The following is a 54604-nucleotide window of genomic DNA, read 5'->3' as shown; positions in this document are numbered from 1 at the left end:
GCGATCCACGGCCCACCGTGCCCCGGTGCCCTCCTGTTCCATCCGCCGGCAAGCAGTGATGAACTTCTCGGCGCGCGAGCGTTCGGTCCACGGTGGCGAGTCCCAGTAACGCAGGACGTGGGCGCTGCTCTGCAGTGCGAAGAGGTCGTTCGCATCCGCGTCTTCGAAGGCACGCAGTCGAAGACGGGCGGTGTGCAATGAGGGGGTGGGCAGCGACGCCCGCATGTTCCCTCCCTGGTCGGTGGCCGACCCATCAGACATCCGATGCGGGTCACTCGCAACGGGTTTTCTCGGCGGGCCGGCAGACGTGTCCGCTCATCCGTGCGACCGCGCGTCCCCCATCAGGCCTGACAGAGGCAGCTGGCCGAGCGCTTGAGGCCGATGTGGCGCCGACGCGGGAGTCGGGAGAACACGGTGGTGCCGGCGACATGGGCGCTGAGGTCACCACCGTGCCGCATATCGGTCCTCCACCTGTCCGGCCCCGGTCACGGGGCCACGCGCTTGCGGGATCTTCGGTGATCCCGCCGGGCTTACACCTGGAGCACCCCACCGCGCGGGAGGGTTGCCGGTCAGCGAGCCAGGGCGTGATGCTGACACTCGATGCCACTCTTGGTCGTACGGAGAGATCTTGCCGTCGGTCCATGGCCGAGCCCGGCTCAGGAACCGTCGCGCTCGCGGGGGATCTTCTGGCCGGCCTCGATCGCCACCGGCAGCCGGTTCTCGGCCGGGGGCAGCGGGCAGGTGGCCAGGTCCGTGTAGGCGCACGGCAGGTTCGCGGCGCGGTTGAAGTCCAGGACGACCGTACCGTCGGCGGCGGGCGGCTCCAGGGCGAGGACCCGGTTGGCGGCGTAGGTGGTGACCCCGGAGGTCGCGTCGGTGAACAGCACCATCAGTCGGCCCGCACCCTGGCCGGGGAACGTGGTCAGCGACAGCGGGCGCCCGTCCAGCTCGAACTCGACCCTGCCCGGGGCGTCGTACACATGCTCAAGGCCCTCGACCGCGGCGCCCACGGTGGTCGGTCGTGGCGTGTCGAAGGGGATGTAGCGGCCTGTCACGGCCCAGCGCGGGTCGGGGGCGTAGGCGGGGGTGCCGGTGAAAGCCGTGCGCAGTGGCGCATCCGGGTGCCGGGGGCGCACGATGTCGTGCCCGCCGCGCTTGGCGACCTCGATGACGGCGTCTTCCCAGACGGCGTCGACGCTGCTGCGTTCGGGAAGCACGCCGAAGCGGTGTCCACCGTTCACCGGCGTTCCGTCGACGACCAGTTCCTCGCCGGCGTCGAGGTCTACGACGACCCCGTCGGGGCCGGTGCGCCACGTACCGGGCGCGTCCGGGAAGCGCTGGGGCCGGTCGTCGAGCCAGTGCAGGCCGGTGATCGCCAGGAAACCGTGCGGGGCGGCAAGCCGCGCCTCCTGGGCGCGGTACCACTCCAGCCAGTTCTCGGTGAAGGCATGGAAGGCGGTCGTGGTGGCCTCGGTGGTCATGGGTTCTCCTTCGTCACGGGGTGCAGGGGGGCCGGTTCGACCGGCGTGTTCAGCGCGCCAGTTCGCCGACGGGGATCGCGGAGGTGCCGACCTGCAGGCCGGGCACTTCGCGCCCGACGATCGCCGCGAGCTGGGGTGAGTCCGCGCCGAAGGTCTGCCCGAACCAGGCCGCCGTGACACCGAACTCGGAGGCTTCCTGGGCAAGTTGTACGGTGGCGTCGACCTGGTTCGGCGCGTCGGACGCGTTGAGCGCTACTCCAACAGTCATGTCAGTCAGAACGGGCGTCGGTCGGACCTGCATTCCGGTCCGTCTGTGACAGCTTCTTGTCAGTCATGTGTCGGCCGACGAGGCGGGGATCACCCTCGGCACGAACGTGGCACGGTACGTCCTGCAGAACACGGGACGCCTCCTCGCTCCGCGCTGACTCTCCGCGCGGTCACCGGCAGCGCGGCGGCGACGCTCACTCGAACGCCGCCGCGTCACGCAGAGCCTGGGCCACGGCCGCCGGGGAGTCCGGTCCCGGGGCGCCCGGGCGGTAGGCGACCGAGCCGAGGGTGCCGGTGTGGCGGAAGACGCCATGCCGTTCGTGCAGCGGCCAGGAGACCGGCGGCCTGCGGGGCGATCACGCCCGACCTCGTGGGCGTGCCCTCACGTTCCTGGCTGCCGGAAGGTGGCGTGAGCGTGTCCCGAAGAGGCGGGGACGTTCTCCGTGTCCGCAATGCAAGACCTGCCCGGGAACTTCTTGACCAGCCTGGTGGACATCTGCTGAACTCCCGAACCATGAACCCGCGTGTGGACCTGACCCGGCGGCGCCACATCGATCTGGCGCACGTCTCCAGCGCGTTTTGTTGTCGCTGACCCGGGAAGTGTCCCCCGGCGGCGGCCGGTGTGCGCCCATGGCGCGTGCCTGGCGGCGGCGGTGCAAAGCCGCTGACACTGCGATGCCTCCCCGCGGGATCGTCGTCTCCACCTCCTGAGGGCTCCCCGTCTCCTCTTCTTCTCGTGTGAGCCGGGAGCCTGTTCCAGCACGCCGACGCGGTCGCTGAGAACGCGGCTGTAGCGGTCCTGCGGCCACGTGTTCTTCTCTCCGGTCCGCCCAGCCCAGCGTTCCGCGCGTGGTCGATCAGTCCTGCGCAGTACCAGCCCATTCACCCAACGTCTCGATTTCCAGCACCCCTTGGCGTGCCTGATCTGTCCGGGAGGGACCCCCTCATGGCTCCGTCCATCCGCAAACTCACCGGCCGCATCGGCGCGGTCGTCGAGGGCGTCGACCTCACCGCGCCGCCCGACCCCTTGACGGTGACGGCGCTGCGTGACGCCCTCAACAAGCACAAGGCGATCGTGTTCGACGACGTGAACCTCGACAATGCCGGTCAGGAACGTGTGGCCGGTTGGTTCGGCGAACTCACCACCGCTCACCCGAACGTGCCGGCCGCCGACGGTACGACGAACGTGCTCGCCGTCGACAGCGAGACGTCCAAGGCCAACGAGTGGCACACGGACGTCTCCTTCGTGGTCAACCCGCCGCAGGCCACCACGCTGCGGGCGGTCGTGACCACGCCGTACGGCGGCGAGACGCTCATCGCGAACGCCGCCGCGGCCTACCGTGACCTGCCCGAACCGCTGCGGGCCCTGGCAGACTCGCTGCGCGTCGTGCACACCAACCGGTACGACTACGCCCGCCCCTCGGCCGCGACGGCGCAGCGGCAGGAGTACGACCGGATTTTCGTCTCGACGCCCTATGAGGCCGAGCACCCGGTCGTGCGGGTGCATCCGCTGACGGGCGAACGAGGGTTGTTCATCGGCGGGTTCGCCAGGCGGCTCGTCGGTCTGTCGAGCAGCGAGTCGGCCGAACTGCTGCGCGTCTTCCAGTCGTACGTGACTCGTCCGGAGAACATCCTGCGCTGGACATGGTCGCCCAACCAGCTGCTGATCTTCGACAACCGGATCACTCAGCACTACGGGGTGGACAACTACGACGACCACCCTCGCCGCCTCAACCGGGTGACGATCGCCGGAGACGTTCCGGTCGGCGTCGACGGACGCCACAGCGAGCAACTCGTCGGCGACGCCTCGCACTACAGCAGCGTGCTGGAGGTGGCGGCATGACCGAGCTCAGCCTCAAGGCGCCCGCCGTCACCGAGAGCCCGGACACCGAGACGACGAGTGCGCGGGAACGCGAGGTGTTCCTGCCGCGTGACGCCGGCCGTCGGACGCCGCTCAGCACTCTCCGCGAGCGTCTGCGCTGGCCGCTGGGCGTCTACACGACTCCGGTCGTGATCCTCATCGCGTGGGAGGTGCTCGCCCGGGCCGGAGTGGTGTCGAAGACCTACGCTCCGGCGCCGACGTCGATCGTGAAGTCCGCCGTCGATCTGTGGCAGCAGGGCGTCCTCGGGCCCGACCTGGCCATCTCGCTGCAGCGGGCCGGCATCGGTCTCGCCATCGGTCTGACGGTGGGCATCGTCACCGGCGTGCTCGGCGGGCTGCTGCGCAGCGGTGAGTACCTGTTCAACGGCCTGGTGCAGGTGCTCAACACCATCCCTCTCCTTGCGGTGCTGCCGCTGATGATCGTGTGGTTCGGCATCGACGAACTCACGAAGGTGCTGCTGATCTCCTTCGGAGCCGGCGTCCCGATGTATCTCAACCTGTTCGCCGCGATCCGGGGCGTCGACCAGCGGCTGATCGAGATGGCGCGCACGACGGGCGCGGGCACCTGGCGTCTGGTGACGCGCGTGCTGGTGCCCGGAGCCCTGCCGGGGTTCCTGGTCGGCCTCCGGTTCTCCCTCGCGTACAGCGTCCTGGGCCTGGTCGCGGCCGAAACGGTCAACGCCGACCAGGGACTCGGCTTCCTCATCACTCAGGGACAGACGTATCTCCAGACCAACCAGGTCTTCGTGGGGCTGGTGATCTACTCGCTCCTCGGTCTGCTCGCCGACCAGTTCGTCCGGGCTCTAGAGCGGGTGCTGCTGCGGTGGCGACCCAGTTATGAGGCGTCATGAGCAGCACCATCGCGACGGAGCTCCGCCGCCAGACCGGCGTCGTCGTCGAGCAGGTGGTCCGTCGGTTCGGTGACCGGGTGGTACTCGACCGCCTCGACCTCACGATCGCCGACGAGGAGCTGGTGATCCTGCTCGGTCCCTCCGGCTGCGGCAAGAGCACCCTTCTGCGGCTGCTCGCCGGCCTTGACCGGCCCGACGGAGGGCGCGTGGAGGTCCCGGCACGGCGTGCGATCGTCTTCCAGGCCGACCGGCTGCTGCCCTGGCAGCGGGTCCTGCGTAACGTCACGCTCGGCCTGCACGGACCCGACGCGGAGGCGCGGGCCCGCGACGTGCTCGCCGAGGTCGGACTCTCGGGCCGTGAGAAGGCATGGCCCAAGGAGCTCTCCGGTGGCGAGGCCCAGCGGGTGTCGCTCGCGCGAGCACTGGTCTCGGAACCGGAACTTGTGCTGCTCGACGAGCCGTTCGCGGCGCTCGACGCCATCACACGGCTGCGCATGCACGATCTCGTACGGGCGCTGCGGACCAAGCACCACGCGGCCATGCTGCTCGTCACCCATGACGTCGACGAGGCGATCGCCCTGGCGGACCGCGTCCTCGTCATGAGCGACGGCCGCATCGGCAGCTCGCACGAGGTGACTCTCTCCGCCGCGGACCGTGAGGCGAGCGTCGCACGCGAGGAACTCCGCGCCCGGCTCCTGGACGACCTCGGCCTCGCCGGCCAGCACTGACTTCCCCGAACACCCTCACCCAGCACAGAAAGCACGACAAACCATGCGAAAGAGAACCACCAGACTCATCGGCGCCGTCGGCTCGCTCGCCCTGGCGGGCACCCTGGTCGCCTGCGGATCGTCGTCGTCGGACACCGACGCGCCGCTGAGCAACGTCGCCGACACGAGCGACGCCAAGCACCCCGAGTGGAGCAAGTACACCTTCACCATCGGCGACAACGGCGGGGACGGCAGCCAGGAGCTGGCGAAGCTGACCGGCGTGTTCGACAAAGCGCCCTACAAGGTGAAGTTCGCCCGCTTCACCTACGGCCCGCCGCTCGTGCAGGCCGCAGCCTCGGGCGACATCGACCTCGGCAGCGTCGGCGACGTACCACCGATCACCGGCGCCGCGAAGGAGTACGGCTTCAAGGTCGTCGCCGTCAACCGCTCCCTCAAGCCCGACCAGGCGGGGGAGAACATCATCGTGCCCAAGGGCTCGACGCTGAAGACGGCCGCCGACCTCAAGGGCAAGAAGATCGCCGTTCCGCAGGGCAGTTCGGCCCACGGCCTGGCCCTGAACGCGCTGAAGAGTGTCGGTCTCACCCCCAAGGACGTGAAGCTGGTCTTCCTCGACCCGGCGGCGGGCGCCACGGCGTTCAACACGGGCAAGGTGGACGCCTGGTCGATCTGGAACCCGCAGTCCGCGATCGCGGTCAAGAACGGCGCGCGGATCCTGGTCAAGGGTCTTCCGCCGATCGACCAGACGAGCAGCTACTACGTCGCCAGTGACACCTCGCTGAAGGACAAGACCAAGCGCGCGGCTCTCACGGACGTCCTGAAGAGGCTCTCGCGCGAGTTCGCCTGGGCCGTCAAGAACCCCGACAAGTACGCGCAGGCGCTCTCGAAGGAGCAGGGCATCCCGCTGGCCGACGCCAAGGCGTCCCTGGCCGCCTACTCGAACCGGGTGACCCCGGTGCAGCAGTCGGACATCGCGCTGGAGCAGAAGCTCGCCGACGCCTTCCTGGACGCGGGCCAGATCACCAAGAAGGTCGACGTCAAGTCGGTCACCGACAACCTCCTCCCGGCCGGCTACGACAGCTCCAAGCTGAAGGTCACCTCATGAGCGCGAGACGGCGGCTCCACCTCAACGCCTTCCTCATGGAGGCGGGCCACCACGAGGCGGCGTGGCGGCTCCCCGACAGCAATCCTCGGGCCGACTTCGACCTGCGGCACTGGATCGAGCTGGCACAGCTCGCCGAGAGCGCCAAGTTCGACTCACTGTTCCTCGCGGACGGCCCCGCCCTCATCGGCACCGGCGAGTTCCGGCCGCCGGGCCAGCTCGAACCGCTGACCCTGCTCACCGCGCTGTCCCAGGCGACCAGCAGGATCGGCCTCATCGCCACCGTGTCCTCGACCTACAACGAGCCGTACAACCTCGCCCGCCGGCTCGCCTCCGTCGATCACGTCAGCGCAGGCCGCGCCGGCTGGAACATCGTCACCTCGGCAGGGGCCGACGAGGCCGCCAACTTCGGCCTCGACAACCGCCCCGGCCACGCCGAACGCTACGCCAGAGCCGACGAGTTCCTGAAGGTCGCCAAGGCACTGTGGGACAGCTGGGAGTCCGAGGCCGTCCTCGCGGACAGAACCACGGGACGCTACGCCGACCCCGCGCGGTTGCACCGGCTCGGCCACCAGGGCCGGTACTTCAAGGTGGCCGGCCCGCTCAACGTCGCGCGCCCGCCGCAGGGGTACCCGCTGCTCGTCCAGGCCGGTTCCTCCGAGGACGGCAAGGACTTCGCGGCCCGCCACGCCGAGGCGATCTTCACCGCCCACACGACGTACGAGCGCGCGGCCGCCTTCTACGCCGACATCAAGGCCCGCACCAGCGCAGCGGGGCGCGACCCGGACGGCGTGATCGTCCTGCCCGGCATCGTCCCGTACATCGGCTCGACCGAGGCAGAAGCCCGCGCGCTGGCCCGGCAGTTCGACGAGCTGCGCGTGCCGGAGTACGGGCTGCGCCAGCTGGCCGCGGTGTTCGAGACCGAGCCGTCGGCCTTCGCACTCGACGAGCCCCTGCCCGACTTCATCCTCGCCAGGCCGAAGCTGGAAGGCTCGCAGAGCCGTTCCGACCTGATCATCGAGCTCGCGGTGCGCGAGCAGCTGACCGTTCGCCAGATCATCTCCCGGCTCGGCGGAGGGCGCGGCCACTTCGAGTTCGTCGGCACGCCAGAGCAGATCGCGGACACCATCATCGCCTGGTTCGAGGGCGGTGCCGCGGACGGCTTCAACATCATGGCGCCCGCCTTGCCCTCGGGCCTCGCGGCCTTCGTCGAGCACGTGCTGCCGATCCTGCGCGGCAAGGGCCTGTTCCGAGAGGAGTACGAGGGCACGACCCTGCGCGAGCACTACGGGCTACCGGTCCCGGAGAACCAGTTCCATGCCTGACCCGCTCTCCGTGCCTGACCCGCTCTCGACTCCCGCCGCCTCCCGGAGCGGCGGGAGTCCGCCCGCGCTGCGGGTCGAGGGCCTTCGCAAGACCTACGAAGACGGCTTCACCGCGGTGGCCGGGCTCGACCTGGAGATTCCGGACGGCGCCTTCTTCGGCCTGCTCGGCCCGAACGGCGCCGGGAAGACCACGCTGATCGGCTCGGTGTGCAACATCGTCCGGCCCACCGCCGGTACCCTCTCCATCTTCGGCCACGACCATCGCAGCCGTCAGGCCCGCAGGCTCCTCGGTCTGGCCGCGCAGGAGATCAACGTCGACCGGTTCCTCTCCATCCGGAGCACCCGGACTGACCGGCCTGGGCCGGCGCGGCGGTGGGAAACGTGTGCCCTGCGCGCCGCCGCCCGGCCGCCGACCCGGCCTTCGGCGGCCCCCTCGACCTCGACGGCATCGAACGCCGCCACCGCACCCGCTGCCAGGGCGTGGAGACCGCCGGAACGGCAGTCCGCATCCTGGACCGGACGGCCCACGCCGCCCGCCCAGTTGTTCCACCTGCTGGACCGGCGTTGACATACGTCCGTGGAGTTGTCTTAATTACCGCCCAGAACGGTCATGAGCGTCAGCGACAAGCCCTGGCTTGCTGACCGGCAACCCTCCCACCGCGGTGGGGTGCCCCAGGTGACGACCCGACCGATGATGTTTCGGTAAGCGCGAGGCCCCTGGGGCCGGAACGGTGACGGTGACGCCATGTACGCAGCCCCCCGGACGGCGACGCGCCGCCCCCAGGGCTGCGCACAGCCGTACGCGAGTCTGCTGACCCTGCTCGTCGCCGATCGTGCCGTCGATCTGCTCCGCGTGAGCAGCGCACTGTGTACCGCACCGGGCGGCCGCGCCCGTTGTCGAGGCTGACACCTCCCCGCAGCCCTCGCACCTCCTGACGAACACCGCTCCCCGCGCGGTGTGCCGTTGCCCTCCCCGTCCCCGGTACCTCGCCGTCATGTGAGCCGCCGCATGCCGCCGTGCTTCCGGGGCGTTCCCACCCAGCCGGAGCCCACCATGAGTGAACCCCCTGGTGCCACCGCCACCCTCGCCGAGGCGCCGACCACCGACGAGCCGTCAAAGGCCCTCACCGCCCAGCGGGTTCTTCCGCTGCGGCGGCCAGGCCGCTGGATCGTCACCGCGGTCGTGCTGGTCCTGGTCGCCCAGTTCGTGCACGGACTGGTCACCAACCCCTTCTACCAGTGGGACCGCTGGAGCTACTGGTTCCTGCGCCCCACCATCCTCGACGGCCTGCTGATCACCCTCGAAGTCACCGCCTACAGCGCGGTGCTGGGCCTTGCCGGCGGCATCGTGCTCGCACTGGGCCGGCTCTCGAAGAGCCCGGTGCTGCGCGCGGTCAGCTGGACCTACGTCTGGGCGCTGCGCTCCATCCCGCTCATCGTGGTGCTGATCTTCCTCTACAACTTCAGCGCCCTGTACAAGACGTTGAGCGTCGGCATCCCCTTCGGCCCGGCCTTCTTCTCCTTCGACGAGTCGAGACTCGCCACCGACATGGTCGTCGCCGTCGTCGGCCTCAGCCTCAACGAGGCTGCCTACGCGGCCGAGGTGGTACGCGGCGGCATCCTCTCGGTCGACCAGGGCCAGCACGAGGCGGCCGCGGCGCTCGGCCTGCCGAAGGGCTACCAGTTCCGCAGGATCGTCTTCCCGCAGGCACTGCGCTCGATCGTCCCGAACTACGTCAACCAGCTCATCGGCCTGATCAAGGGCACCTCGCTGGTCTTCTACGTCTCCCTGCTCGACCTGTTCGGCTCCGCGCAGACCATGGGCTCCACCTACCCCGGCGACATCGTGCCGCTGCTGCTGGTCGTCACCGTCTGGTACCTGATCCTGACCAGCGTCGTCTCCGTCATCCAGTTCTACGTCGAGCGGCACTACGCCCGCGGTGCCACCCGCAGCCTGCCGCCGACGCCGCTGCAGAAGCTCCGCACCGGTCTCACCGACCTGCGGGCCCGTATCCGCCGGGAGGCCGCTGTATGACCGCCAGGACACGCGAAGCCCTGGCGGACGTCGAGGCCGCCACCGTCGAGGTCCACGACGTGCACAAGTGGTACGGCACCCACCGGGTGCTGGAAGGCGTCGACCTGACCGTGCGCCCCGGCGAGGTCACCGTCATCCTGGGCCCCTCCGGCTCCGGCAAGTCCACCCTGCTGCGGATCATCAACCACCTGGAGAAGCCGGAGATCGGCTACGTCAGTATCAACGGCGAGCTGATCGGCGTGAAGCGGCACGGCGCCCCAAGGGAGATGGGGGTCCCCCCGGCCGAAGGCCGGGGGAGGCTGAAGGAACTCAGTGAGCGGGCCATCCTCACCCAGCGCGGCCGGATCGGTTTCGTCTTCCAGAACTTCAACCTCTTCCCGCACCTGACCGTGCTGGACAACGTGGCCGCGGCTCCCGTCGCCACCGGCCGGCTCGGCAAGCCCGAGGCACGGGATCTCGCCCGCGAACTCCTCGGCCGCGTCGGGCTCGCCGACAAGACCGGCGCCTACCCCCGCCAGCTCTCCGGCGGACAGCAGCAGCGTGTCGCCATCGCCCGCGCCCTCGCCCTGCGCCCCGGCGTCATCCTCTTCGACGAGCCCACCTCCGCCCTCGACCCCGAACTGGTGGGTGAGGTCCTCGCCGTCATCAAGGACCTGGCGACCAGCGGTACCACGCTCGTCATCGTCACCCACGAGATCGGCTTCGCCCGCGAGATCGCCGACCGGGTCGTCTTCATCGACGGCGGCAAGATCGTCGAGCAGGGGCCGCCCTCCGAGGTCCTCGACAAACCGCGGCACGAGCGGACCCGGGACTTCCTCAGCAAGGTTCTCTGACCCGCCTCATCCCCAAGCCCCCCACGCCACCCTCATCACCTCCAGCGACAAGGAACGGCCATGCGCACCCACTTCACCCGACGCAGCCTGATACGCGGCATCACCGCGGCGACCGCCGTCGCCTCCCTCGGTACCGGGCTCGCCGCCTGCGGTGGCAACAGCGACGCGGCCACCTCCACCGACGCCGCCAAGGCCGGCGAGGTCGTCATCGGACGGGTCTCCAACGGCGCCGCCACCCAGACCACCCTCAAGGTCTCCGAGGTCAAGGCGATCAGCGCCGAACTGCCCGCCGCCGTCAGGAAGAGCGGCAAGCTGGAGATCGGCATCGGCGCCCTGCCCGCCGGGCTCCCGCCGTTGGCGTACGTCGGCGACGACCAGAAGACCCTCACCGGCTCCGAGCCCGACCTCGGCCGTCTGGTCGCCGCGGTGTTCGGGCTCAAGGCCGAGGTCAAGAACTCCACCTGGGAGAACCTCTTCGTCGGCATCGACAGCGGCAAGGTCGACGTGGCCTTCTCGAACGTCACCGACACCGAGGAGCGCAAGAAGAAGTACGAGTTCGCCTCCTACCGGAAGGACAACCTCGCCTTCATCGTGCCGAAGAAGAGCACCTGGAACTTCGACGGCAACTACGAGAACCTCGCCGGCAAGACGATCGCCGTCGGCTCCGGCACCAACCAGGAGAAGATCCTCCTGGAGTGGAAGGACAAGCTGGCCAAGGAGGGCAAGAAGCTCACCGTCAAGTACTTCCAGGACAGCACCAGCACCTACCTGGCCCTGAACAGCGGCAGGGTCGACGCCTCCTTCGGCCCCAACCCCGGTTTCGCCTACCACAACCGTCAGGTGGCCAACACGCCCAACGCGAGCCGCACCGCGGGCACCTACTCCGGCGCGGGCGCGAGCCTGCAGGGCCTGATCGCGGCAACGGCGAAGAAGGACAGCGGACTCGCCAAGCCGCTCGCCGACGCCATCAACTACCTGATCAAGCACGGTCAGTACGCCGAGTGGCTCAAGGCGTACAACCTCTCCAACGAGGCCGTCGCCAAGTCCGAGGTCAACCCGCCGGGCCTGCCGCTCGACAACTCCTGACCACCACGCGCCGGGGACTCCACCGTCGCCCCGCGGTGGAGTCCCCGCGCGCTGGACACCCCGAGCAGCACCCCGGAGACCGCCACACCATGTCCGTCACCACCCTCGACACCAGCTCCTCGCACATCCTGGACAACCCCGCCTGGTCCGCGCCGTGGCGGCCGGCATCAAGGAGTGCGGCGAGCGGCCCTTCCTGCACGCCAGGGCCGACAACGCGAACGCGATCCGGCTGTACGAGTCGATCGGCTTCACCCCGCGCCGCCGTACGGTCTTCTCACTCGTACGGCAGACCGGAGCCGCCGTCCTGGAAGAAACGGCATAGCTGTGCCGTTGTCCTTGTCGAAGGCGATGACTTGGAGGTGGGCCGGATGACACGTGTCCTGCGTGCCGTGCGCCTCCACGGCCGGCCCCACATCGACCTCCAGCGCGTGGCCGGCGCCCTCTGTTGTTCCTGACCCCGTTTGCCCACCGCCGTGCGCCCCGCTTTCCGCGGGCCGGCGATCTCGTACGGACCTCCAGGAAGGCACACTCGTGTCATCAACTCCCTCTTCCCACCTGCACCTTGCCGTCGCCCTGGACGGCACCGGCTGGCACCCCGCCTCCTGGCGCGAGCCGGTCGCCCGCCCCCGGGACCTGTTCACCGCCGGATACTGGGCCGACCTGGTCGCCGAGGCCGAGCGAGGCCTGCTCGACTTCGTCACCTTCGAGGACGGCCTCGGCCTGCAGTCCTCGGACTACGGCGAGTTGGACGGCCGTACGGACCAGGTGCGCGGCCGACTCGACGCCGTACTGATCGCCTCCCGCATCGCTCCCCTCACCCGGCATGTCGGCCTGGTGCCGACGGTGATCGCCACTCACACGGAGCCGTTCCACATCTCCAAGGCGATCGCCACCCTCGACTACGTCAGCACCGGCCGGGCCGGCCTGCGCGTCCAGATCAGCGCCCGCCCGCACGAGGCCGACCACTTCGGCCGCCGTACCTTCCCGCCGATCAACCTGGCGGAACTCCAGAGCCCGGCCGGACAGGAGCGCCTCACCGAGCTGTTCGACGAGGCCGCCGACTACGTCGAGGTGGTGCGGCGGCTGTGGGACAGCTGGGAGGACGACGCCGAGATCCGGGACGTGGCCACCGGCCGCTTCATCGACCGGGACAAGCTGCACTACATCGACTTCGAGGGCCGCTTCTTCAGCGTCAAGGGCCCCTCCATCACCCCGCGCCCGCCGCAGGGCCAGCCGCTGGTCACCTCCCTCGCCCACCAGACCGTTCCGAACCGCCTTGTCGCCCGCCAGGCCGACGTCGGCTATGTCACCCCGCAGGACGCCGGGCACGCCCGGGCGATCGTCGCCGAGATACGCGCCGAGCAGGAGGCGGCCGGACGCGACGGTGAACTCGTCCATGTCTTCGGTGACTTGGTGGTCTTCCTGGACGACGACCGGGTCACCGCGGAGGACCGTCGCGCACGCCTCGACGTCCTCGCGGGAGAGCCCTACACCAGCGATGCTCGGATCTTCGCCGGAACGCCCAGCCAACTGGCCGATCTGTTGCAGGAGTTGGCAGGAGAGGGTCTGAGCGGCTTCCGGCTGCGGCCCGCCGTCGCCCACCACGACCTGCCGGCCATCACCCGCGGCCTGGTCCCCGAACTCCAGCGCCGGGGTGTCTTCCGCACCGCCTACGAGGCCGACACCCTGCGCGGTCTGCTGGGTCTGCCCCGCCCCGCCAACCGCTACGCCGCCACAGCCACCGCCTGAGCCGGAAGGACCGCACCGACATGAGCAAGCCGCTCAAGCAGATCCACCTGGCCGCGCACTTCCCCGGCGTCAACAACACGACCGTGTGGAGCGACCCGAAGGCCGGCAGCCACATCGAGTTCAGCTCCTTCGCGCACTTCGCGCAGACCGCCGAGCGCGCCAAGTTCGACTTCCTCTTCCTCGCCGAGGGCCTGCGGCTGCGCGAACAGGGCGGCAAGATCTACGACCTGGACGTCGTAGGCCGCCCCGACACCTTCACCGTCCTCGCAGCGCTTGCCGCCGTCACCGAGCGCCTCGGCCTGACCGGCACCATCAACTCCACCTTCAACGAGCCTTATGAGGTGGCCCGCCAGTTCGCCAGCCTCGACCACCTCTCCGGCGGCCGCTCCGCCTGGAACGTCGTCACCTCCTGGGACGCCTTCACCGGCGAGAACTTCCGCCGCGGCGGCTTCCTCCCCCAAGAGGAGCGCTACTCCCGCGCCAAGGAGTTCCTGGCCACGGCGAACGAGCTCTTCGACTCCTGGCACGGCGACGAGATCCTCGCCGACAGGGCCACCGGCGCCTTCCTGCGGGACGCGAAGGCCGGCTCCTTCGTCCACAGCGGGCAGCACTTCGACATCCATGGCCAGTTCAACGTCCCGCGCTCGCCGCAGGGCCGCCCGGTGATCTTCCAGGCCGGTGACTCCGAGGAGGGCCGCGAGTTCGCCGCCTCGTCCGCTGACGCCATCTTCAGCCGGCACGCCACCCTGGAGGGTGGTCAGGCCTTCTACGCGGATGTCAAGAAGCGTCTCGTCAACTACGGCCGCCGCCACGACCAGCTGCTGATCCTGCCCGCCGCCACCTTCGTCCTCGCCGACACGGACGCCGAGGCCGAGGAACTGGCCCGTGAGGTGCGCCGGCAGCAGGTCAGCGGCGCGACCGCCATCAAGCACCTGGAGTTCGTCTGGAACCGCGACCTGTCGGCGTACGACCCGGAGGGCCCGCTGCCCGACGTCGACCCGGACGTCAGTGACGACCACATCTCCAAGGGCCGTGCCCAGGTGCGCATGTACCGCGACCCGCTGGCCACCGCGCGCGAGTGGCGCGAGCTGGCGGCCGCGAACAACTGGTCCATCCGCGACCTTGTCATCAACACCGGCAACCGTCAGACCTTCGTCGGCTCCGCGGCAACCATCGCCAAGACCATCAACGACTACGTCCAGGCCGACGCCAGTGACGGCTTCATCCTCGTCCCGCACATCACCCCGACCGGTCTCGACGACTTCGCCGACAAGGTCGTCCCGCTCCTGCAGGAGCAGGGCGTCTTCCGCACCGAGTACGAGGGCACGACCCTCCGCCACCACCTGGGCCTGGAGCATCCCGACGCCGCCGACGACCGGGTCGCGTCGTGAAGTTCCTCGCGATCACCCTCATCGTCCACCGGCCGGATCCGGTCACCGGTGTGCAGAAGCCGACCCACGACCGCTTCCGCGAGGTCCTCGACAACGCGCTGCTCGCCGAGGAACTGGGCTTCGACGGCTTCGGCGTGGGGGAGCGCCACGAGCGGCCGTTCATCTCCTCCTCACCGACCGTCGTCCTCAGCCATGTGGCCGCCCTGACGAAGCGGATCCGCCTGTTCACGGCCGTCACGACGCTCAGCCTGCTGGACCCGGTCCGGGCCTACGAGGACTACGCCACCCTCGACCACCTGTCCGACGGGCGCCTCGACCTGATCATCGGCAAGGGCAACGGCGCCGCTCAACGCGACCTGTTCCACGTCACGCCCGAGGACCAGTGGGACCGCAACGCCGAGAGCTACGAGGTCTTCCGCACGATCTGGCGCCAGGACAAGGTCACCGCCGACACCCGCTTCCGCCCCCCGCTGACGGACGCCGAGGTGTGGCCGCGGCCGTACCAGCGGCCGGTCCGGGTCTGGCACGGCAGCGCGACCAGCAAGGAGTCGGTCGACCTGGCCGCCCGCTACGGCGACCCGCTCTTCTCGGCGAACGTCACCCACCCAGTCGAGCCGTACGCCGAGCTGATCCGCCACTACCGCGAACGCTGGGAGCACTACGGCCACGATCCGGCGCAGATCGCCGTCGGCGCGGGCACGGCGGGCATCCACGTCGCGCCCACCTCCCAGCAGGCCCTCGCCGCATACCGGCCGGTCTTCGAGTCCAACCTGGCCTTCTTCAAGAAGGCGGGCCTGCCGGTCGTCTTCGAGACGCTGGAGGACTTCGTCGAGCGCAGCTCCGCGCTGATCGGCAGCCCGCAGCAGGTCATCGACAAGGTGCACCGCTACCACGAACAGTTCGGGCACACCGTACTCCACCTGCACGCCGACGCGAGCGGGCTGACGGAGCCCCAGCACCGTGCCTCCCTGGAGCTGTTCCAGTCCGAGGTCGCCCCCGTGCTGCGCCGCGAGATCCCGGACCCGCCGTTCGTATGGGGACCCGTGCTTCCGGCACCACCGCTCACCCAGGAGTCCGTCCATGTCTGATGGTGCCCTCGGAGTTCTCGACCTGGTCCCGATCCCCTCCGGCTCGACGGCAGCCGATGCCCTGCGCAACTCCATCGACCTCGCGCAGCAGGCCGAGCGCTTCGGATATGCCCGCTACTGGTTCGCCGAGCACCACCTCAATCCGGGCGTGGCCGGCACGTCACCCGCGGTCGTCCTGGCCTTGACAGCATCCGCCACCTCCACCATCCGGCTCGGTTCCGGGGCCGTGCAGCTCGGGCACCGCACGGCGCTGTCCACCGTGGAGGAGTTCGGCCTGCTCGACGCGCTGCACCCTGGCCGCTTCGATCTGGGTCTGGGCCGCTCGGGCGGCCGCCCGCCGGGACAGCCGGCCGCACCGTTGCCGACGGCCACCCCGGTCGTCGACGGCCGCACCCCGAACGGCCTGTTGATACCGCCCCGCTTCTCCTTCGAGCATCTGCTCGGCTCACCCCGGATCGCGCTGCAGCGCAGGCTGCTTCTGCTGCCGGGCGCCGAGTCACAGGACTACGCCGAGCAGATCGACGACGTCCTCGCCCTGCTCGCCGGCACCTACCGCTCCCCGGAGGGCGTCGAGGCGCATGTCGTGCCGGGGGAGGGCGCCGACCTGGAGGTGTGGATCCTGGGCAGCAGCGGTGGTCAGAGCGCCGCTGTCGCGGGCCGCAACGGACTGCGGTTCGCGGCGAACTACCACGTCAGCCCGGCCACGGTCCTGGAGGCGGTGGAGGGTTACCGGTCCTTCTTCCAGCCTTCCGAGTTCCTCGACAAGCCGTACGTCAGCGTCTCGGCGGACGTCGTCGTCGCCGAGAACGACGCCACCGCCCGCACACTCGCCACCGGTTACGGCCCGTGGGTCCGCAGCATCCGCACCGCCGAGGGCGCCATCGAGTTCCCGACGCCCGAGGAAGCGCGTGCCCACCCATGGACCGACGAGGACCGGGCCCTCGTCCAGGACCGCCTCGACACCCAGTTCGTCGGCTCACCGGGCCGGGTGGCCGACCAGTTGGAACAACTCCAGGAGGCCACGGGCGCGGACGAGTTGCTCATCACGACGATCACCCACGACCACACGGACCGGGTCCGTTCGTACGAACTGCTCGCGGAGGAATGGCGGCGACGGGGTCACTCCTTCCAGCCGAGCTGATGCTCGGGAGCACCCCACCGACCGGCTGCACGCGACGCTTCGGCGCGGCCCGCCAGGGCATGTCCGACGGCGTAGCCCACGGGACCGACCGGGTGCCGGGCCACGCCGGAGCGGGCGATGGCCTGCTCGACGGTGTCGATCCGTAGATGGACCGCGCCGATCCGGGCTGCCAGGAACGGGCGAGGGTGGTCTTGCCGGTGCCGGGCAGGCCGCCCATGACGATGAGTACAGGATCATCCCTCCGGCGGCGGTCGCGAAGAAGCGTCGTATGCCTGGGCGTTGCGCACGAAGAGCTCGTGCAGGTCGCGGACCGCCCGCGGAACGGAGCCGGAATGGCGGCGCTGCAGTACCAGCAGTACATCGGTGGCATCCCCCGCGAGCGGCCGCACAGTGATCGCGCCCCGTCGCTCCAGCGGGTCGCCGACGACGCTGAAGTCCGGCAGCACCGTGGCCCCCAGCCCCTCGGCCACCATCAGCTTGCCCATCTCCGCGCCGTCGGTGGAGTACGAGAACGACGGAGTCCGGCCGTGGAGCAGCCGGTGCACGAAACGGTGCATCACATAGCCGGACCGCATCACGACCAGCGGCTCGGCCAGGAGACTGTCCACGTCCACCGCGTCGAGGGCCGCCAGCGGACTGTCCGGACGCACGCACACCACCGGCCGGCCGCAGAGCAACTCCGTCGTCTCGAACCCGGGCGGCATGTCGTCGCCCCGGAGGTAGTTCACCAGCCCCAGGTCGAAGGCGCCCTCCAACAGCCCGCGGTGGATGTCGGCCTGCTGCGCTCCGACCAACTCCACCTGGGTGACCGGGTGCGAGGCCCGGAACTCGCGCACGGTCGGGATGACCAGCGGCACGGTAGCCGTGTTCACCGTGCCGAGTCGGACCATGCGGCTGATGCGGTGCTGGTCGCCGGCCGCGCCGCGCAGCCGGTCGACCGCGTCCAGCACGGTCATGATGTGCGGCAGCAGCTCGCGTCCCTCGTCGCTGATCTTCGCCCCGGACCGCTTGCGTTCCAGCAGGTCCACGCCGAGCTCGCGCTCCAGATTGCGTACGGTCTCGCTGAGCGCCGGCTGGGACAGGTGCAGCTCCTCGGCGGCCCGCCGCAGCGAACCGAGCCGTGTCACCGCAGCGATGTATTCGAGCTGTTCGATACGCACGAACAGGAGACTGCGCCCTCCTGAGGACCGGGTTCAAGGGAATCCCTGTCACAGCCTCGTGAATACCGACTCTCAGGATGTGGAATCACATCCGGGCATTCTTGACCGGCCGGACTCCCACCTGGTTCGATCGGTGGCATGAAGCGACAGGACCTCACGCGACGACGCCACGTCGACCTTGCGCGTGTTTCTAGCGCCTTCTGTCGCTGTCGGGTCTGAGCGCACCCGAGGGAAACCCTCCCACCCGCTCCCTCTGCGACTTCCTTCCGGGAATTCCGGTCCCGGCTCCTTCCGGTCGTGACGACGGCTTTCCCGGAAACGCCGCTCCAGCGTGTCTGAATTCCGCGGAGCTCATTCGTCCTGCCCCCGCAGCATTCCCTGCCAGGAGTTCCCATGCCCGCATCCTCCGCATACCCCGGATCCGGTCCCGTCCGCTTCGCCTACTGGGTGCCGAACGTCAGTGGCGGCCTGGTCACCAGCAAGATCGAGCAGCGCACCGACTGGGGCTACGACTACAACCGCGAACTCGCCGTCCTCGCCGAGAACAACGGCTTCGACTACGCGCTCAGCCAGGTCCGCTACATGGCCAGCTACGGCGCCGAATACCAGCACGAGTCGACCAGCTTCAGCCTCGCCCTGCTGCTCGCCACCCAGCGGCTGAAGGTCATCGCCGCCGTGCATCCCGGCCTGTGGCACCCGGGCGTCCTCGCCAAGCTCGGCGCCACCGCCGACCATCTGTCGAACGGCCGCTTCGCCGTCAACGTCGTATCGGGCTGGTTCAAGGGCGAGTTCACCGCGCTGGGCGAGCCCTGGCTGGAGCACGACGAACGCTACCGGCGCTCCGAGGAGTTCATCCGCGCCCTGCGGAAGATCTGGACCGAGGACCACGCCGAGCTCGCCGGTGACTTCTACCGGTTGCGCGACTTCTCCCTCAAGCCCAAGCCGCTGAACACCCCCGAGCGCCCGCACCCGGAGATCTTCCAGGGCGGCAACTCCACCGCCGCGCGCGCCATGGCCGGCCGCGTCTCCGACTGGTACTTCTCCAACGGCAAGGACTTCGACGGCGTCACCGAGCAGATCGCCGACGTCCGCTCCTCCGCCGCCCAATCGGGCCGTACCGCACCGAAGTTCGGCCTCAACGGCTTCCTCATCGCCCGTGACACCGAGGCCGAAGCCCGTGAGACGCTCCGTGAGATCGTCGCCAAGGCCGACACCCAGGCCGTGCACGGCTTCCGCGACGCCGTCCAGCAGGCCGGTCCGTCCACCGGCGACGGCAAGGGCATGTGGCAGGACTCCACGTTCGAGGACCTCGTCCAGTACAACGACGGCTTCCGCACGGGTCTGATCGGCACCCCTGAGCAGATCGCCGAGCGGATCGTCGCCTACAAGCGGCTCGGCGTCGACCTCTTCCTCCTCGGCTTCCTGCACTACCTGGAGGAGGTCGAGTACTTCGGCAAGCGGGTGCTGCCCCTGGTGCGCGAACTGGAGGCACAGGAAACCGCGTCCGAGCCCGCCGCCGCCCACGCCTGACCGCGGCCCGCACACGACACGACGAACCGAAAGGTCCTCCCATGGCCACTGTCCTGTCCGTCTCCGGAAGCCCCTCCGCCACCTCCCGCACCGCTCGGCTGCTGCGCCACCTGGACGAGCGGCTCATCGCGCAGGGGCACGAGGTGATCGCGCTGGACGTTCGTACCCTGCCCGCCGAGGCGCTGCTCGGGGCCGACTTCGCTCACCCGGCGATCGTCCGGGCCACCGCCCTGTTCGAGCAGGCGGACGGGGTGGTGATCGGTACCCCCGTCTACAAGGCCGCCTACTCCGGACTGCTGAAGTCCCTGCTCGACCTGCTCCCGCAGTACGCCCTGGCGGGCAAGACGGTCCTCCCGCTGGCCACCGGCGGCACCACCGCCCACGTCCTGGCCATCGACTACGCCCTGCGCCCGGTGCTGGCCTCCATGGGCCCTGCGCACATCACGCCGGGCTGGTTCACCCTCGACAAGGACATCACGGTGGGCGAGGACGGCACGCTGACCGTCGCGCCGGGAACCGCCGAGGCTCTGGCGCAGGTCACGGACCAGTTCTCGGCCGCGCTGGGCGGGCGGACGACACTGCTGGCGGCCGCCGGATGACCGCCGCGCACGTCATCGCGGACGACGCCGAGGCCCTTGCCGTGGCCGCGGAGCTCGCCGCGGACTTCCGTAAGGGCGCCGCAGAGCGGGACGCGCGGCGCAGGCTCCCGCACGCGGAGCTGGAGCGGCTGTCCGCCTCTGGGCTGCTCGCCGTGACCGTGCCCGCCCGGTTCGGCGGCGCGGACGTCCGTGCGGACACGCTCGCCGAGATCTTCCGGCTACTTGCCGCCGCCGACGCCAGCCTGGCCCAGATCCCGCAGAGCCACTTCGTGTACGTGGGCGTGCTGCGCCGGCAGGGGACCGACGAGCAGCAGGAGTTCTTCTTCGGCGAGGTACTGGCCGGCAAGCGGTTCGGCAACGCCCAGTCCGAGGCGGGCACCCAGCACGTCCAGGACATCCGCACCCGCCTCGCCCGGCGACCGGACGGGGCGTACGTCCTCGACGGCGTCAAGCACTACTCCACCGGCGCGCTGTTCACCCACTGGATCCCCGTCCTCGCCCGCACCGAGGACGACACCCTGCACGTGGCGTACGTCCCGCGCGACGCGCCCGGCCTCACGGTCGTGGACGACTGGGACGGCATGGGACAGCGCACCACCGCCAGCGGAACCGTCCGCCTGGAGTCGGTGCCTGTGCCCGCCGACCGTGTCGTGCCGCACCACCTCACCTTTCAGGGCCCTCAACTCCACGGCGCGGTCGCTCAGTTGCTGCATGCGGCCATCGACGCCGGGATCGCCTCCGGGGCGCTGGCGGAGGCGGTGGAGTTCGTCCGTACGAAGAGCCGCCCCTGGTTCGAGAGCGCCGCCGAAGGGCACGCGACCGCCGCGGAGGATCCGCTTCTGATCCAGCGGTTCGGCGAACTGGCGATCAGAGAACGGGCTGCCGAAGCGTTGCTTCGCGAGGCCGCCCGCGCGGTCGACGACGCCCACGCCGACCTGACCGACGACTCGGCCGCCGAGGCATCGATCGCGGTGGCCGCCGCGAAAGTGACGGCGGCCGAGGCCGCCGTGGAGGTCGCCAGCGCCCTTTTCGAGGTCTCCGGCACCCGCTCGGCGCTCGACTCCCTGGGCCTGCACCGCCACTGGCGCGACGCGCGCACCCACACCCTGCACGACCCGGCCCGCTGGAAGGTCCAGCACATCGGCCGTTACGTGCTCAACGGCACCAAGCCGCCCCGGCACGGCCTCCTCTGACGAACGCTGACGAACACCGATCGGAGCCCCCGCGTGTCCCTCACCTTCCACTGGTTCCTGCCCACCAACGGCGACAGCCGCCACGTCGTCGGCGGCGGCCACGGCACCCCCGCCACGGAGTCCGGGCGCGACCGGCCGCCGACGGTCGCCTACCTGAGCCAGATCGCCCGCGCCGCCGAGGACCTCGGCTTCGTCGGCGCGCTCACGCCGACCGGCGCGTGGTGCGAGGACGCGTGGCTGACCACCGCCATGGTCAGCCAGAACACCGAGCGCCTGAAGTTCCTCGTCGCCTTCCGCCCCGGCTTCGTCTCGCCGACGCTCGCGGCGCAGATGGCCTCCACCTTCCAGCGGCAGACCGGCGGACGGCTCCTGCTCAACGTGGTCACCGGCGGTGAGAGCCACGAGCAGCGGGCCTACGGGGACTTCCTGGACAAGGACGCACGGTATCGCCGTACCGGCGAATTCCTGGAAATCGTCCGGGGGCTGTGGGAGGGCAAGACCGTCGACCTGTCCGGCGAGCACCTCCGGGTCGAGGACGCCAGGCTGGCGCGGGTGCCCGACCCGGTGCCCGAGGTGTACTTCGGGGGTTCCTCGGCGATCGCCGGGGAGGTGGCCGCGCGGCATGTCGACGTCTACCTCACGTGGGGGGAGCCGCCGGCGCAGGTCGCCGAGAAGATCGCCTGGATCAGGAAGCTGGCCGCGCAGGAGGGTCGCAGCGTCCGCTTCGGAATCCGGTTGCACGTCATCACCCGCGACACCTCCGAGCAGGCCTGGGCCGAGGCGGAGCGGCTGCTGGCGGGCTTCGACGCGGAGACCGTGCGGCAGGTTCAGGCCGGGCTTGCCCGCAGTGAGTCGGAAGGACAGCAGCGGATGCTGGCCCTGCACGGGGGTGGGAGCCGGGACGGGCTGGAGATCCATCCCAATCTGTGGGCGGGCATCGGTCTGGTGCGGGGTGGGGCGGGGACCGCCCTGGTCGGCAGTCACACCGAGGTTGCCGAGCGGATCAAGGAGTACGCCGCGGTGGGGATCGAGGAGTTCATCTTCTCCGGGTATCCGCATCTGGAGGAGGCCTACTGGTTCGGCGAGGGCGTGCTGCCGAAGCTTCAGGCACAGGGTCTGTGGCGGCACCCGTATGGGCAGCAGGCGGCCCCCGCCGCCCAGGTTCCCTTCGCCGGTACCGGGAGCGCGCGCTGACCCCTCCCTTGCCGGCGCCGCCGTCGAGGCGGTCCGCCGCTGTTCGTCGCGTGCGAGACCGACCGCTCTGCCTGGCCGCACGGGCGGGGCCTGGCGGGCCTTCTCACGTGGTGAGACGTTGTGGTGCGGGTGGAACGCGCCCACTTGACGGGGCTCGGCCGTGGCCCGACACTCCAGTACGGGAAATCATAGTGAATGGGTAGGGAAAGATGGGCTGCTCTGTGCTGGACCTCGGCCGTCGAGCCGTCCGCATCGCCGTCCGGCCGCTGCCCCTGCTGACGTCCCGCCGCCACGTCGACCTTCTGCGCGTGTGCAGCGCGGCGAGTTCTCCGCACGGTGAAGGCTCCACTCCCACCCGCGCCTGATCCTCACGTCAGCACCGCATCCCGGCCGTGCCGAAGCCGCCGCGAGCCGTCGTCCCCGTATGCCCGCATGCCTGCGACCGAGCACCCCAGGGAGACGCATGTCCGCCACATCCCCGACAGCCGTGCCCTCCTTCCGGAGCAGGATCGGCTGTGACGCGCACAGCGGCTACTACGCCGCGCCGCAGCGCTACCGACTCCACCTCTCGCTGTCCTGTCCGCACTGCCTGCAGATCGCCGTCACGCACAGCCTGCTCGGCCTTCACGACACCCTCCCGGTGACGCTGCTGCCCGCCCTGCCCGACACCTCGGACGGCGGACACCTGGCACTGCGCCCGCTGTACGAAGCCAGTTCGCACCAGCACCCCGGACCCGCCGTGGCACCGGTCCTCAGCGACAACTGGACCGGAACGATCGTCAGCACCCACACCCCCGACATCCTGCGGGATCTGACGGGGCGGTTCGGCGGACATGGTCCTGATCTCCACCCCCGCGGTGCGGAGGAGGCCCTCGAGACCGTTGGCCGACTCTGTGAGCAGGGCATCACCTCGGCCGCCCAGCGCGCCGGGCAGTCCGATGGCGACCCTGGGGCACGCGACACCGCGCTGGCCACCCTGCTGCGCACGCTGGATGTGCTGGAGTGGAGGCTCGACTCTCGGGAGCACGTGCTGGGCGGTGAACTCACCCTCGGTGACGTCCAGTTGTGGGTGGCGCTCGTGCAGCTGGACACGGTGCACCGCCACCACCTGGACGCCGCCGCGGTGCACCGCATCACCGAGCACCCCCAGGTGTGGGCGTACGCCCGGCGGCTGGCGGCACACCCCGCCTTCGGCTCCCACCTCGACCTGGACGGCATCGCCCGCCGGCACCACGCCCACTGCCGGGGCACGGAGGCCGCCGGGGCGGCGGTACAGATCGTGGACTGGACGGCGTGCGCATCGTGCGAGAAGCCAGAGGCCGTGCGACAGCCCGGCTGACCGGATGCGGACGGGTGCCTGGCATGCGGTTGCTTCGCAGACGAATGGCAGCACCGCGTGGTCCAGGAGGCCCTGACCAACGTGCACCGGCACGCTCCGGGCGAGCGCGTGGTCGTACGACCGGACGCCGACCCGGACTGGCTCCATGTCACGGTGACCAACGGCGGGGCGCAGCGCCGTTCCGGCAGTCCGGCGGGAGGGCGGGGCGGGCTGGGGCTCATCGGGCTGCGGGAGCGCATCGAGGCACTCGGCGGGACGTTCTCGGCCGGTGCCGGGATCTCCGGTCAGTGGGAGGTCCGGGCGAGCCTCCCCAGGTCCCGCACGGGCTCCTTCGTGGGTCCGCCACGGTGAGCGTCTGCCGGCGCCTGATGCTCAACGCCTCGTCAGGGCCGCGACGTGACCACGCCGTGTTCCCACGCCCAGGCGGCGACCCCCACCCGGTTGCGCGCCTGGATCCGGGCCAGGTAGGTCGTCACCGACGACAGCGACAGGAAGAGCTCGTCGCTGATCTCCTGGTTGGTGCGGCCCACGGCCACCAGCCGCATGATCTCCGTCTCGCGGATGCTCAGCCCGGCTGCCTCGGAGCGTCCTTCCCCGGTGACGCCGCCCTGCAGCTGCCGCAGCAGTCTGACGGTGACACCGGGCGAGACGAGCGCGTCCCCGCGTGACGCCGCCCGTACGGCCTCCACCAGCAGCGCGGGGGAGGCGTCCTTGGGCGCGGTGTTTTGCAGGAACTCGACGTCGCCTGGGACGAGAGACGCGCTGCGGATCGGTCCATGACGTGGGTGCGCCTTTGCTGGCGCGGCGTCAGAAAAGTCAGCAACGGGTCGGTGTGAGTCCTCGAACACCCGGCGACAGCTGACCGCGCATGCGAAACGATGTAGCCTCCGGAGACCGCCCTTGACCTGCAGTAGCAGGCAGGGAGCAGGCGAATCGGGAGTTTCTTCGTGTTTCGTACAATGTTCAAGTCCAAGATCTAGCGTTTGGGTTTTTCCGCAGGTCAGAGCGCTGATCGTCGCGTCAGGGTCAGCAAAAGGTCAGCATGAGGCCGGTCAGCAGACGGTCGCGGAGTACGCGAAGCAGTGGCGGCCGGGGCAGCGCAGGATGACGGAGTACTTCACGGGCCGGCACGTGGACAGCTCCATCTACGTGCACAGGCCGCCCAGGGCGAGGTCGGTGAACCAGCTGCCGCGTACGTTACGTGCGGTGAGGACCTGGCGGCGCGGGAAGTCGGGGCGGTCCTTGCCGGTCAGGATCAATGGGGGTGAAGCGGCATGATCTGGCCGTAAGACACTAACCTCGGGCCATGGTGACGCGCACCCGGCTGTATCACGACGGCACTCTCGTCCTGGAGGACTTTCCCGCCAGTGACGTTTCCGCGCATCTCGCCGATCCTGCGTCGGTCCTGTGGCTGGACCTGTACCGGCCCGGGCCTGCCGAGTTCACCATGCTCGGCCAGGTGTTCGGCATCCATGAACTGGCTCTGGAGGATGCCGCACAGCGCGGGCAGCGGCCGAAACTCGACCGCTATCGCACCCACGAGTTCCTCAGCGCCTATTCCGTGACCGTCAGCCCGGACGGTGCGGAACTGTCATACAGCGAGATCGCCGTATTCCTCACCAGTCAGGCCATGATCACCGTCCGCAAGGACGACGGTCTCGACATCGAGGACGTCGTCGCCCGCTGGGACGAGAGCCCGGACCTGGCAGGCCATGGCGTCGGATTCCTGCTGCACGGTCTGCTCGACCATCTCGTGGACGGCCACTTCGCCGCGGTCCAGCAGCTGGACGACGGCATCGAGGAGCTGGAGGGTCTGCTCTTCGCGGCCGGGCGCCGTGAGATCGAAGCCGTGCAGCGCCGGGTTTTCGCACTGCGCAAAACCCTCGTCCGGTTGCGCCGCGTCGTGCTCCCGATGCGTGAGGTGGTCAACGGGCTCATGCGCCCCGGCCTGCACCTGATCACCGACCCTCTCGTCCCGTACTACCAGGACGTCTACGACCACGTGCTGCGTGCCACCGAATGGACGGAATCACTGCGGGACCTGGTGGCCTCGGTCATGGAGACGAACCTCTCGGTCCAGGCCAACAGCATGAACCTGATCATGAAGAAGGTGACGAGCTGGGCCGCGATCATCGCCGTCCCCACCGCGATCACCGGCTACTACGGCCAGAATCTCCCCTATCCCGGTTTCGGCCGCGAGTCGGGATTCATCACCTCCGTCGCCGTCATCGTGCTCCTGTCCGCGCTGCTGTATCTGACCTTCAAGCGCAAGGACTGGCTCTGACCGGCATCGGGCACCGGCGACCAGGTCCCGAAGGCAGGAAACCACCTGGTCATCCCCGGCTTTTCGGGCCGGTGAGCGGAGTAGTGTGAAGACACCGGGAGTTCTTCGCGCACCGGCTCCGCTGCGGGTGCCGTTTCCGGTGATCGACAGCGCCGGGCCGCACCCACGAGCCCGGGGACAGGTCCGCGCCATGGCCGTGACCATTGACCGAACGACATCGAGCAGACGGGCGCCGCCGCCTGCGGCCCGGCTGTCCCTGACGCCCGCGCCGGGCGGGCTGGACGGCACATGGTGGCCCCGCTCCCGTGCGCTCACCCGTGAGCTGCCGTCCTTGACGGCCGCATTGGGCGATCTCTGGGGTCGTATCACGGGTGTCACCGTGAACCCGGCCTACTGGCCCGTCCTGCCGCACTGGGTGTCCGACGCCGGGCGCACCGTGCAGGTGGACTGGTCCACCGAGGAGCAGGATCCGCACAGACTCACTCTCTTCTCCGCTGACGGCCGCCGGGACGTGCTGGTGCTTCCGCCGGAAACCGGTGCGGATGCCGCCGCGCAGCTGATGGCCGACGACGGCATCGATGTCCCGGCCCGGGAGCAAGCAGCAGAAAGGATCGATGCCCGAAACAGGGAAGAAGCGTGGGAGGCCGACGGCGGAGCAGGTCGGCCGTCGTCCCCCGCCCCGGCCCATCGGCTCGACAGGGCCTTCGCCCGGCGGTCGGCGGAGGTGAGAGAACCATGACCGTCATCGCCGTGGCCGTACTGCTCCTTCTGGTCGCCGTCGGAGTCGTTCTGATCCACCAGCTCAATGGTCAGCACGACGAACGGATCGCTGCCTTCCACTACAGCGATGTTCTGCCGGGAATCGGGCGTCGGCCCCGGAGGCACCGTCGGCCGGCGGTGGACGCGGGCGTTCCGACGCGCCCCACCGCGACGGCGGCCGCGGATGACATCGACTTCGGCCCGACCGGGGGCAGCAGAGGAAGGCGCGTCATGGCGATATTGCGAGACCGGAAGACGTACCGCGAGAGGATCATGCAGGCTCTGTACCAAGCCGCCGAGGGCAATCGTCTCCTCGGCGTCGATGGGGCGAAGCTCCGCACCGACCTCGGTATCCCTGAGCAGGACATGGCCGCTGCCTGTACGTACCTGGCGGACGAAGGCTGGGTCGTCGTGGACTGGGGGAGGGGCAACACACCCGCGATGATCACGCTGACGCACCAGGGGATCCGGCAGATGGAAACGGAAGAGGAAGGGCGTGGCTGAGCCGCCGCGTGGGCTTCTCGGACCGAAGCGAACCTTGACAAGGCTTGTTCATGTCGGATTAATCCCTTTGGCGTAACATCGAGAGCGGGTCGGCGCACGCTCACGTGCAATGACCCGGAAGGGCGGCTCCGGCGGGTATACGCCGGAGCCGTTGCCTGTTTCCGTAACCGCGCCGTGCGGCGAGGCGCTCGCGCGAGCGTCGTGCGGAGTACGGTGAGGTTGCAGGGTCGTATCGCGGTCGCATGCTCCGCGGTCGCACTGATCTTTGCGGACGGGCGGACATCATGGCCGACTCAGACACCTCCGACCTCCCCAGGCTCCTGCCGGACGCCGTCCACCGGTCGGTGAAACCCGGCACGGCCCTGCTGCGGCTGGAGACGACACGCGCACGCGAGGGAATCCTGGACGGCGCATGGTGGCCGCGGTCCCGGGACATAGCTGCCGAGCTCCCCTCGCTGATCTCCGCGTTGACCGAGCATCTCGGACCTGTCACCCGTGTCGGTCTGGACGGCAGCGCCTGGGACGGACTGCCGACCCGGGTGATGGTCGACGGCCGAGTCGTCCACATCGACTCCTTCCCGGTCGGTGACGACACCGTCCTCATCACCCGGGGCGACCGGGACCACTTCTCCCTGATGCTGGTCCCTCCGGACACGTCGACCGACGCGGCACGCGCCGCGATGGCGAGGGCCGTACGGGCCGACAACGTCACCGAGGCCAGGCAGATCCTCATCGAAACGGGCAGCGACACGCCACCTACGCCGGCCTGACATATCCGCCGCAGACCGACTCCCCATCGGCCTGGACGCTAGATGCGGGCGAACTTCTCCGTCTGCTGGGCGAATGCCTGGGCCATGGCGGCGCTGACCGTGGGCTTGGTGTCGCGGATCGTGTCCAGATAGTCGTCGGTGGTGGGGGTGGTCCGGGTTCCGGTGTCGAAGGTGCGCTCGAACTGAGCCTGGGAGACGGTTCGCGCCGCGTGGGCGATGTCGGCGGGGGTGAACCCCTCGCTGGCGGACGCGAGTGCCGCGCTGTCGGCCCGCGCGCCCGCTCGGGCCAGGTAGCTCTCCCACAGCGCGGTCCTGGCGGTGTGGTCGGGAGGGCCGATCGGCAGCACGTAGTCGAAGCGGCCGTGCCGCAGGAACGCGGAGTCGAGCGTGGTCACGTTGTTCGTGGCACAGACGAGCAGCCGCCCGTCCTGGCTACGGAACCGGACGATCGCCTTGAGCAGTTCGTTGACGACGCCCACAGCGGTCGCGTCCGCGCCGCCGCGTTGGCCGGCGATCTCCTCGACCTCGTCGATGAAGACGAGGACGTGGTCGAGCCGCGCGATCTCGTCGAAGCGCCGGTTCAGCCCGGTCGCCAGGCCGTACTCGGCGGCCAGACGGGCGGGGAACAGTTCGAGGAAGGGCCATCCCAGGCGGCTGGCGATCGCGTGCGCGAACGTGCTCTTGCCGGTCCCGGGCGGGCCGAACAGCATCACCGCCCGTGGCAGTTCCACTCCGTGCTGCGCGGCCAGTTCGGGATGGGCCAGCGGCAGGACCAGGCGCCGCTCGATGAGCCGCTTCTCCCGTTGCATGCCCGCGACTTTCTGCCACAGTCCCCCCGGTGGCAGCTCCGCTCCGAGCGAGGACAGCGTGCCGGCCGACTGCGGGGTGACCGGTCCGCGTTTCTCGAAGAAGACCAGGCCGGGGCGAGCACCGAAGTCGCAGTTGCGCAGGGCGGTGGCACCGGTCTCGCCCTCGGGCAGGGCGGCGTGCACGGCGCGGACGCCGGCGGCGAAGAGCCGTTGCTCAAGGGCGGTGATCAGGGCACTGCCCAGCCCGCGCTGCCGCCAGCCGGGCGCCAAGCAGATGCGCAGGATCCATGCCCGTTCGCCCTCCACCCTGCTCACCGCGGCGCCGATCAGCATGTCATCGGCCGTGGCCACCACAGCCGGGTGACGGGTCTGGAGGGCCGTCACGGCGTCCGAGAGCGGGAAGAGCGGCGGCTCCTCGGTGGTGCCGCTCTCCATGTCGACACGGATCAGCGCTTCGAGATCGTCCTGGGAGTAGTCCCTGACGCGCCAACCCGTCATGATCAGCTCCGTGTGTTCGGCCGTACTCCCATCATCGGCTGACGCCCCGAGGACGCGCACGACAGGCGTCGTCCACGAGTCCCCCCTGGTGGCCCGGATCGCTCGTCCGCACCACCACCGCGGCACGCGGTGGTGGTGCGGGCAGTCGGGTCATGCTGCGGTGCCGGGCGCGGTGCCGGCCGGGCTGACGGACTTGTCGGTGCGGCCGGTGCCGGCCAGTGGTGCTGCCGCGGCGGGTGCGGCGGCCGCGGTTTCCCGGGCGAGGAAGGAGCCGAGCTCGCCGATCGTGCTCATCAGGGGGGCTGGGAAGACGACGGTGGTGTTCTGGTCGACACCGATCTCCACCAGGCTCTGGAGATTGCGCAGTTGAAGCGCCAGGGGGTGGGCCATCATGGTGTCCGAGGCGTCGCCGAGCGCGGCCGCGGCCAGGGACTCGCCCTCCGCATTGATGATCTTCGCTCGCTTCTCCCGCTCCGCCTCGGCCTGGCGGGCCATGGCGCGCTTCATGGTGTCGGGCAGCTGGATGTCCTTGAGCTCGACCAGCGTGACCTGCACACCCCAGTCGACGGTGGTGACGTCGAGGATCTGGCGGATGTCCAGGTTGATGCGATCCGTCTCCGACAGCGTCTCGTCGAGCGTGTGCCGGCCGACGACCTTCCGCAGGGTGGTCTGGGCGATCTGGTTGATCGCCGCGTTGACGTTCTCCACGGCGACGACCGACTTGACGGCGTCGACGACGCGGAAGTAGGCGACCGCCGACACGTCGACGCTCACGTTGTCCCGGGTGATGATGCCCTGGGACTGGATCGGCATGGTGACGACGCGCAACGACACCCGGCGCAGGACGTCGACGAACGGGATGATGAACCGCAGTCCCGGGGAGCGTGTTCCGACGAGTCGGCCGAAACGGAACAGCACTCCCTCCTCGTACTGCTTGACGACCTTCACGGACAGGGCGAGGGCCAGGACGGCCAGGAGGCCGATCACGACGATGAGAACGATCAGGGCTTGCATGTGCTGCTCCTCGGGGGAGGACCACGTGGGGCGGGGACCCGCCGGTCGAGACCCGTGCATGTGCCTGCGCCTGTTCGTGAGGCAGGGCCGAAACCCGTCGGTACGGGCCGCGCCGACGGTCGGTGCGTGGGGCCGGGGACATCGCCTCGTCACCCGTGGTGAGTGATGCGGTCGCGGCGGCGCAATGGGAAGCGGCCGCTGTCCCCGTCGCGGTGGTCACGTCGTTCGCCGACGGTCGGCGAGGTGGACCGCGGTGGTCCCGCAGGGGGTCGTGCCGTGTCGGTGCCGCGACGCGGACCGCCGGGCAGGACGCGACTGTACCGGTGCACGGCGATCCTTTCCGCGTGCTCGATGTCGAGCCGGTGGATCACGAATGCCGCCGCTGCGATGAGGACCAGGAAGACGCCGGTCGTCAGGAAGGTGTTCATGGCGGTTGTCTCACATGCCGATGATCAGGCGACTGACGCGATGGGTCCGTGCCGGAACGGCCGCAGAGGAGGGGCCGCTCTCGTACGTCCCTGCCTCGTCCGGTTCGAGTGGCCGGTCGGCAGCGGAGGCGGCACTCCGGGTCTCGTCCGCGGCGATGAGAGCGCTTGCGGTCATCGGTGGACCGTCGTAGTCGCACGCGGCCGCCATCAGGCGGGCCGCCGACTCCGCCCCGGTCTCGGGTGGGATGACCAGCAGATCCCAGCGGCCGGTGCCGTAGGAGAGCAGCAGCTTGTGCGGGTCGATCTCCGGGGTGAACCAGCCGACCTTGACGACATGACCGCCCGCGGGGATGCCGTGCGGGATGACCGGCCAGTACTTCGGGTTGACGGCGATGCGGGTGATGCGGCCCCACAGGGGGTCCAGCACGTCGGTCAGTGCGGGCAGCTCGCTCGGCAGGTCCCGGGAGCGGGGCCACCAGGCACCGTCCAGGAGGCCGCGCGACGTTCCGTCGGTCTTCAGCGCGAGACGCGCGGCCGGAGCGGCGACGGGCTCGTGGTGCGGCAGGGGTTGGTGCAAGGTCGCCGACATGATGCGGACCCGTCTCCGGGCCGCCTTCGCGGCGACCCGGGGTTCATCTCTCGCCGAGAACGACCCGGCGTGGAAGCCGGTGTGCGAAATGCCCTCGGTGTGGTCCACGGTACTCCGCACACGCCGGGGCGGTTGCGGAGACGACGCCGCATTCCGTGAAGCGGCTGTCGATAACGGCGGGAGAGGGCCGAGGACGCCGGCGCACTTCGTATGCCGGCTCCCGGACCGGTCCCACCCACGACGGCTCGCGTGCCCTGGCCCAGCACTCCTGGGCTGTGTTGCGTGGGAGGTGTTCCTCGTGTTCCGTTCGCACCGTCGCTCAGTCCGCCGGGCTTCTGCGAGGAGTATCCTGGTGATTACCGAGAGCATCTCGTACACCGGCTTCCACGCCGGGTCGTTCTCGGCGATTCATGACAACCGGGCCGGCCGTGACCGGCCCGGGGTTGGGTCCTCGCCATGACCGCGACCATTCCGTTCACACTCGCAGTCGGAGGCCGGGCCCCTTCCTCGTCACCGCTCCGACTCACGCTGGCGCCTGCCGGCGCCCCTCCGGCTCTGATCGACGGTGCCTGGTGGCCCCGTTCGCGCAACCTGACGGAGCAGCTCCCGGCGCTCGTCGAATGTCTCGACCCGCTGTGGGGGCGGATCACCCGGGTGGCGGTGAGCCGCACGTTCTGGCCGGTCGTTCCGGGAGAAGTGCCCGCGCACGGCCACATGGTGCGCGTCGGCTGGTCCAACGCCGGGCAAGACCCGCACAAGCTGTTGCTGCTGTCCTACACGTTCGGCTGCTGGAGCCTGCTGGTGATCCCACCGGAGACAGGGCCGGCCACCGCGGCCCGGCTCATGGCCATGGCCACCGACCCGTCGCGGAGCCTCACCGCGACCGGCCTGATGCATGAGGCCGAACGTTTCCGGGCGGCGGCAGAGGCAGCGGCCGACTCGGACTCGCTGCGGGAGGCGGTCTGGGACTCCGAAGGCGGACACGACGCCCGCCACCCGGCCTCACGTACTCCTGCTGAAGCGGTCATCTACCACGTGCCGATCCCGGCAGCAGGAGTGCGGGAGACATGGACACCTTCGTGACGGTGAGCGTGCTCATCGCGATGATCGTCTTTGGTGTGATCGTGATTCAGCTGTTCACCGCGAGCCACGATGATCGCATGGAGATCCTGGCCTCAGGCCGTACCCGGCGGTGGCGGTTCTCGCCATGGCGCCGCACAGGGAGCCGCACAGAGAAGTGAACCCGCCCCAAGGAGGATCGCGCAGCCGGCTCCACCGGTAGGACGTGCGCGGGTTCACCGGTAGGACGTGCGCGGGCAGCGGCGGGGGTGGAACGGTCAGCGTGCAGTGGGCCATGTCCATGGTGGTGCGGGCTGTGGGCTCACTCCGGGATGGCGAGGTGGTCGGCGCCGCCCCCGCGCCATTCGATCAGGAAGAGGGTCGCGTCATCGCTGGTGCGGCCGCCCCGTTGCTGCTTTTGAGCGTGGGAGAGTGCGCGCACCGCGCGTACTCTCTTCTCTGCGAGGTCGATGCGGTTGGCCCAGTGGATGAGTTGCTCCTCGCCGAACTGCTCTTCGCCTCGGACAGACCGATGTCGGCACGTCTGGCGTGCCGGTTGGCCCCGACGGCGACGGCCGCCATCGTGGCGGTGTCCAAGGTGAGGCCCGTCACTCCCCCCTGGTCGCTGCCGTCCAGCAGCGGTAGGGGCTTTCAACCCCGTTGCCGTCGTGAGAGCGGTCAGCCAGAGCCGCGCCACTCGATCAGCAGGAGCGTCGCGTCGTCCGTCGTGATCCCGCCCCGCGCCCGTTGCAGCGTGTGGGAGAGGGAGCGGGCCACCGTCCGGATCTCCTGCGCCGTGGGTTCGAGGCGGTTCACCCAGGCAATGAGCTGTTCCTCACCGAATTCCTCACCGCCGACATCGCGCTCCTCGATCAGTCCGTCGGTGAAGCACATGATCCGGTCGCCGGGGGCGAGCGCCACTTCACTGATCCGGGGCTCGTGACCGCCGAAGCCGACGGGCAGCGTCGTCGGGCCGTGCAGTCGCCGTACGACACGGTGTCCACGGATCAGCAAAGGAGCGGGATGTCCGGCGTTGACCCACTGAAGCCGGCCCGTGGCCGTGTCGAGCCGCATCATCTGAGCGGTCGCGAAGTGGTCGGGGCCGAACTGCTCGGCGACGGCCCGGTCCATGAACGCGTAGATCTCCGACAGGCCGACGCTGATCCGCCGGGCATGCCGGTAGGCCCCGATGACCACCGTGGCCATCGCGGCGGCGTCCAGTCCGTGGCCCATCGCGTCGACCATGGCCACATGCAGGACATCGCCGTTGAGGGCGTAGTCGAAGCTGTCGCCGGCCACGTCATAGGCGGGTTCCAGCATCCCGGCCAACCCGACCCGGGGTGTGGACATCGCCAGCGGTGGCAGCAGCGACCATTGGATCTCCGCCGCCACACTCATCGGTTCTCTGCGCCGCAGCAGGAAGAACAGATCGGTGTAACCGTGCTTGGTCACCAGCATGTCGGCCACGAGCGAGGCGAGTCTGCCCAGCAGCCGTCGGTCGTCGTCGTGGAGGCGGTCCAGGGTGACGGCCATGACGCCCACCTGGTCGCCACCGTCCAGCAGGGGCAGGTAGACCCGCACACCGTCGGCCTGCGGCACCTCTACGGGTCGCGCCTCCTGGAAGGCACGACCCGCATCGGAGCCGTCGATCTGCTGCGGTTCCCCGGCCGCCAGCCCGTCACCCGGCAGAGGGACGAGCCACACCTGACCGTAGTCCTGCAGGAAGACCGAGGTCTCGCGGCCATCGAGCCTGCCGATCTGCCGCGCGACGAGCGGACCGAGCTGGTGCGGCGGCAACTCGTGCCCTTGGTCCAGCAGGGCTCCCAGAAACTCCTCCCCGAAGCGCTCCGACCGGTCGGAGCCTTCCCCGGGGCCCTGCCGCTCACCGCCCGTCATCGCCGTGGCCCGGGGGGACGTTCTGGCGGATCTTCACGGCGGTGCTGTGCATGCGAACTCCCGACGCAGCCTGACAGGCCGACGCGGCGCAGCCTGACAGGCCGACGCGGCGTGGAAACTTCCACCCAGGCCGGGGCTGATCCACCGTCCCGGCCGAGTCGGCCGTGCGCTCGTTCGGCGAGGACCGGCACAACGGCCACCGGGCGCGCCCCGCCCGTGCCCGGCACGGCGGAGACCGCAGCCGGATCGACCTCTCCGCCGCCGTCATCCGCCGCCGCGGACGTCTTGGCGGGGTCCGCGCCGGCTGCGGCCTGTCCGTTGCCCGGGTCACCGCCCTTCAGTGCCCGACCCCGATCACCAGTAGTGGCGTCGACCGGCGACGGCGTGTCCCATCGCGCCGAGGATCCACAGGATGGCTCCGACGACCGCCAGGATGATCCCGATGGTCCACAGGATGGAAATGCCGGTGAGGAAGCCGACGACGAGCAGAATGATGCCCAGGACGATCATGATCTCTCCTTCGGTGTGCAGTGCTGTTGCCCTGCGAACCGCAATCCGCAAGAGCGTGGGGGCGGGAACGGCCGGTCTTCCCCTCACTCCACGCGGTGTGGTCGGTGACGGGTGACCTGTACGCGGACCTCGGTGGGCGGGTCAGGCAGGCCGGTGGACCGGCGAGCGGTGCTGAGCGGGCCTTCGCAGAGGGCACCGAGAGCGGCGCCGGGCGCGCCCTCGGGGGTGAGGGTGAGCCTGACGTGGGTGCGGTGGTGGGCTGGTCGGCCGGTGATGTGTACGGCCGCGTGTTCGACCCCCGGCAGGGCGCCGGCCTCGTTCGCGATCGCGTCGCTGAGCGCACGGTCGCGCAGTTCGACGCCCTCCTGCGGTGGTGTGCCGCCGACGGGCAGGGAGCCGGGGCGGCGTCGGCTCAGCTGGGCGAGCAGCCACCACAGGGCGAACAGGGCGGTGAGGACGAGGGCGGCGATGACCGCGGGCCACCACCACCAGCCCTGGCTGCTCCAGCGGGCCCGGTCGGCGGCGCCGAGCAGGACGTCGGCCGGGGTGGTCAGGGGCCAGCCGGCGGGCGGGACCAGATCGTGCCGTCGGTAGAGGTCGAGCCCGGCGAAGAGGACCAGCAGTCCGCCGCCGAGCAGAACCAGTCCGGTGAGGGCCAGCAGACTGCGGTTGAGTGCGGATCGCGGCGTCATGGTACGGGCTCCCGATGGGGTGCGGTTGTCGGTCAGTCGGTGCGTCGCCGTACCCGTACGACGATGCGGAGAGGACGAGCGAGGGCCAGCTGGTCGCGTTCCTCGCCGAGGACGGCGGTGAGGTCGTCCTTCACCCGCTGGGGGTCGCGGAAGCGGACGTCCGCGCGGGCTCGGATGCGGTGGCGGCCGACGAGGACGCGCGCCGAGCCGACTCCGGGGACCCGCATCGCGGCGTCGCGCAGCAGACCGGAGGCGCCGTCGCGGTCCAGGAAGGCCCGCACACGGGGGCAGTCGGCGGGGGAGCGCAGGGGGAGCCAGCGGCGTTGACCGGGGGTGAGGGCAAGGACGATCAGCCAGACGCCGACGGCGGCGGCCACGGCGGCTCCCGTCAGCATCCCCACATCCTCCACCGGGCGGGTGGCCAGTTCGTCGGCCAGATGCCGTCGCCAGGCCGCCGCCGGACGTCCCGCCCGGACGGCGATGACGTCGACCAGCGCCGCGACCGCGGCCACGAGGATCACGACGGCGACCAGTGCCGCCGTGATGCGACGCGCGGACCACCTGCGGTGGGTTCGGTGCCCTCTGCCGCGCTCACCGGGTGGGAGGTCCGAGGTGGACACGTCGCGTTCGGGCGGGTCGGGCTCCTTCGTCAGCGGCACGGCGCCACGGTGCGGGGACGGCGCGCCGCTGCGGTCGGGAGGACCGGGATCGGGTGTCATCGCGATCGCCCTTCCTCCATGGCGTGCCGTGCGACCCAGGCCGCGTGGCCGCTCACCGGACCCGCCCCCGGCTCGCGTCGGCGGCGGTCACCAGCCGCCGGACGGTGAGGAGGACCTCTCCCACCCGCAGGCCGGTCAGCTGGGCGACCCGTTCGGCGACGTCCTGCTGGATCCGCTCGCAGACACGGGGGATGTCGGTGGGGTAGGGCAGGTCCATCGTCAGATGCAGGCGCACCGACCCGGTACGGACGGCGGCGGAGGCGTGGGGTGCCGTCGGTCCGCCGTGGTCGGGCGGTACGGCGGCGCGCCGGGACTGGGCCGTGCGTGCGGCCTGGGCGGCGATACGGGCGACCACCCTGTCCGGGATGACGGTGGCCCCCCGCTCGGCCGGGGGCGGCAGCCCGGCGGTGGGCGCCGGCGGGCTCGACCCCGCCCCCGGGGGAGCGGGCCGGGTCCTCACCGCTGCCTCCGTGTCCGGAGGTCGAGGTCGCCCTGTGCCACGAGGCCGACGATCAGCCCCGCCGCACCCAGGACCAGCACCAGCAGAAAGGCCCAGAAGCCGCCGAAGTAACCGGCGAAGCCGAGGGCCATACCGGCCGCGAGGCCCGTCATTGCTGCGTTCATCTCGCTCTCACCCGTCTCGCGTAGGGGCGCCGCCGTGCGCGCGATCATCCGCGCGCGCCAGGGGCGCGGCGGCGGATCACCTCACGCGGCCCTCGTCCGGTGCGGCTTCTTCCTCCTCGTCGGGCAGGTGGACGTCGTCGACGGCGATGTTCACCTCGACGACCTCCAGGCCCGTCATCCGCTCCACGGCGCTGATCACGCTGGTACGCACGTCGCCCGCGACGTCGACGATGGAGACGCCGTACTCGACGACGACGTCCAGGTCCACGGCGGCCTGACGTTCGCCGACCTCGACCTTCACTCCCCGCGTGACGGCCCCGCCTCCGCCTCCGGGAACGCGTTCACGCATGGCGCCGAAGGCGCGCGCCATTCCCGCTCCCAGGCCGTAGATGCCCGGTACCTCGCGGGTCGCCATGCCCGCGATCTTGGCCACCACACCGTCCGCGATGGTGGTCTTCCCCCGTGTCTCGGCCGGAGCCCCGGCCCCGGTGCGGCCCTTGAGCGCGCTCACGCCCGCCTCGGGCCGGCTGCCCCCGCCGACGCTGGTGATGTTGTCCGTCATGGCGGTCGCCTCGATCGGTCCCTCGGACACCGGTGCGGTGCCCTTCGAAAGGTTGGACATATCGGGCACTGCGTTCCTCACGCGCGTCGCATGTGATGTGCATCACATGCGACCCGTCGGGTACGCGGACGGTCCGAGCCGTGTGCGGGAGTGCCGTGATCGAAAGCGCTGTTACCCCATCGCCGGGCCGTGACCTGATGGGACGCGACCTGCCGGACGCCCTGCTGGCCGTACGGGCAGCCGAGGGCGACGAGGACTCCTTCGCCGTTCTCGTCCAGCGGCACGGCCGCCCCCTCCTTGCCCTGGCCCGATGCATGCTCGGCAACCCCCACGATGCCGAGGACGCTGTTCAGGACGCCTTCGTCAGCGCCTGGCGCCGGTTGCCGGAATACCACCACAGCGCGGAGTTCCGTACCTGGATGTACCGGATCACCGTCAACCGCTGCCTGACCATGCGCCATCGCCGGCAGCCGCCCCTCCCGCTGGACGCCGTCGCCGAGCCCGCGGCGGGAGACGTCTGGAGTCAACCCGTCCGATCCGCCGAGCAGGACGCGGCCACCGCCGCCCTGTCCCGCGCACTCGGCGATCTCGACGCCGGGCAGCGACTCTGCTGGATCCTGCGGGAGGTGCAGGGCATGTCCTACAAGGAGATCTCCCACGTGACGGGGAGCAGCGAACAGACGGTGCGCGGCAGGCTGTTCAGGGCACGCCGATCCCTGCAGGAGGCGATGGGTCCATGGCGCTAGACGACCCGCACGCCCGGCCTTCCGGGCCTCTCGGGGCCGACGGGACCGGTCCCAGGCCGGGTGCCACCGACGTCCCCCCGTTCGCAGGTGACGAGGTCCTGCCCTGCGGCCGACTGCTCAGCCGGGTCTGGGAACAGGCCCGCGACACGACGCCTGCCGCGGACCCGCACACCTTCTCCTGTCCTCACTGCCGTGAGGCCGCCGAGGGACTGGCCGCGGTGGACGCGGCCGCCCGAGCCCTGTGCACCGAGGACACGCCCGGCCTCCACGCACTCGCCGACCGCGTCATGAACATCGTCAAGGCAGAGGTCCGGTTCGGGCGGCTGCTGCCCCTGGCCGACCCGCACCTGGACCTAAGGATCGCCGAGAGCGCCGCGGCGAAGGTACTGAGGCAGGCCGCGGACACGGTCCCCGGGGCCAGGGCCGCGACCTGCCGGCTCGTGCCCGCGGGTTCCGGCACCGACGTGCGGGTGACCATGACCCTGGCCGCCGCCCTCGACCGCCCGCTGCCCGACCGGGTCCATCAGGTACGCCGATCGGTCCTCCGCTCGGCCGGACAGGACCTGGGGCTCACGGTGACAGCCGTCGACATCACCGTGGTCGACCTACTGGAGCCGGGGCCAACCCTCTGCCCCCGCCTCCCGACGGGCGGTGGCACGTGATGACCGCCACCGGCACCACCGCGCTCCTCGGCGTCGCGGCGGAGGCAGCCCTCGCGGTGCCTGGCGTAGCCGGCCTGCAACCCCGCCTCGCCCGGCGCCTCGCGGCAGCCGTCGCGCCCACTCGGGCGGAGACCACGCCGCCCGAGGCCGGCATTCGCGCCGACCGGGCGCCGGACGGTTCGGGATGGCACATCGAGGTGCGCTGCGTCCTGGCAGAGGGCCGGCGGGCGCTGGACATCGCCCGAAACGTCCACGACCGGGTGACAGCCGCCCTCATCACCCACCTCGCCACCCACGGTGTCGCGGAGCCGGTCACCGTCGCGGTCACGGTGACCGGTATCGCCGCCTGGCACGACGCGGCATGAGCGGCGCGGGCGCAGGCCCCGCGCACCGTCGCTCCTTCGTGCTCTCGTTCAACCCATCGCTCCGCATCGGTCCGCCGGGCCCCGACGAGGAGTAGCCTGGTCATTACCGAGAGCATTCCGCACACCGGCTTCCACGCTGACGTCGTTCTCGGCGATTCACTACAACCGGGTAGGCCACGACCGGCCCGGGGTTGGGTCCGCGCCATGACCGCGACCATTCTGTTGACGCCCGCTGTCGAAGACCGGACTCCTTCTTCGTCACCCCTCCGGCTCGTCCTGGCACCCCCCGGAACCGCTCCGGCCCTGATCGACGGTGCCTGGTGGCCCCGCTCCCGCGACCTGACGGCGGAGCTTCCGGCGCTCATCGAGGTCCTCGATCCGCTGTGGGGGCGGATCACCCGAGTAACGGTGAATCCCACGTTCTGGCCCGTCATCCCGCGAAAGGTGCCCGTCCAAGGGCACGTGGTGCATGTCGGCTGGTTCGAAGCCGAGCAAGATCCGCACAAATTGTTGCTGCTCTCCTATACCGTCGGCCGCTGGGACCTGCTGGTGATCCCACCGGAGACAGAGCCGGCCACCGCGGCCCGGCTCATGGCTACGGCCGCCGATCCGTCGCGGAGCCTCACGGCGACCTGCCTGATTCACGAGGCCGAACGTTTCCGGGCGGCGGCAGAGGCAGCGGCCGCCTCGGACTTGATCCCGGAGGCGGTCTGGGACTCCGAGGGCGGGCATGACGCCCGCCGCCCGGCCTCACATGCCTCTGCCCGAGCGGTCATCGACGACGTGCCCACCCCGGCAGAAGGAATGTGAGGCATGGAGACCGTCACGACGGTGGGCCTGCGCCTGGCGGTGATCGCCCTGGGCGGCCTTCGTGAGGCGGTGCTCCCCCACGCGCCACGGTGATCGCATGGCGACCATGCCCTACGGCCGTCCCCCGGGAGGGGCGGTCTTGCGGTGGCGCCGCAACGAGACGTGAACCCTTTGCACAACGGTGCTGTCCAGATCCCGATGCGCGTGGTTGTTGGCACAGATGTCCGCGGTGGCGGACTTCGTCCGATCGCCGGCGCATCCCCCGAGGCAACCAGTTGGCCCTGCGCCTGTAACACAGGCTGACTGAATCGGCCTTCCGCCTCTCTGCGCAAGAGTCACGACCGTGTACCGAGCGCAGGAAGAGCCGCGTGCCCGGCCCCTCGCGCTGCCAGGCCGGTCTCCTGAACCGAGGTGCCATGCCCATTCCACAGCTGACCCTCTGCCGGCACGACAGGCACAGCCGGGCGTTGATCACCCTGGCGGGTGAGATCGATCTGACAACGGTGCACGTCGTGCGCGAGTCACTGGAGCAATGCCTGAGCGACGGCATCCGGACCATCGACGTCGACCTGATCACGGTCGCCTTCTGCGATGTGACCGGCCTCAACGCCTTCCTCCACGCGTCGCGGGCCACCGCCGTGGCCGGCGGATCCCTGCGCTTGCACCACCCGCCACCGGCGCTGGCTCGAATCATCGCCCTCACCGGTAACGGCACCCTGCTCCACGGCTACCCCGGCGACCTCCCACCACGGCCTTATGCAGCGCCGTTGATGCCCGCAGCGCCACATCGGGGGCTCACCCGCGCACCGAGCACGATTCCTACGACCGGGAGCCGACTGCCGGCTCACCCCAGCAGAGCGAGGTGGTCGACGGCGCCCCGCGCCATTCGATCAGGAAGAGGGTCGCGTCGTCGGGTGACCCAGTGGATGAGTTGCTCCTCGCCGAACTGCTCTTCGCCTGCTTCGTGTTCCTCGATGAGGCCGTCGGTGAAGCACAGCACCCGGTCGCCGCGTAGGAGCATCTGCTCGCTGATCCGGGGCTCTTCACCGCCGAAGCCGACCGGCAGGGTGGCCGGGCCCGTCAGTTGCCGCACGATTTGGTGGTTGCGGATCAGCAGCGGTGCGGTGGCATGCCTGGGCCCCGTGCCGTACACGGACGCAGTGCACTGCCCGGGGAGTGGTTTCCCGGGGCGGCAGCGGCCGTAGGGCCACCGGGCGGGTAGGTGGTCGGCATGAACGAGGATGACGCGGACGCGGCGCTGCGAGCCGCGCTCGACCAGCTGGCGTTCGCCACCCGGAGCGCGGCGGCGCTGTCGAGCACGCTGGACGCGGTCGAGGGGCTCAGGCGGGTGTGCCGGGTGCTGGTGCCGGGTCTGGCCGACTGGGCCGCGGCCGACCTGATGGACGAGGACGGCGCCGTCGAGCGGGTCTGCGTCTCGCACCGTGACCCCAACGCCGCCCTGACCGGCCTGACGGGACCGTTGCCGCCGGTGCCGGAGACGGCGACAGGCCCGCTGTCCCGGGTGCTTCGCGGCGCCGGCCCGCTGCTGTTGTCGGCCGGGCGCCGGCCGACCGGGCAGGAGGCGTCCGATCCGTTGCATGCCGCATCCATGCAGCCGTTCGCCCGACTCGGGGGAGACTCCGTGATCGTGGCACCCTTGCGGGCACGCCGGAGAGTGCTGGGTGCGCTGACCCTGGCCAGGGGCGAGGGGCACCCGCCATGGGGCGAGACGGAACTGGCGCTGGTCGAGGACCTGACCCACCGCATCGCGCTGGCTCTCGACAACGCCAGGCTCTACGCCGAGACCCAGGCGGTCGCCGAGCGCCTCCAGCGCTCCCTGCTGCCGGACCTGCCCGTCGTACCGGGTCTGCGCATCACCGCCCGCTACTCCCCGGCGGGCACCACGGCGCAGATCGGCGGTGACTGGTACGACAGCTTCGTCCTGCCGGAAAGCGGTGACACCACTCTGATCATCGGCGACGTCACCGGCCACGATCTGCGTGCCGCCGTGACCATGAGCCAGATGCGGAACATGCTGCGTGGCATCGCCTGCGACCGCCGGGAGCCCCCCGGCATGATCCTGCGGCGCTTGGACCTCGCGGTCGACGCCCTCTACAGACACCGGACCGCCACCTGCGTGTACGCGCTGCTCAAGGGCCAGGAAGGAGGGCCGTACCAGCTGGAATGGGCGAGTGCCGGACATCCACCGCCCCTCCTCGTCACCGCAGACGGCGAGACCGCCTACCTGCACGAAGCACACGGCCTGCTGCTGGGCGTCGACCCGCACGCCGAACGGCCCAGTGCCTGCCTGCCCCTGCCCGAGGGCAGCACCCTGCTGTTGTACACGGACGGTTTGATCGAACGGCGCGGCGAATCCATGGATCACGGTATGACCCGGCTCCGGCAGCACGCTGCCGCCTTGGTCGACCAGGACCTCGACGAGCTGAGCGACGAGCTGATGAACGGACTCGTGGCAGGGGCCCACGACGACATCGCCCTGCTCGCCCTGCGACTGCCACGGTCGGACGACGGCATCTCGGCCTGAGGCCACGCGAATGCTCCCGTACGCGATGATCCTGCGACTGTGACGCCTAGGTGTGCGCGCGCTGGAAAGGAGACACGCAGTTTGGCGGCGGCGAGTCCCAGATCGCGCAGGGTGGCCGCGACGGAGGCGACCCGGGCGCGCAGCCGTCGCGCCTGGCCCACTCCCACACGCACAAGCCGGCGAAACGGGACGACCCAGCACCTCATTTCTGCCGCCATCCGAGCCTGAACAGCAAAAACGCCGCTGACCGACCCAGATGGAACGGATGCGACAGGCCAGTCAGGCCCAGGCGGGCCAGTCGTCCCTCTCGCCAGAGGCAGCCGAAGGACCCGCGTCCCCGCCCTCGGCCGCGTCGGCGTTCCCGCAGATCGCGCCATGGACGTCGCGGATGAGGTGCTGTTGTGCCTCTGTAAGGCCGCAAGGCGTGGTTTTTCCGGAGCCGGACTCAAAACGGTCGCCGCTGATGGTCAGGTCCCCGAAAACGCACCGGTTGGGGCCTCCCAGCGCGTACACAACAAGGGTGGCGATACGGTTGAGCAGTTGGGTGCCGCCGGGACCTCGGACATCGTTGACGCCGCCGTGGAGGCCGTGATCACCCGATGCGGCCCGCTGGATGGCGAAGGCAGTGCCGGTGCCGGCGCCCTGGTCCGGGATGCCGTCGCGGAACTGCATGCCGCCGTCGATTCGGATCAACGCGTAGATGCTGTTCATGAGAGCGCCTGGATTCGTGCGTCCGGTAGGCGTGATCCGCGAACGGCAGGGACCGCAGCGGTACGTCGGCGTGAGGCAAGGGAACCGGCCTGTCTGCTCGCCGTGTGGCTGTTTCCATCCTCCATCGATCCCGTGATGCGGGCCAGTCTGCGGGGGCCGCGTCTCACCGTGGGAACTTGCCACGCGAGGCACAGGAACAGGCGCAAAGACGGGGTCGGCCCCCGCTCGGCCGGGGGCCGGGATGGGCACCGCGAACCGTTTCCAGCGGACGAGCAGAAATGATGAGTCGTGGGACCGCGTCGTCGGCCCGATGGGCCTCGGCGCCTTGCCGGCTGGGCGTGTGCGGGGCTGCGACAGCACCCCGCCGCGTGCTTTCGGGTAGCGGGTCCCCCAGGCGACCCGTGGACCGGACGTAGGGTCCTGCGACCCCCTGTGGAACCCCTGCCGGCGCAGGCGCAAGACAGCCTGCCGCCGTCGGCGCGCTCCCCGGCGAACCGGTTTTCCAGCCGAAGAGGGATGGTTCGCCGGACATCTTGCGAGAGCTCATTCTCGGAAGGAAGGGCGAGGCGCGGGAGCAACGACCCGAGCGTCTGGCACCGGCCGGGGGAGCGCCCTGGTCACCGCTACTGCTTCGTGCGGCCGGCTGAAGCCTGCTGAGTGTCCGCGCCGGAGCTGACGTGCCGCAGGGTCTGCTGGGGGCCGTGCCAGTCCAGGCACATCACGGTGGCATCGTCTGCGAGCCGGCCCCCGGCGGCGTCCCGGACCGCGGACGTCAGCGTCAGCGCCGCCTCCCGCGGGTGCAGATCCCGGGTGCGCTTCAGGAGGGCGAGCAGGTCGACCTTCTCCCCATGACGTTCGAGCATGCCATCGGTCACCATGAGCAGACGGTCACCGGGGCGCAGTTCGAGGTCCTGGACACGGTAGGGGTGGGGCACGGAGACGGGCAGCCCGAAGGGGTGGTCCGCCTCGCAGGTGATCGTTTCCGCAGTCCCGTCGCGCATGCGCAGTGGCCAGGGGTGGCCGGCGTTAACGAGCTGGGCGCGGCCGGTGTGGAGGTTGATGCGCAGCAGTTGCCCGGTGGCGTGACCGTGGCCGTGATCGGTCAGGGCCTGGTCGGCCCGGTGGGCCTGCTCGGCCAGACCGGCTCCTGCGCGACGGGCGCCGCGCAGGGCGCCCACCAGTACGGTGGCGGCAAGGGCGGAGTCGATGTCGTGGCCCATGGGGTCGGTCACCGACACGTGCAGGGTGTCGCGGTCCAGCGCGTAGTCGAAGGTGTCGCCGCTGAGGTCTTCCGAGGGCTCCAAGCTCCCGCACAAGGTGAACTGCGCAGCCTCGCACGACAGTGACGGGGGCAGCAGCTGGTACTGGATTTCAGCTGCCAACGTGGGGGGCCTGGAGCGTTTCCCCCAGGTGTAGAGGTCGGTGAAGCGTCCGTTGGCGATCACGACGTAGGCCAGGATGTGTGCGGCTTCACCGACCTCGTCGAGGACGTCGTCGCCGGGGTCGGCGGGCAGGAGCAGTTCCAGCAGTCCGATGGCGTCCCCCCGGTTGGTGACCGGCACGATCACCCGCTGTCCCTGCCCGGTCCTCTCCTGGTACAGCCGCTGGGTACGGATCACCTGCTCGTAGACGCTGCCGAACATGGGAATCCGCTCCGCCTCCCGCCCACCCTCCGCACTGGCGGCCGTGGCCAGCCGCGCCACCGCCTTGCCCGTCAGGTCCACGATGAGGAATGACACCTTCGTGGCGCCGAAACGCCGCCGGAGGTCCTCAGCGACCACCGCGACGGCGTCCACCGGCGCCGCCCTCTCCGCTGCGGTCAGCAGCCGGGGAAGTCCACTCTGCCTACCGCTCACGACCACGACCCCTTCCACCCGCCCCTTCTACAGCTTGGGAACCCTCACAGCAGGCGTCAATCCGTGCGTGATCACGGCCGGTGGCCAAGCTGTGCGTACGTGGTCTGGCTGTGCGTACAGATGAATCGGCCGCGGCGCCCGCCTGGGGGCGCCGCCATCTGGTCGCGCGACCCGACGAGGCGCTGACATATCCGCCCCCGACCCGAGACGGCCGACGTCGCCCCCGCCAAGGAGCGGTTCACCGCCTGGACCGAGGCACCGGGCACTGAGGGCTGATCATTCGTGGGAACCAGCAGCGGTACCTGCCCGTCGCCCGGGCGCTCATCGAGATCCGGGCACCCTCGGCGCGATCACCGGCGCCCTGCGCCGCCCCCCAGAACCTCCTGCTGGGCCGGCACGACCGGGAGGGGCCTTTCGGGCCGTGGCGCGCAGCACGCCGTCCCCTCCCGACCACGGCCAGTACATCGCCGGACCAGCTCAGCCCGGTCGCATCGGGACACCACTGAGAGGGCACACGGTTCACGACGCCATTCACCACGCCATCGGGATCACGAACCCCGCTGGGCGTCGTCCCCGTCGAGTCCGAGCCGGTCGCCGAGACCGACGTGGGAACCGCCTGGACCGAGGGGTCTGGAGGCATCCCGCGCGGTTCGTGCGACTCCGCGAGGACAGGGAGCTCGGAGACGTCGCCGCGTTCGCACAGGGAGCTGCGCCGATGGCCGGGTGGCCTCAGCCGATGAGCCGGAGCAATCCTCGGCGGCCTTGGCCGCACGGCAGGCCCGGCACAACAGCTGGGCCTTGCGTCCGTAACGGCGCGTCAGCCCCTGGCAGCGCGCGCAGTGGCCGACATGGTCGGGGCGCATCCGAGCAGCGTATCGACGGTGAACCGGGTCATCTCGACCTTGTCTCGCTGAAGGCGCAGGAAAAGGGTGGTGGTCTCGGTCAGGAACCGGTTCCGAAGCGGTCGAACTGCAAGGCCAGGCGCTGGCCGGCGGAGTCTGAGCGCCTCTGGCCGATCGCCTGCGCGCCGGCTCTCTCCGGTTGCCATCGGGCTGTGCTCAGCGCTTTCTGGAAGAGCGGGTGGAACGGCCCGTTCATCCAGGAGGAGCGCACCATGGCGCAACCGGCAAGTAGGCCGACGATCAGCGCTGAGCAGTTCGGCCGAGTGTGTGACGAGATCAGGAGCACGGCCGCGCCCGAGACGAGCGCCCGGTCCATCCGGGACTGCGCTCTGCGCATCGTGCAGACCCTGGGCCTGGCGCTGTCCACGGACGACCTGAGCAGACTCCTCGCCGAACTCATGGCCCCCGGGGCGGCGCCACCCCGAGGAAGCCCTCACTACACCCGAGAGGCCATCCTGGACATGCCTGACGAACAGCGAGGAGAAGACGAAGGCCCGGTCAGGTAGAGCGGCCGGAACGACTGGCTGCGTCCTCGGCTCGCCGGAGCACAGGGACGGTTCCGTCACGGGGTCGAACCCTCGGTACGAGGCATCACGGACACTCGACGGCAGTTGAGGGTGAGTGAACACGGTGCACACGGGCTGCCCGATTTCCGACGCCGCGCCGAAACGGGCTGGGAACGACGTGGCCGTGGCGGCGGTCGCCCGACACCCTGCCCGTCCAGGTCCTCCAGGCACTCCTGGTTGTCGTCCGTTTCCCCGGGTCTCCTCCTTGAGGGCTGCCCCAAGCCGGCGCATGTGAGTGCTGGCCGCAGGGTTTACCAAGGGACGGTCCGGCCGAAGCGGTCCAGGTACGCCAGGCCGGGCGTGCCGAGTCGGGAGAGCAGGACGTCCACCAGCAAGGGGACGCTCTCCTCGATGGTGAACGGCGCATCCGGACCGCCCAGGGCGGTGCGTATCCACCCCGGCGCCATGAGTACGAGGGCGCGCTGCGTCTCACCTTGCCGGGCCGCGAAGCTCCGCAGGAACATGTTCAGGGCTGCTTTGCTCCCTCGGTAGACCTCGCGGCCCCCGCTCGAGTTGTTCGTGATGCTGCCCTGCCCGGAGGACATCGCCCCGATGAGCCCCGCCGCGGACACCAGGTCTTCGAGGGCTTCGATGACGCGCATGGGGCTGAGCGCGTTGGTGACCATCACGTCGATGAAGTCGGCTGTCGCGACCGCGCCGATGGGCGTCTGCTCGTTGTTGGTGGTGCCGGCGTTGACGAAGAGCACGTCGAGTCGGCGGTGCGCCAGACGTTCGTGCAGCGGGGGCAGTTGGCCGGGGTCGTTGATGTCGAGGCGTTCGATGGTCACCCGGCCGTCGGTGCGGTCCGCGAGATCGTGCAGCGGCGTTCGGGCAGTGGTGTCGCGAACGGTGCCGATGACGTTCCAGCCCCTGTCCAGGAACTCCGCCGTCATCGCGTGGCCGAGGCCGCGCGAGGCCCCGACGATGAGAGCGGTCGGTGGGTGTTGTTCGGTGCCAGTCGATGACATCCAGCGTCATCTCCGTTCTTCGAGCGTCGTATTCCGTTCGGGCAGAGCGTCGTATTCCGTTCGGGCATCGGCGAGGCCCCGGGATGGGCACAGGTGCCCGCTGCTGCGGGGCCCCTCAGCGTGCGCTTCAAGTGTTTCGTCCGCGCTGCATCGCAGGCGAGCCACGAGCGCTCGTTTGTATGATCGGCGACGTGGCAAGGGTGTTCATGACGGAATCCGCTTCGGTACAGCCTGACGATGTACGAATCATTCGGGCCCTGCAGATCGCTCCGCGGGCTTCGTTCGCCTCGATCGCCACCGCCCTCGGACTGACCGAGGGCGCCGTCAACCGTCGGTATCGCCGCCTGCACGCCGAGGGCGTCATCCGGGTGGCCGGCGTGGTCAACCCGGGCGCCCTGGGGCAGAGCAGGTGGCTGGTGCGCCTGCGCTGCCGGCCCGGCAGCGTCGCGGCGATCGCCGACGCGCTCGCCAAGCGTGACGACATCAACTGGGTAGCGCTGAGCGCGGCGGGCTGCGAGATCACCTGCGCGACGCAGTCCCGGACGCGGGAACAACGCGAGGACCTCCTGGGGCAGCGGCTTCCGCGCACCGCAGCGGTGATCGACATCAACGCCTTCGCCATGCTCCGCCAGTTCCTCGGGGGCCGCGCCCACTACTGGTCCGCCCTGCAGGGCACACTGTCCCCGCAGGAGGAGGCAGCGCTGGGGAGCGGCGGGCTCCCCTTCACCGAGTCTCCGGTCGTCACCCGCGAGCCACTGCGCCTGACCCCCGAGGACGAGGAGATGCTCGATGCCCTCGCTGCGGACGGCCGCGCCAGTCTCGTCGATCTCGCCGCAGCCGCCGACCTCACTCCGGGACGTGCCTCGCGACGCCTTGATGCTCTGCTCCAGCACCGCGTCGTCCACATCGACGTCGAGATCGCCCCAGCGGCCCTGGGGTATCACGCTCGCGCGAACCTCTGGCTCCGCGTTCACCCGTCGGCGGTGAAGAGCGTGGGCCGCGCACTCGCGCAGGAACCCGAGATCGCCTTCGCCGCAGCCATCTCCGGGCCCTGGAACATCCACGCCGTCGCACACTGCCGGGACCTCGACGAACTGTTCGAGTTCACTTCGGATCGCATCGGGTCCCTGACCGGACTGCAGAGCATGGAGGTCTCACCCGTGCTGAGGCACGTCAAGCAGGCCGGCACGCGGCTCTGCGACGATCGCCTCGTCGGGCCATCCAGCGCTCGTGCGCGACGCTGAGAGGCCGGATCGCGACCAGCCGCTCGGCGACCCGCACGACGCCGTCGCCGACGCGAAACTCGACGGTTCCGCCGCCCGCCGGCAACTCCCTCAGGCCGGTCTGCCGTTGGACGCGATGCCGGCGGACACGATCGAACAGCAGCGCATTACCTGCAGATTGGCCGGCCTCTCGGGCCGGGAAGTGGTTCGACAGGGACGCCCTTTGGTCCGGAGCCGGCCCGGTACGCTCACTTGGAGCTCGGACTTTAGTGCGAGGTGCTGCCTTGATCCCGGAGGGTGGCTCCCGTGTCGGGTCGCCTGAGCAACGATGCCCCCAGGCAACCGACTCCGGGATCTAGAAGAAGCCAAGCTTCTGAGGGCTGTAAGAACAGAGAATGGTCTTGGTCTGCTGGTGGTACAGGGGTCACGCGTCACCGACCTGCGTGAAAAGTGCCACGTATGTCTGTCGTCGTCGCAGCCCTCGGCCTGTGGACTGCTCCCAGCGGATGTGTTGGCCGGCCTCGTGCTACGGCGAGGTGGGCGGGTGCGGGGAGGGGAGCACGAGCAGGGTGATCTCGCTGGGGGCGTCGCCGGGGCCGACGAGGATGTCGCCGCGGGCCCGGATCCGCTTGACCTTCCAGGAGTCGGCGGGGGTCCGCAGGCCCAGCGTGTCTCCGTCGCGCACCACCCACACCGGGGTGGCGACCGGAGTGCCGTTCTTGCGGTAGCTGGTGAGAAGCATGGGCGGCGGACTACGACGTCAAGAAGGCCGAGACCGGGATCATCTACGTCGACGAGATCGACAAGGTGGCGAGGAAGAGCGAGAACCCTGCGCATCCGTCCCAACGGAAACGTCACGCTCACCGGGATCGAACAGTCCGGAAGCCTCATCATCGAATGCGGCGCAAGGGAAGAGCCGGAGCCTTGTCGACTTTCCGCCCGGGGGTACAGCCCTCGCCCGTCACGGACTCTGGGTAGCCGAGCGGGAGGCGCAAGACCGTGGCCTTGCCGGGTGTTCGCCAGTTCGGTGCCCTGGCGCCTCCGGGACCGGGCCGAGGTCGTCGGTGCTCAGTCACCGCTTGTGCCCTTTGGTCTTGTCGCCGGTGATGACGGGCATGAATGATGCGGTACCGGCATGTGTCTGATGTTCCGTCAGGCAAGTCAGCATCTGATCAGCATCAGTGCCCGAACAATCCGAGACGGGTGTGAGTACAGACGCTTGGTCGGCGGCGGCACGACAGCCTGGCTCGCACGGAAGCGCAGGCAGGGAGCCTCTTCGCCAGAGCGAAGCGATGTTCCTCACAATCTTCGAGTCCGACGCGTGCCAGTTGTAAAGTGAAGGACGCCCTTGACCTGCACAAAGCAGGCAGGGAGCCGTCTTTCAGGAGTCCAAAGTGCTGCGTACTCTGTTCAAGTCCAAGATCCACCGCGCCACCGTCACCCAGGCCGACCTGCACTACGTGGGATCGGTGACCATCGACGCCGACCTCCTCGACGCCGCCGACCTGCTGCCCGGCGAGCTGGTGCACATCGTCGACATCACCAACGGCGCCCGGCTGGAGACGTACGTCATCGAGGGTGAGCGCGGATCCGGGGTCGTCGGGATCAACGGGGCCGCCGCCCACCTCGTGCACCCCGGGGACCTGGTGATCATCATCAGCTACGCTCAGGTCACCGACGCCGAGGCGCGGGAGCTGAAGCCGCGGGTCGTGCACGTCGACGGCGGCAACCGGATCGTGTCCCTCGGCGCCGACCCCTCCGAGCCGGTGCCCGGCTCGGACCAGCAGCGCAGCCCGCAGGCCGTCGGGGCCTGACCGAGGCCCGCGCCGGACCGGACCAGGAGCGTGGCGTGCCCATGAGCGAGACCGAGATCCGCGACGACCGGGCGGCGGGCCGCCTGGAGGCCGTAGGCGAGGGCGAAGTCGTGGGCCGCGTCGAGTACTTCGTGCTGGAGTCACCGGCGCGCGCCCTGGTCCCGGTCCACACGATCGTCGAGCCCGCCCACGAGGGCAAGGGCATCGCCGGTTCCCTCGCCCGCGAGCTGTACGCCCTCGCCGAGCGCGAGGGCGTCCCCGTGGTGCCGCTGTGCCCCTACGTCGCCCGGTGGGCCGAGCGGCACCCGGAGGCCGCCCCGCCCGCCGATCCGGAGCTGACGGGAGCCGCCGAGGACTGGCTGCGGGCGCACCCCGGCCGGTTCTGAGCGGGTGCTCGCCCTGTCGGGTGAGTGACCGGGGGCCCGTCGGGTAGGCGGGGGAGTAGTCCAGAGGCGACGTCCAGCGACTGCCCGGAGGACACCATGACGCATCCGCACCCCGACCCGGTCCCCCCGGGTCCGACACCGGGACCGGGGCCCACCCCGCCGGACCCGTACCCGAGCCCCGTCCCACCGCCCGAGCCGGGTCCCGAGCCCACGCCGCCCGCACCGGGCCCGGACCCGACCCCGCCGCCGGCCCCACCGGCCCCGGGCCCGCCGGAACCCTCACCGTCCCCGATCCCGCCCGGCCCGGAGCCGGTGCCGAACCCCGAACCCGGTCCGCCCCTGACGTGAGAGGCCGGGCGCGGCGCGCCGGCCCTTCAGGGGCGCGGGGCCGTACCGGTGTGCGGCCCGCCGCGCGGGCGCGGCCGGCCACGGCGCACCCGCCCGGCGGCGGTCCCCACCGCCCCTGGGGCACGCGGGCCCCGGAGCGTACGACCTACGCGGAGACCTCGGACCGGTCCCCGCCCCACAGCGTGTGGAACGCACCCTCCCGGTCCACCCGCCGATAGGTGTGCGCCCCGAAGAAGTCCCGCTGCCCCTGCGTGAGCGCCGCAGGCAACCGCTCCGCCCGCAGCGCGTCGTAGTACGCCAGCGCCGCCGCGAACCCCGGTGTCGGCACCCCCTGCCGCGTCGCGGCGATCAGCACCTCCCGCCAGTCGTCCTGCGCGTCCGCGATCTCGCGCGCGAACGTCTCGTCCGACAGCAGGCTCGGCAGATCGGCACGGGCGTCGTAGGCGGCGCGGATCCGGTCCAGGAAGGCGGCCCGGATGATGCAGCCGCCCCGCCAGATCGAGGACACCGCACCGAGATCGATGTCCCAGCCGTACTCCTCGCTGCCCGCGGCGATCTCGTGGAAGCCCTGCGTGTACGACACGATCTTGGACGCGTACAGCGCCTGCTCCACCCGGTCGGCGAACGCCGCCGCCTCCGACCCGCTCAGCGCCGCCGGCTTCGGCCCCGCGAGGTCCCCCGAGGCGGCCCGCAGCGCCGCGTGACCGGACAGCGAGCGCGCGAAGACCGCCTCGGCGATGCCGGACACCGGAACGCCCAGGTCCAGCGCGATCTGCACCGTCCAGCGGCCGGTGCCCTTCTGCTCGGCCTGGTCGACGACGACGTCCACGAACGGCTTGCCGGTCGCCGCGTCCACGTGGGACAGCACCTCGGCGGTGATCTCGATCAGGTACGAGTCCAGCCGACCGGTGTTCCAGGTGCGGAAGATGTCCGCGATCTGCGCCGGCGTGTACCCCGCGACGTCACGCAGCAGCTGGTACGCCTCGCCGATCAGCTGCATGTCGGCGTACTCGATGCCGTTGTGGACCATCTTCACGAAGTGCCCGGCACCGTCCGGACCCACGTGCGTCACGCACGGCGCGCCGTCCGCCGCCTTGGCCGAGATCTTCTCCAGCATCGGGCCCAGCGACTCGTACGACTCCTTCGAACCGCCCGGCATGATGCTCGGCCCGTGCAGCGCGCCCTCCTCGCCGCCGGAGATGCCGGTGCCGACGAAGTGGATGCGCCGCTCGCGCAGCTCCCGCTCCCGGCGCCGGGTGTCCGCGAAGTGCGCGTTGCCGCCGTCGATGATCATGTCCCCGGGTTCGAGGAGCGGCGCGAACTCCTGGATCACCGCGTCCGTCGGCTCACCCGCCTTCACCATGATCACCAGGCGGCGCGGGCGCTCCAGGGCCGCCACGAACTCCTTCGCGGTCTCGGCCAGGATGAAGTCGCCCTCGTGCCCGAACTCCTCCACGAGCTCCTGCGCCCGCGACACCGTACGGTTGTGCACGGCGACCGTGTAGCCGTTGCGGGCGAAGTTCCGGGCCAGGTTGCGGCCCATGACCGCGAGGCCCGTGACACCGATCTGCGCTGAAGTGCTCATACCGCCTGCTCCCTAGCTGCCTCGTGACTACGGCACCGTCAGTACGGGTCCTCGCCCATCCTGACGTGCCGCTCCGGCGAGCGCACATCCGGCCCGCCCCGCTTGTGTACGGGGCGAGGGCACCTTCGGCCTCAGTCTCCGGCGATCCGGGCCGCACTCGCCGCCGGTCCGGGCCGCGGTCGCCCGGTGATCGGGGCCAAGGGAGGGCCGTTCCCGGCCACTTGGGTGGCGGGGGAGGCCGGTTTTCCGTCTTGTCATGGCCTGTTCGCGGCGCTTACTTTTGCCCCTCCTGACGCATGCCGAGGGGAATTCGGACATGGCCGTACGCGGCCGGCATCGCCGGTACCAGCCGAACAGGATCAACCGCGCCTCACTCACCGTCACCGCGGGCGGCGCCGGCCTCGCGATCCCGCTCGTCGCCGCCGCAACGGCCGACGCGGCCGACGCATCCACCTGGAACAAGGTCGCCGCCTGCGAGTCCAGCGGCAACTGGAGCATCAACACGGGCAACGGCTACTACGGCGGGCTGCAGTTCACCCAGTCCACCTGGGAGGCGTACGGCGGCGCCCGGTACGCCCCCCGCGCCGACCTCGCGAGCCGGGGCCAGCAGATCGCCGTGGCCGAGCGGGTCCTTGACGGGCAGGGACCGGGCGCCTGGCCGGTGTGCTCGGTGCGGGCCGGACTCGGCCGGGGCGACGCCGACCCCGGAGCGCACACGGACAGCGCCGCGACCCGGCCCGCGAAAGCAGCCAGGAAGAGCTCCCTGCGGGACGTACAGCCCCAGACCACCCCGCAGTCGCGGGCCGGCCGGGCCGAGATGTACACGGTGGTGCACGGCGACACGCTCTCCGGCATCGCCGGCGAGCATCATGTCCGCGGCGGCTGGCGCGGGCTCTACACCGGCAACCGCGCGACCATCGGGTCCGATCCCGACCTGATACTGCCCGGCCAGCGGCTCAGCCTGCACGGTACGGCCGCCACCTCCACCGAGTCCCCGAAGAAGGACACCAATTCCCCCAAGCGGAAAGTGCCTTCGGAGCACCGGAACGCCCCGCACCACACCAGGTCCGGCAGCCGCACGCTCGTCCCCCCGGTCGACGCCCCCATCGGCACCGGCTACCGCGTGGCGGGCTCGCACTGGTCGAAGGGCTACCACACCGGCGTCGACTTCCTCGTGCCCACCGGCACCTCCGTGCAGGCCGCGGAGGCCGGGCAGGTGGTGGCCGCGGGATGGGGCGGCTCGTACGGCTACCAGGTCGTGATCCGGCACGCGGACGGCCACTACACCCAGTACGGGCACCTGTCGGCGATCTCCGTGCGGGCCGGGCAGAACGTCGCCGCGGGCCGGCGCATCGGCCGCTCCGGAGCCACCGGGAACGTCACCGGCCCGCACCTGCACTTCGAGGTGCGCACCGGCCCCGGCTTCGGC

The 54604-nt window shown here is 70.4% G+C and carries 57 protein-coding genes, 7 pseudogenes and 2 riboswitches (2 of these 66 only partly in view); of the genes and pseudogenes, 40 read left to right on the top strand and 24 right to left on the bottom strand.

The genetic code is table 11. The features are described from left to right. The 3 genes and pseudogenes from IO33_RS0128915 to IO33_RS0128900 all read right to left on the bottom strand — a co-directional run. A protein-coding gene (locus IO33_RS0128915; protein WP_031170295.1) for a GNAT family N-acetyltransferase crosses the window boundary here: on the bottom strand, window positions 1-225 show its beginning. The gene continues 354 nt to the left of window position 1, outside the view; 225 of the gene's 579 nt are visible here — the first part of the coding sequence; its start codon is at window positions 223-225; the stop codon falls past the left edge of the window. A gap of 267 nt (window positions 226-492) precedes the next feature. Next, window positions 493-605, bottom strand: a riboswitch (SAM riboswitch). A gap of 51 nt (window positions 606-656) precedes the next feature. Next, a complete protein-coding gene (locus IO33_RS0128905) occupies window positions 657-1481 on the bottom strand; it encodes a DUF1684 domain-containing protein (protein ID WP_031170293.1) in 825 nt (274 codons plus the stop codon). Between the two features lie 67 nt (window positions 1482-1548). Further along, a pseudogene (locus tag IO33_RS0128900) lies at window positions 1549-1749 on the bottom strand (LLM class F420-dependent oxidoreductase); the annotation flags it as partial. A gap of 945 nt (window positions 1750-2694) precedes the next feature. Between IO33_RS0128900 and IO33_RS0128890 the strand changes: the two are divergent. The 16 genes and pseudogenes from IO33_RS0128890 to IO33_RS0128825 all read left to right on the top strand — a co-directional run bounded on the left by IO33_RS0128890 (window position 2695) and on the right by IO33_RS0128825 (window position 16956). After that, window positions 2695-3591 (top strand): TauD/TfdA dioxygenase family protein, encoded by an 897-nt coding sequence (locus IO33_RS0128890; protein ID WP_031170287.1) that lies wholly within the window; start codon window positions 2695-2697, stop codon window positions 3589-3591. Then, window positions 3588-4481, top strand: coding sequence for an ABC transporter permease (locus IO33_RS0128885; RefSeq protein WP_031170285.1), 894 nt, complete (start codon window positions 3588-3590; stop codon window positions 4479-4481). The genes IO33_RS0128890 and IO33_RS0128885 overlap by 4 nt, the downstream gene beginning before the upstream one ends. Continuing rightward, window positions 4478-5209 (top strand): ABC transporter ATP-binding protein, encoded by a 732-nt coding sequence (locus tag IO33_RS0128880; protein WP_031170283.1) that lies wholly within the window; start codon window positions 4478-4480, stop codon window positions 5207-5209. The genes IO33_RS0128885 and IO33_RS0128880 overlap by 4 nt, the downstream gene beginning before the upstream one ends. Before the next feature lie 43 nt (window positions 5210-5252). Next, window positions 5253-6311, top strand: coding sequence for an ABC transporter substrate-binding protein (locus IO33_RS0128875; RefSeq protein WP_031170281.1), 1059 nt, complete (start codon window positions 5253-5255; stop codon window positions 6309-6311). Next, window positions 6308-7633, top strand: coding sequence for an LLM class flavin-dependent oxidoreductase (locus IO33_RS0128870; RefSeq protein WP_031170279.1), 1326 nt, complete (start codon window positions 6308-6310; stop codon window positions 7631-7633). The genes IO33_RS0128875 and IO33_RS0128870 overlap by 4 nt, the downstream gene beginning before the upstream one ends. Beyond that, a complete protein-coding gene (locus IO33_RS54165) occupies window positions 7626-8201 on the top strand; it encodes an ATP-binding cassette domain-containing protein (protein WP_031170277.1) in 576 nt (191 codons plus the stop codon). The genes IO33_RS0128870 and IO33_RS54165 overlap by 8 nt, the downstream gene beginning before the upstream one ends. 38 nt (window positions 8202-8239) lie before the next feature. Further along, window positions 8240-8348, top strand: a riboswitch (SAM riboswitch). A 30-nt stretch (window positions 8349-8378) separates the two neighbouring features. Next, entirely contained in the window at window positions 8379-8540 is a 162-nt protein-coding gene (locus tag IO33_RS50580) for a hypothetical protein (RefSeq protein ID WP_157857919.1), read from the top strand. Between the two features lie 147 nt (window positions 8541-8687). Beyond that, window positions 8688-9668, top strand: a complete 981-nt coding sequence (locus tag IO33_RS0128860; protein ID WP_031170275.1) for an amino acid ABC transporter permease — start codon at window positions 8688-8690, stop codon at window positions 9666-9668. Continuing rightward, on the top strand, window positions 9665-10501 hold the full coding sequence (locus IO33_RS0128855) for an amino acid ABC transporter ATP-binding protein (protein ID WP_031170273.1): 837 nt from the start codon (window positions 9665-9667) through the stop codon (window positions 10499-10501). Before IO33_RS0128860 ends, IO33_RS0128855 begins: the two co-directional genes overlap by 4 nt. Before the next feature lie 60 nt (window positions 10502-10561). Beyond that, a complete protein-coding gene (locus IO33_RS0128850; RefSeq protein WP_031170267.1) occupies window positions 10562-11587 on the top strand; it encodes a transporter substrate-binding domain-containing protein in 1026 nt (341 codons plus the stop codon). A gap of 43 nt (window positions 11588-11630) precedes the next feature. Next, window positions 11631-11909 (top strand): annotated as a pseudogene (locus IO33_RS47870) (GNAT family N-acetyltransferase); the annotation flags it as partial. 46 nt (window positions 11910-11955) lie between these two features. Beyond that, the gene (locus IO33_RS54160) at window positions 11956-12042 is read left to right on the top strand and encodes a putative leader peptide (RefSeq protein WP_425347982.1); all 87 of its coding nucleotides are present in this window, start codon (window positions 11956-11958) and stop codon (window positions 12040-12042) included. A 76-nt stretch (window positions 12043-12118) separates the two neighbouring features. Continuing rightward, entirely contained in the window at window positions 12119-13336 is a 1218-nt protein-coding gene (locus IO33_RS0128840) for an LLM class flavin-dependent oxidoreductase (protein ID WP_031170266.1), read from the top strand. A 20-nt stretch (window positions 13337-13356) separates the two neighbouring features. Continuing rightward, window positions 13357-14727 carry an NtaA/DmoA family FMN-dependent monooxygenase gene (locus IO33_RS0128835; RefSeq protein ID WP_031170264.1) on the top strand — a complete coding sequence of 457 codons (1371 nt, stop codon included), beginning with the start codon at window positions 13357-13359 and terminating at the stop codon, window positions 14725-14727. Then, window positions 14724-15815, top strand: coding sequence for an LLM class flavin-dependent oxidoreductase (locus IO33_RS0128830; protein ID WP_031170262.1), 1092 nt, complete (start codon window positions 14724-14726; stop codon window positions 15813-15815). Before IO33_RS0128835 ends, IO33_RS0128830 begins: the two co-directional genes overlap by 4 nt. Beyond that, on the top strand, window positions 15808-16956 hold the full coding sequence (locus tag IO33_RS0128825; protein ID WP_031170260.1) for an LLM class flavin-dependent oxidoreductase: 1149 nt from the start codon (window positions 15808-15810) through the stop codon (window positions 16954-16956). The genes IO33_RS0128830 and IO33_RS0128825 overlap by 8 nt, the downstream gene beginning before the upstream one ends. A 50-nt stretch (window positions 16957-17006) precedes the next feature. Here the strand turns inward: IO33_RS0128825 and IO33_RS52775 are convergent. Together IO33_RS52775 and IO33_RS0128815 are read right to left on the bottom strand one after the other, a co-directional pair. Then, window positions 17007-17173, bottom strand: a pseudogene (locus IO33_RS52775) (P-loop nucleotide/nucleoside kinase family protein); the annotation flags it as partial. 16 nt (window positions 17174-17189) lie between these two features. Then, on the bottom strand, window positions 17190-18116 hold the full coding sequence (locus IO33_RS0128815; protein ID WP_031170254.1) for a LysR family transcriptional regulator: 927 nt from the start codon (window positions 18114-18116) through the stop codon (window positions 17190-17192). Window positions 18117-18254: 138 nt separating this feature from the next. Here IO33_RS0128815 and IO33_RS54155 point away from each other — a divergent pair, with 138 nt between their 5' ends. The 7 genes from IO33_RS54155 (at window position 18255) to IO33_RS0128785 (ending at window position 24322) form a co-directional block, all read left to right on the top strand. Then, complete coding sequence (locus IO33_RS54155; protein ID WP_351225063.1) at window positions 18255-18335, top strand: putative leader peptide; 81 nt, start codon at window positions 18255-18257, stop codon at window positions 18333-18335. A gap of 174 nt (window positions 18336-18509) precedes the next feature. Next, window positions 18510-19646: a dimethylsulfone monooxygenase SfnG gene (gene sfnG, locus IO33_RS0128810; RefSeq protein WP_031170249.1), complete on the top strand. Its 1137-nt coding sequence runs from the start codon at window positions 18510-18512 to the stop codon at window positions 19644-19646. Between the two features lie 41 nt (window positions 19647-19687). Beyond that, the gene (gene ssuE / locus IO33_RS0128805) at window positions 19688-20245 is read left to right on the top strand and encodes an NADPH-dependent FMN reductase (protein ID WP_031170247.1); all 558 of its coding nucleotides are present in this window, start codon (window positions 19688-19690) and stop codon (window positions 20243-20245) included. Continuing rightward, the gene (locus tag IO33_RS0128800) at window positions 20242-21438 is read left to right on the top strand and encodes an SfnB family sulfur acquisition oxidoreductase (RefSeq protein WP_031170245.1); all 1197 of its coding nucleotides are present in this window, start codon (window positions 20242-20244) and stop codon (window positions 21436-21438) included. Before ssuE ends, IO33_RS0128800 begins: the two co-directional genes overlap by 4 nt. A 33-nt stretch (window positions 21439-21471) precedes the next feature. Then, complete coding sequence (locus IO33_RS0128795) at window positions 21472-22632, top strand: LLM class flavin-dependent oxidoreductase (protein ID WP_031170243.1); 1161 nt, start codon at window positions 21472-21474, stop codon at window positions 22630-22632. Window positions 22633-23095: 463 nt separating this feature from the next. Then, window positions 23096-23971, top strand: coding sequence for a glutathione S-transferase C-terminal domain-containing protein (locus tag IO33_RS0128790; protein WP_031170242.1), 876 nt, complete (start codon window positions 23096-23098; stop codon window positions 23969-23971). A 57-nt stretch (window positions 23972-24028) separates the two neighbouring features. After that, window positions 24029-24322: an ATP-binding protein gene (locus IO33_RS0128785; protein WP_031170241.1), complete on the top strand. Its 294-nt coding sequence runs from the start codon at window positions 24029-24031 to the stop codon at window positions 24320-24322. Window positions 24323-24354: 32 nt separating this feature from the next. Here the strand turns inward: IO33_RS0128785 and IO33_RS52770 are convergent. Continuing rightward, window positions 24355-24684: pseudogene (locus tag IO33_RS52770) on the bottom strand (LuxR C-terminal-related transcriptional regulator); the annotation flags it as partial. Between the two features lie 593 nt (window positions 24685-25277). On the opposite strand from IO33_RS52770, the gene IO33_RS0128765 reads away from it, so the two are divergent. The 4 genes from IO33_RS0128765 (at window position 25278) to IO33_RS0128750 (ending at window position 28288) form a co-directional block, all read left to right on the top strand. After that, window positions 25278-26255: a magnesium transporter CorA family protein gene (locus IO33_RS0128765; RefSeq protein WP_031170237.1), complete on the top strand. Its 978-nt coding sequence runs from the start codon at window positions 25278-25280 to the stop codon at window positions 26253-26255. A 190-nt stretch (window positions 26256-26445) separates the two neighbouring features. Next, entirely contained in the window at window positions 26446-26994 is a 549-nt protein-coding gene (locus IO33_RS0128760) for a DUF5994 family protein (RefSeq protein WP_031170236.1), read from the top strand. A 251-nt stretch (window positions 26995-27245) separates the two neighbouring features. Further along, window positions 27246-27518 carry a hypothetical protein gene (locus IO33_RS0128755; RefSeq protein ID WP_031170234.1) on the top strand — a complete coding sequence of 91 codons (273 nt, stop codon included), beginning with the start codon at window positions 27246-27248 and terminating at the stop codon, window positions 27516-27518. Window positions 27519-27802: 284 nt separating this feature from the next. Beyond that, window positions 27803-28288 carry a DUF5994 family protein gene (locus tag IO33_RS0128750; RefSeq protein ID WP_031170232.1) on the top strand — a complete coding sequence of 162 codons (486 nt, stop codon included), beginning with the start codon at window positions 27803-27805 and terminating at the stop codon, window positions 28286-28288. Between the two features lie 38 nt (window positions 28289-28326). Here the strand turns inward: IO33_RS0128750 and IO33_RS0128745 are convergent, their stop codons facing one another. The 4 genes from IO33_RS0128745 to IO33_RS0128730 form a co-directional block, all read right to left on the bottom strand. Beyond that, window positions 28327-29595, bottom strand: a complete 1269-nt coding sequence (locus tag IO33_RS0128745) for an ATP-binding protein (RefSeq protein WP_031170230.1) — start codon at window positions 29593-29595, stop codon at window positions 28327-28329. 150 nt (window positions 29596-29745) lie between these two features. Continuing rightward, window positions 29746-30609, bottom strand: a complete 864-nt coding sequence (locus IO33_RS0128740) for a slipin family protein (protein WP_031170228.1) — start codon at window positions 30607-30609, stop codon at window positions 29746-29748. 149 nt (window positions 30610-30758) lie between these two features. After that, a complete protein-coding gene (locus tag IO33_RS44570) occupies window positions 30759-31037 on the bottom strand; it encodes a hypothetical protein (protein ID WP_037686186.1) in 279 nt (92 codons plus the stop codon). A gap of 10 nt (window positions 31038-31047) precedes the next feature. After that, a complete protein-coding gene (locus IO33_RS0128730) occupies window positions 31048-31734 on the bottom strand; it encodes a DUF5994 family protein (protein ID WP_031170226.1) in 687 nt (228 codons plus the stop codon). Between the two features lie 348 nt (window positions 31735-32082). On the opposite strand from IO33_RS0128730, the gene IO33_RS0128725 reads away from it, so the two are divergent. Both IO33_RS0128725 and IO33_RS50575 read left to right on the top strand, forming a co-directional pair. Further along, entirely contained in the window at window positions 32083-32709 is a 627-nt protein-coding gene (locus IO33_RS0128725; RefSeq protein ID WP_051927015.1) for a DUF5994 family protein, read from the top strand. Beyond that, window positions 32694-32867 (top strand): hypothetical protein, encoded by a 174-nt coding sequence (locus IO33_RS50575; protein WP_157857918.1) that lies wholly within the window; start codon window positions 32694-32696, stop codon window positions 32865-32867. Before IO33_RS0128725 ends, IO33_RS50575 begins: the two co-directional genes overlap by 16 nt. Window positions 32868-33007: 140 nt before the next feature. Here the strand turns inward: IO33_RS50575 and IO33_RS49575 are convergent. The 8 genes and pseudogenes from IO33_RS49575 to IO33_RS0128680 all read right to left on the bottom strand — a co-directional run. Then, window positions 33008-33205, bottom strand: a pseudogene (locus tag IO33_RS49575) (serine/threonine-protein phosphatase); the annotation flags it as partial. A 158-nt stretch (window positions 33206-33363) separates the two neighbouring features. Then, the gene (locus tag IO33_RS0128710; RefSeq protein WP_031170222.1) at window positions 33364-34581 is read right to left on the bottom strand and encodes a PP2C family protein-serine/threonine phosphatase; all 1218 of its coding nucleotides are present in this window, start codon (window positions 34579-34581) and stop codon (window positions 33364-33366) included. Between the two features lie 354 nt (window positions 34582-34935). Next, on the bottom strand, window positions 34936-35091 hold the full coding sequence (locus tag IO33_RS51325; RefSeq protein WP_167349480.1) for a DUF6131 family protein: 156 nt from the start codon (window positions 35089-35091) through the stop codon (window positions 34936-34938). 83 nt (window positions 35092-35174) lie between these two features. Beyond that, window positions 35175-35783, bottom strand: coding sequence for an Asp23/Gls24 family envelope stress response protein (locus IO33_RS0128700; protein ID WP_031170221.1), 609 nt, complete (start codon window positions 35781-35783; stop codon window positions 35175-35177). 32 nt (window positions 35784-35815) lie between these two features. After that, window positions 35816-36442: a DUF6286 domain-containing protein gene (locus IO33_RS44565; protein ID WP_245235909.1), complete on the bottom strand. Its 627-nt coding sequence runs from the start codon at window positions 36440-36442 to the stop codon at window positions 35816-35818. A gap of 112 nt (window positions 36443-36554) precedes the next feature. Then, window positions 36555-36962 carry an Asp23/Gls24 family envelope stress response protein gene (locus IO33_RS0128690; protein WP_031170217.1) on the bottom strand — a complete coding sequence of 136 codons (408 nt, stop codon included), beginning with the start codon at window positions 36960-36962 and terminating at the stop codon, window positions 36555-36557. Beyond that, window positions 36959-37126, bottom strand: a complete 168-nt coding sequence (locus IO33_RS51320) for a hypothetical protein (RefSeq protein WP_031170215.1) — start codon at window positions 37124-37126, stop codon at window positions 36959-36961. Before IO33_RS51320 ends, IO33_RS0128690 begins: the two co-directional genes overlap by 4 nt. Before the next feature lie 76 nt (window positions 37127-37202). Then, window positions 37203-37688, bottom strand: coding sequence for an Asp23/Gls24 family envelope stress response protein (locus tag IO33_RS0128680; RefSeq protein WP_031170212.1), 486 nt, complete (start codon window positions 37686-37688; stop codon window positions 37203-37205). Between the two features lie 197 nt (window positions 37689-37885). On the opposite strand from IO33_RS0128680, the gene IO33_RS0128675 reads away from it, so the two are divergent. The 5 genes and pseudogenes from IO33_RS0128675 to IO33_RS47855 all read left to right on the top strand — a co-directional run. After that, the gene (locus tag IO33_RS0128675; protein ID WP_209438930.1) at window positions 37886-38434 is read left to right on the top strand and encodes an RNA polymerase sigma factor; all 549 of its coding nucleotides are present in this window, start codon (window positions 37886-37888) and stop codon (window positions 38432-38434) included. Next, window positions 38425-39096, top strand: coding sequence for an Asp23/Gls24 family envelope stress response protein (locus IO33_RS0128670; protein WP_031170209.1), 672 nt, complete (start codon window positions 38425-38427; stop codon window positions 39094-39096). Before IO33_RS0128675 ends, IO33_RS0128670 begins: the two co-directional genes overlap by 10 nt. Next, the gene (locus tag IO33_RS0128665; protein WP_031170208.1) at window positions 39096-39461 is read left to right on the top strand and encodes an Asp23/Gls24 family envelope stress response protein; all 366 of its coding nucleotides are present in this window, start codon (window positions 39096-39098) and stop codon (window positions 39459-39461) included. Before IO33_RS0128670 ends, IO33_RS0128665 begins: the two co-directional genes overlap by 1 nt. A gap of 204 nt (window positions 39462-39665) precedes the next feature. Beyond that, a complete protein-coding gene (locus tag IO33_RS0128660; RefSeq protein WP_031170206.1) occupies window positions 39666-40271 on the top strand; it encodes a DUF5994 family protein in 606 nt (201 codons plus the stop codon). A 416-nt stretch (window positions 40272-40687) separates the two neighbouring features. Then, window positions 40688-40972: pseudogene (locus tag IO33_RS47855) on the top strand (STAS domain-containing protein); the annotation flags it as partial. Window positions 40973-41115: 143 nt separating this feature from the next. Here the strand turns inward: IO33_RS47855 and IO33_RS52765 are convergent. Next, window positions 41116-41424, bottom strand: a complete 309-nt coding sequence (locus tag IO33_RS52765) for a SpoIIE family protein phosphatase (RefSeq protein ID WP_031170204.1) — start codon at window positions 41422-41424, stop codon at window positions 41116-41118. Between the two features lie 78 nt (window positions 41425-41502). Between IO33_RS52765 and IO33_RS0128645 the strand changes: the two genes are divergently transcribed. Further along, window positions 41503-42816 (top strand): PP2C family protein-serine/threonine phosphatase, encoded by a 1314-nt coding sequence (locus tag IO33_RS0128645; protein ID WP_031170202.1) that lies wholly within the window; start codon window positions 41503-41505, stop codon window positions 42814-42816. 279 nt (window positions 42817-43095) lie between these two features. Here the strand turns inward: IO33_RS0128645 and IO33_RS0128640 are convergent, their stop codons facing one another. Both IO33_RS0128640 and IO33_RS0128635 read right to left on the bottom strand, forming a co-directional pair. Continuing rightward, a complete protein-coding gene (locus tag IO33_RS0128640; protein ID WP_031170200.1) occupies window positions 43096-43527 on the bottom strand; it encodes a hypothetical protein in 432 nt (143 codons plus the stop codon). Between the two features lie 623 nt (window positions 43528-44150). Then, window positions 44151-45323: a PP2C family protein-serine/threonine phosphatase gene (locus tag IO33_RS0128635; protein WP_051927013.1), complete on the bottom strand. Its 1173-nt coding sequence runs from the start codon at window positions 45321-45323 to the stop codon at window positions 44151-44153. A 1114-nt stretch (window positions 45324-46437) separates the two neighbouring features. Between IO33_RS0128635 and IO33_RS50570 the strand changes: the two genes are divergently transcribed. Continuing rightward, window positions 46438-46791, top strand: a complete 354-nt coding sequence (locus tag IO33_RS50570) for a hypothetical protein (RefSeq protein ID WP_031170195.1) — start codon at window positions 46438-46440, stop codon at window positions 46789-46791. 311 nt (window positions 46792-47102) lie between these two features. On the opposite strand, the gene IO33_RS0128625 is transcribed toward IO33_RS50570, so the two are convergent. After that, on the bottom strand, window positions 47103-47819 hold the full coding sequence (locus tag IO33_RS0128625) for an SDR family NAD(P)-dependent oxidoreductase (protein WP_031170193.1): 717 nt from the start codon (window positions 47817-47819) through the stop codon (window positions 47103-47105). 206 nt (window positions 47820-48025) lie between these two features. On the opposite strand from IO33_RS0128625, the gene IO33_RS0128620 reads away from it, so the two are divergent. Beyond that, the gene (locus IO33_RS0128620; protein ID WP_037686221.1) at window positions 48026-49063 is read left to right on the top strand and encodes an Lrp/AsnC family transcriptional regulator; all 1038 of its coding nucleotides are present in this window, start codon (window positions 48026-48028) and stop codon (window positions 49061-49063) included. Between the two features lie 565 nt (window positions 49064-49628). On the opposite strand, the pseudogene IO33_RS0128615 reads toward IO33_RS0128620, so the two are convergent. Next, window positions 49629-49784: pseudogene (locus IO33_RS0128615) on the bottom strand (pyridoxamine 5'-phosphate oxidase family protein); the annotation flags it as partial. A 652-nt stretch (window positions 49785-50436) separates the two neighbouring features. Here IO33_RS0128615 and panD point away from each other — a divergent pair. Both panD and IO33_RS0128605 read left to right on the top strand, forming a co-directional pair. Then, complete coding sequence (gene panD, locus IO33_RS0128610; RefSeq protein ID WP_031170185.1) at window positions 50437-50856, top strand: aspartate 1-decarboxylase; 420 nt, start codon at window positions 50437-50439, stop codon at window positions 50854-50856. Between the two features lie 41 nt (window positions 50857-50897). Continuing rightward, the gene (locus IO33_RS0128605; RefSeq protein WP_031170183.1) at window positions 50898-51242 is read left to right on the top strand and encodes a GNAT family N-acetyltransferase; all 345 of its coding nucleotides are present in this window, start codon (window positions 50898-50900) and stop codon (window positions 51240-51242) included. A 493-nt stretch (window positions 51243-51735) separates the two neighbouring features. On the opposite strand, the gene gndA is transcribed toward IO33_RS0128605, so the two are convergent. After that, on the bottom strand, window positions 51736-53175 hold the full coding sequence (gene gndA / locus IO33_RS0128600) for an NADP-dependent phosphogluconate dehydrogenase (protein WP_031170182.1): 1440 nt from the start codon (window positions 53173-53175) through the stop codon (window positions 51736-51738). 316 nt (window positions 53176-53491) lie between these two features. Here gndA and IO33_RS0128595 point away from each other — a divergent pair, with 316 nt between their 5' ends. Beyond that, on the top strand, window positions 53492-54604 hold the 5' portion of the coding sequence (locus tag IO33_RS0128595) for a transglycosylase family protein (RefSeq protein ID WP_031170180.1). 51 nt of this gene lie beyond the right edge of the window; 1113 of the gene's 1164 nt are visible here — the first part of the coding sequence; the start codon lies at window positions 53492-53494; its stop codon lies beyond the right edge, outside the window.

Origin of the sequence: Streptomyces durhamensis, from assembly GCF_000725475.1 — a bacterium.
GTDB classification, from domain to species: domain Bacteria; phylum Actinomycetota; class Actinomycetes; order Streptomycetales; family Streptomycetaceae; genus Streptomyces; species Streptomyces filipinensis.
The sequence above is the reverse complement of the archived record's forward strand: the minus strand, read 5'-3'. Positions and strand labels throughout refer to the sequence as shown.

Excerpts from the sequence above, each read along its gene's own strand:
- IO33_RS0128885 (WP_031170285.1), top strand. The coding sequence starts at position 3,588 with ATGACCGAGCTCAGCCTCAAGGCGCCCGCCGTCACCGAGAGCCCGGAC.
- IO33_RS0128665 (WP_031170208.1), top strand. The coding sequence starts at position 39,096 with ATGACCGCCACCGGCACCACCGCGCTCCTCGGCGTCGCGGCGGAGGCA.
- IO33_RS0128745 (WP_031170230.1), bottom strand. The coding sequence starts at position 29,595 with ATGACGGGTTGGCGCGTCAGGGACTACTCCCAGGACGATCTCGAAGCG.
- IO33_RS0128645 (WP_031170202.1), top strand. The coding sequence starts at position 41,503 with ATGAACGAGGATGACGCGGACGCGGCGCTGCGAGCCGCGCTCGACCAG.
- IO33_RS0128675 (WP_209438930.1), top strand. The coding sequence starts at position 37,886 with ATGGGACGCGACCTGCCGGACGCCCTGCTGGCCGTACGGGCAGCCGAG.
- IO33_RS0128725 (WP_051927015.1), top strand. The coding sequence starts at position 32,083 with ATGACCGCGACCATTCCGTTCACACTCGCAGTCGGAGGCCGGGCCCCT.
- IO33_RS0128710 (WP_031170222.1), bottom strand. The coding sequence starts at position 34,581 with ATGACGGGCGGTGAGCGGCAGGGCCCCGGGGAAGGCTCCGACCGGTCG.
- IO33_RS0128750 (WP_031170232.1), top strand. The coding sequence starts at position 27,803 with ATGGCCGACTCAGACACCTCCGACCTCCCCAGGCTCCTGCCGGACGCC.
- IO33_RS54155 (WP_351225063.1), top strand. The coding sequence starts at position 18,255 with ATGAAGCGACAGGACCTCACGCGACGACGCCACGTCGACCTTGCGCGT.
- IO33_RS0128765 (WP_031170237.1), top strand. The coding sequence starts at position 25,278 with ATGGTGACGCGCACCCGGCTGTATCACGACGGCACTCTCGTCCTGGAG.
- sfnG (WP_031170249.1), top strand. The coding sequence starts at position 18,510 with ATGCCCGCATCCTCCGCATACCCCGGATCCGGTCCCGTCCGCTTCGCC.
- IO33_RS0128605 (WP_031170183.1), top strand. The coding sequence starts at position 50,898 with ATGAGCGAGACCGAGATCCGCGACGACCGGGCGGCGGGCCGCCTGGAG.
- IO33_RS50580 (WP_157857919.1), top strand. The coding sequence starts at position 8,379 with ATGTACGCAGCCCCCCGGACGGCGACGCGCCGCCCCCAGGGCTGCGCA.
- IO33_RS0128670 (WP_031170209.1), top strand. The coding sequence starts at position 38,425 with ATGGCGCTAGACGACCCGCACGCCCGGCCTTCCGGGCCTCTCGGGGCC.
- IO33_RS54165 (WP_031170277.1), top strand. The coding sequence starts at position 7,626 with ATGCCTGACCCGCTCTCCGTGCCTGACCCGCTCTCGACTCCCGCCGCC.
- IO33_RS0128835 (WP_031170264.1), top strand. The coding sequence starts at position 13,357 with ATGAGCAAGCCGCTCAAGCAGATCCACCTGGCCGCGCACTTCCCCGGC.
- IO33_RS0128860 (WP_031170275.1), top strand. The coding sequence starts at position 8,688 with ATGAGTGAACCCCCTGGTGCCACCGCCACCCTCGCCGAGGCGCCGACC.
- IO33_RS0128880 (WP_031170283.1), top strand. The coding sequence starts at position 4,478 with ATGAGCAGCACCATCGCGACGGAGCTCCGCCGCCAGACCGGCGTCGTC.
- IO33_RS51320 (WP_031170215.1), bottom strand. The coding sequence starts at position 37,126 with ATGAACGCAGCAATGACGGGCCTCGCGGCCGGTATGGCCCTCGGCTTC.
- IO33_RS0128905 (WP_031170293.1), bottom strand. The coding sequence starts at position 1,481 with ATGACCACCGAGGCCACCACGACCGCCTTCCATGCCTTCACCGAGAAC.
- IO33_RS0128700 (WP_031170221.1), bottom strand. The coding sequence starts at position 35,783 with ATGACGCCGCGATCCGCACTCAACCGCAGTCTGCTGGCCCTCACCGGA.
- IO33_RS0128825 (WP_031170260.1), top strand. The coding sequence starts at position 15,808 with ATGTCTGATGGTGCCCTCGGAGTTCTCGACCTGGTCCCGATCCCCTCC.
- IO33_RS0128870 (WP_031170279.1), top strand. The coding sequence starts at position 6,308 with ATGAGCGCGAGACGGCGGCTCCACCTCAACGCCTTCCTCATGGAGGCG.
- IO33_RS0128760 (WP_031170236.1), top strand. The coding sequence starts at position 26,446 with ATGGCCGTGACCATTGACCGAACGACATCGAGCAGACGGGCGCCGCCG.
- IO33_RS44570 (WP_037686186.1), bottom strand. The coding sequence starts at position 31,037 with ATGAACACCTTCCTGACGACCGGCGTCTTCCTGGTCCTCATCGCAGCG.
- ssuE (WP_031170247.1), top strand. The coding sequence starts at position 19,688 with ATGGCCACTGTCCTGTCCGTCTCCGGAAGCCCCTCCGCCACCTCCCGC.
- IO33_RS0128660 (WP_031170206.1), top strand. The coding sequence starts at position 39,666 with ATGACCGCGACCATTCTGTTGACGCCCGCTGTCGAAGACCGGACTCCT.
- IO33_RS0128790 (WP_031170242.1), top strand. The coding sequence starts at position 23,096 with ATGTCCGCCACATCCCCGACAGCCGTGCCCTCCTTCCGGAGCAGGATC.
- IO33_RS0128640 (WP_031170200.1), bottom strand. The coding sequence starts at position 43,527 with ATGAACAGCATCTACGCGTTGATCCGAATCGACGGCGGCATGCAGTTC.
- IO33_RS51325 (WP_167349480.1), bottom strand. The coding sequence starts at position 35,091 with ATGATCGTCCTGGGCATCATTCTGCTCGTCGTCGGCTTCCTCACCGGC.
- IO33_RS0128890 (WP_031170287.1), top strand. The coding sequence starts at position 2,695 with ATGGCTCCGTCCATCCGCAAACTCACCGGCCGCATCGGCGCGGTCGTC.
- IO33_RS0128620 (WP_037686221.1), top strand. The coding sequence starts at position 48,026 with ATGACGGAATCCGCTTCGGTACAGCCTGACGATGTACGAATCATTCGG.
- IO33_RS0128680 (WP_031170212.1), bottom strand. The coding sequence starts at position 37,688 with ATGACGGACAACATCACCAGCGTCGGCGGGGGCAGCCGGCCCGAGGCG.
- IO33_RS50575 (WP_157857918.1), top strand. The coding sequence starts at position 32,694 with ATGGACACCTTCGTGACGGTGAGCGTGCTCATCGCGATGATCGTCTTT.
- IO33_RS0128800 (WP_031170245.1), top strand. The coding sequence starts at position 20,242 with ATGACCGCCGCGCACGTCATCGCGGACGACGCCGAGGCCCTTGCCGTG.
- gndA (WP_031170182.1), bottom strand. The coding sequence starts at position 53,175 with ATGAGCACTTCAGCGCAGATCGGTGTCACGGGCCTCGCGGTCATGGGC.
- IO33_RS0128740 (WP_031170228.1), bottom strand. The coding sequence starts at position 30,609 with ATGCAAGCCCTGATCGTTCTCATCGTCGTGATCGGCCTCCTGGCCGTC.
- IO33_RS0128875 (WP_031170281.1), top strand. The coding sequence starts at position 5,253 with ATGCGAAAGAGAACCACCAGACTCATCGGCGCCGTCGGCTCGCTCGCC.
- IO33_RS0128855 (WP_031170273.1), top strand. The coding sequence starts at position 9,665 with ATGACCGCCAGGACACGCGAAGCCCTGGCGGACGTCGAGGCCGCCACC.
- IO33_RS54160 (WP_425347982.1), top strand. The coding sequence starts at position 11,956 with ATGACACGTGTCCTGCGTGCCGTGCGCCTCCACGGCCGGCCCCACATC.
- IO33_RS0128850 (WP_031170267.1), top strand. The coding sequence starts at position 10,562 with ATGCGCACCCACTTCACCCGACGCAGCCTGATACGCGGCATCACCGCG.
- IO33_RS0128755 (WP_031170234.1), top strand. The coding sequence starts at position 27,246 with ATGGCGATATTGCGAGACCGGAAGACGTACCGCGAGAGGATCATGCAG.
- IO33_RS0128625 (WP_031170193.1), bottom strand. The coding sequence starts at position 47,819 with ATGTCATCGACTGGCACCGAACAACACCCACCGACCGCTCTCATCGTC.